The sequence below is a fragment of the Novipirellula rosea genome (genome assembly GCF_039541335.1).
In the GTDB taxonomy this organism is placed as follows: domain Bacteria; phylum Planctomycetota; class Planctomycetia; order Pirellulales; family Pirellulaceae; genus Novipirellula; species Novipirellula rosea.
In genome coordinates this window covers 403701-461371 of the sequence record NZ_BAABGA010000006.1, presented here as the reverse complement: position 1 = coordinate 461371, position 57671 = coordinate 403701, and the positions used below count along the sequence as shown (strand labels likewise).

General features: G+C 54.9%; 39 protein-coding genes (1 of these 39 only partly in view). 15 read left to right on the top strand and 24 right to left on the bottom strand.

Annotation, left to right across the window (positions count from 1 at the left end; genetic code table 11):
* The first annotated feature begins 427 nt into the window (after positions 1–427).
* A complete protein-coding gene (locus tag ABD971_RS02295) occupies positions 428–1822 on the top strand; it encodes a sulfatase family protein (RefSeq protein WP_345318996.1) in 1395 nt (464 codons plus the stop codon).
* Between the two features lie 129 nt (positions 1823–1951).
* Here ABD971_RS02295 and ABD971_RS02290 read toward each other — a convergent pair whose 3' ends face one another.
* The 3 genes from ABD971_RS02290 to ABD971_RS02280 are packed head-to-tail and all read right to left on the bottom strand — an operon-like array spanning position 1952 to position 7922.
* Complete coding sequence (locus tag ABD971_RS02290) at positions 1952–3370, bottom strand: sulfatase (RefSeq protein ID WP_345318994.1); 1419 nt, start codon at positions 3368–3370, stop codon at positions 1952–1954.
* 22 nt (positions 3371–3392) lie between these two features.
* Complete coding sequence (locus tag ABD971_RS02285; protein ID WP_345318992.1) at positions 3393–4796, bottom strand: DUF1501 domain-containing protein; 1404 nt, start codon at positions 4794–4796, stop codon at positions 3393–3395.
* A 45-nt stretch (positions 4797–4841) separates the two neighbouring features.
* Positions 4842–7922, bottom strand: a complete 3081-nt coding sequence (locus tag ABD971_RS02280; protein ID WP_345318990.1) for a DUF1553 domain-containing protein — start codon at positions 7920–7922, stop codon at positions 4842–4844.
* 361 nt (positions 7923–8283) lie between these two features.
* Between ABD971_RS02280 and ABD971_RS02275 the strand changes: the two genes are divergently transcribed.
* A complete protein-coding gene (locus tag ABD971_RS02275; protein ID WP_345318988.1) occupies positions 8284–8616 on the top strand; it encodes a hypothetical protein in 333 nt (110 codons plus the stop codon).
* A 306-nt stretch (positions 8617–8922) separates the two neighbouring features.
* Here the strand turns inward: ABD971_RS02275 and ABD971_RS02270 are convergent, their stop codons facing one another.
* The 13 genes from ABD971_RS02270 to ABD971_RS02205 form a co-directional block, all read right to left on the bottom strand.
* Entirely contained in the window at positions 8923–9438 is a 516-nt protein-coding gene (locus ABD971_RS02270) for a universal stress protein (protein WP_345318986.1), read from the bottom strand.
* 24 nt (positions 9439–9462) lie between these two features.
* A complete protein-coding gene (locus ABD971_RS02265; RefSeq protein WP_345318984.1) occupies positions 9463–11487 on the bottom strand; it encodes a SulP family inorganic anion transporter in 2025 nt (674 codons plus the stop codon).
* Positions 11488–11549: 62 nt separating this feature from the next.
* On the bottom strand, positions 11550–12215 hold the full coding sequence (locus ABD971_RS02260) for a carbonic anhydrase (RefSeq protein ID WP_339946061.1): 666 nt from the start codon (positions 12213–12215) through the stop codon (positions 11550–11552).
* A 1174-nt stretch (positions 12216–13389) separates the two neighbouring features.
* Positions 13390–13683 carry a hypothetical protein gene (locus ABD971_RS02255; protein WP_345318981.1) on the bottom strand — a complete coding sequence of 98 codons (294 nt, stop codon included), beginning with the start codon at positions 13681–13683 and terminating at the stop codon, positions 13390–13392.
* A gap of 305 nt (positions 13684–13988) precedes the next feature.
* Positions 13989–14417, bottom strand: a complete 429-nt coding sequence (locus tag ABD971_RS02250) for a hypothetical protein (protein WP_345318979.1) — start codon at positions 14415–14417, stop codon at positions 13989–13991.
* A 1331-nt stretch (positions 14418–15748) separates the two neighbouring features.
* On the bottom strand, positions 15749–16264 hold the full coding sequence (locus ABD971_RS02245; RefSeq protein WP_345318977.1) for a hypothetical protein: 516 nt from the start codon (positions 16262–16264) through the stop codon (positions 15749–15751).
* Positions 16265–16425: 161 nt separating this feature from the next.
* Complete coding sequence (locus ABD971_RS02240) at positions 16426–16866, bottom strand: hypothetical protein (RefSeq protein WP_345318975.1); 441 nt, start codon at positions 16864–16866, stop codon at positions 16426–16428.
* Between the two features lie 619 nt (positions 16867–17485).
* A complete protein-coding gene (locus ABD971_RS02230) occupies positions 17486–18907 on the bottom strand; it encodes a DUF1501 domain-containing protein (protein WP_345318973.1) in 1422 nt (473 codons plus the stop codon).
* 220 nt (positions 18908–19127) lie between these two features.
* Positions 19128–22358 (bottom strand): DUF1549 domain-containing protein, encoded by a 3231-nt coding sequence (locus ABD971_RS02225; RefSeq protein WP_345318971.1) that lies wholly within the window; start codon positions 22356–22358, stop codon positions 19128–19130.
* Positions 22359–22461: 103 nt separating this feature from the next.
* The gene (locus tag ABD971_RS02220) at positions 22462–23757 is read right to left on the bottom strand and encodes a DUF1501 domain-containing protein (protein ID WP_345318969.1); all 1296 of its coding nucleotides are present in this window, start codon (positions 23755–23757) and stop codon (positions 22462–22464) included.
* 556 nt (positions 23758–24313) lie between these two features.
* Positions 24314–28075, bottom strand: coding sequence for a DUF1553 domain-containing protein (locus ABD971_RS02215; RefSeq protein WP_345318967.1), 3762 nt, complete (start codon positions 28073–28075; stop codon positions 24314–24316).
* On the bottom strand, positions 28072–29838 hold the full coding sequence (locus ABD971_RS02210) for a FecR domain-containing protein (RefSeq protein WP_345318965.1): 1767 nt from the start codon (positions 29836–29838) through the stop codon (positions 28072–28074). The genes ABD971_RS02215 and ABD971_RS02210 overlap by 4 nt, the downstream gene beginning before the upstream one ends.
* Complete coding sequence (locus tag ABD971_RS02205; protein ID WP_345318963.1) at positions 29835–30359, bottom strand: sigma-70 family RNA polymerase sigma factor; 525 nt, start codon at positions 30357–30359, stop codon at positions 29835–29837. The genes ABD971_RS02210 and ABD971_RS02205 overlap by 4 nt, the downstream gene beginning before the upstream one ends.
* Before the next feature lie 669 nt (positions 30360–31028).
* On the opposite strand from ABD971_RS02205, the gene ABD971_RS02200 reads away from it, so the two are divergent.
* Positions 31029–31700 (top strand): hypothetical protein, encoded by a 672-nt coding sequence (locus ABD971_RS02200; protein WP_345318962.1) that lies wholly within the window; start codon positions 31029–31031, stop codon positions 31698–31700.
* On the opposite strand, the gene ABD971_RS02195 is transcribed toward ABD971_RS02200, so the two are convergent.
* A complete protein-coding gene (locus ABD971_RS02195) occupies positions 31697–33025 on the bottom strand; it encodes a DUF4832 domain-containing protein (protein WP_345318960.1) in 1329 nt (442 codons plus the stop codon). The genes ABD971_RS02200 and ABD971_RS02195 overlap by 4 nt on opposite strands.
* A gap of 205 nt (positions 33026–33230) precedes the next feature.
* Between ABD971_RS02195 and ABD971_RS02190 the strand changes: the two genes are divergently transcribed.
* Complete coding sequence (locus ABD971_RS02190) at positions 33231–34688, top strand: sulfatase (RefSeq protein WP_345318958.1); 1458 nt, start codon at positions 33231–33233, stop codon at positions 34686–34688.
* Between the two features lie 476 nt (positions 34689–35164).
* Here ABD971_RS02190 and ABD971_RS02185 read toward each other — a convergent pair whose 3' ends face one another.
* Positions 35165–35908, bottom strand: a complete 744-nt coding sequence (locus ABD971_RS02185) for a type 1 glutamine amidotransferase (protein WP_345318956.1) — start codon at positions 35906–35908, stop codon at positions 35165–35167.
* A gap of 446 nt (positions 35909–36354) precedes the next feature.
* Here ABD971_RS02185 and ABD971_RS02180 point away from each other — a divergent pair, with 446 nt between their 5' ends.
* The 3 genes from ABD971_RS02180 to ABD971_RS02170 all read left to right on the top strand — a co-directional run bounded on the left by ABD971_RS02180 (position 36355) and on the right by ABD971_RS02170 (position 40251).
* Positions 36355–36990 carry an RNA polymerase sigma factor gene (locus tag ABD971_RS02180; RefSeq protein WP_345318954.1) on the top strand — a complete coding sequence of 212 codons (636 nt, stop codon included), beginning with the start codon at positions 36355–36357 and terminating at the stop codon, positions 36988–36990.
* A 7-nt stretch (positions 36991–36997) separates the two neighbouring features.
* The gene (locus tag ABD971_RS02175) at positions 36998–38524 is read left to right on the top strand and encodes a serine/threonine-protein kinase (RefSeq protein ID WP_345318952.1); all 1527 of its coding nucleotides are present in this window, start codon (positions 36998–37000) and stop codon (positions 38522–38524) included.
* 599 nt (positions 38525–39123) lie between these two features.
* Complete coding sequence (locus ABD971_RS02170) at positions 39124–40251, top strand: hypothetical protein (RefSeq protein WP_345318950.1); 1128 nt, start codon at positions 39124–39126, stop codon at positions 40249–40251.
* Between the two features lie 153 nt (positions 40252–40404).
* Here the strand turns inward: ABD971_RS02170 and ABD971_RS02165 are convergent, their stop codons facing one another.
* The 4 genes from ABD971_RS02165 to ABD971_RS02150 all read right to left on the bottom strand — a co-directional run bounded on the left by ABD971_RS02165 (position 40405) and on the right by ABD971_RS02150 (position 45554).
* On the bottom strand, positions 40405–41007 hold the full coding sequence (locus ABD971_RS02165; protein ID WP_339946042.1) for an SOUL family heme-binding protein: 603 nt from the start codon (positions 41005–41007) through the stop codon (positions 40405–40407).
* Positions 41008–41126: 119 nt separating this feature from the next.
* On the bottom strand, positions 41127–41801 hold the full coding sequence (locus ABD971_RS02160; protein WP_345318946.1) for a hypothetical protein: 675 nt from the start codon (positions 41799–41801) through the stop codon (positions 41127–41129).
* Positions 41802–42152: 351 nt separating this feature from the next.
* A complete protein-coding gene (locus tag ABD971_RS02155) occupies positions 42153–43661 on the bottom strand; it encodes a sulfatase (protein ID WP_345318944.1) in 1509 nt (502 codons plus the stop codon).
* Between the two features lie 192 nt (positions 43662–43853).
* Complete coding sequence (locus ABD971_RS02150) at positions 43854–45554, bottom strand: dockerin type I domain-containing protein (protein WP_345318942.1); 1701 nt, start codon at positions 45552–45554, stop codon at positions 43854–43856.
* 128 nt (positions 45555–45682) lie between these two features.
* Between ABD971_RS02150 and ABD971_RS02145 the strand changes: the two genes are divergently transcribed.
* Positions 45683–46456 carry a response regulator transcription factor gene (locus tag ABD971_RS02145; protein WP_345318940.1) on the top strand — a complete coding sequence of 258 codons (774 nt, stop codon included), beginning with the start codon at positions 45683–45685 and terminating at the stop codon, positions 46454–46456.
* Between the two features lie 252 nt (positions 46457–46708).
* Positions 46709–47134 carry an EF-hand domain-containing protein gene (locus tag ABD971_RS02140; RefSeq protein WP_345318938.1) on the top strand — a complete coding sequence of 142 codons (426 nt, stop codon included), beginning with the start codon at positions 46709–46711 and terminating at the stop codon, positions 47132–47134.
* A gap of 7 nt (positions 47135–47141) precedes the next feature.
* Here ABD971_RS02140 and ABD971_RS02135 read toward each other — a convergent pair whose 3' ends face one another.
* Complete coding sequence (locus ABD971_RS02135) at positions 47142–48152, bottom strand: alcohol dehydrogenase catalytic domain-containing protein (protein ID WP_345318936.1); 1011 nt, start codon at positions 48150–48152, stop codon at positions 47142–47144.
* A 228-nt stretch (positions 48153–48380) separates the two neighbouring features.
* Here ABD971_RS02135 and ABD971_RS02130 point away from each other — a divergent pair, with 228 nt between their 5' ends.
* The 6 genes from ABD971_RS02130 (at position 48381) to ABD971_RS02105 (ending at position 56398) form a co-directional block, all read left to right on the top strand.
* Complete coding sequence (locus ABD971_RS02130) at positions 48381–49910, top strand: DUF3375 domain-containing protein (protein WP_345319052.1); 1530 nt, start codon at positions 48381–48383, stop codon at positions 49908–49910.
* Entirely contained in the window at positions 49911–50597 is a 687-nt protein-coding gene (locus ABD971_RS02125; protein WP_345318934.1) for a DUF4194 domain-containing protein, read from the top strand.
* Positions 50590–54018, top strand: coding sequence for an ATP-binding protein (locus ABD971_RS02120; protein WP_345318933.1), 3429 nt, complete (start codon positions 50590–50592; stop codon positions 54016–54018). Before ABD971_RS02125 ends, ABD971_RS02120 begins: the two co-directional genes overlap by 8 nt.
* A 6-nt stretch (positions 54019–54024) precedes the next feature.
* Entirely contained in the window at positions 54025–55215 is a 1191-nt protein-coding gene (locus tag ABD971_RS02115) for a Wadjet anti-phage system protein JetD domain-containing protein (protein WP_345318931.1), read from the top strand.
* Between the two features lie 533 nt (positions 55216–55748).
* The gene (locus tag ABD971_RS02110; protein ID WP_345318929.1) at positions 55749–55964 is read left to right on the top strand and encodes a hypothetical protein; all 216 of its coding nucleotides are present in this window, start codon (positions 55749–55751) and stop codon (positions 55962–55964) included.
* Positions 55964–56398: a type II toxin-antitoxin system VapC family toxin gene (locus ABD971_RS02105; RefSeq protein WP_345318927.1), complete on the top strand. Its 435-nt coding sequence runs from the start codon at positions 55964–55966 to the stop codon at positions 56396–56398. Before ABD971_RS02110 ends, ABD971_RS02105 begins: the two co-directional genes overlap by 1 nt.
* A 142-nt stretch (positions 56399–56540) precedes the next feature.
* Here the strand turns inward: ABD971_RS02105 and ABD971_RS02100 are convergent, their stop codons facing one another.
* Positions 56541–57671, bottom strand: partial view of a glycoside hydrolase family 97 protein gene (locus tag ABD971_RS02100; RefSeq protein WP_345318925.1) — the 3' portion only. 840 nt of this gene lie beyond the right edge of the window; only the last 1131 of its 1971 coding nucleotides appear in the window; the start codon falls outside the window, past its right edge; its stop codon occupies positions 56541–56543.

Below are 57671 nucleotides of genomic sequence, written 5' to 3'. Positions count from 1 at the left end.
GTCCGAACGCAAGTTTTGAAATTGCGGTTTTAGACGTTCATCGGGCCAAAGGCCCGGCAATTTGCCTAGCCTACGTCAGTAGATCCGAGTAAATGGCCGGGCCGTTGGTCCTACAGTTCATTGGTTTTTTTGGTCCCAGCCCGTTGGGCTGGGCTAGGTAAACGTCCGGGGCTTTGCCCCTAAATACAAACGCGCAACATCAAAAAAGCGCAAGCGGGGCCACCCAACCACGGCCGTTTTTACTTGTCGGCCTTGGAAATTTGACGGCTTGATAATGCAGTACGACTACATCGGGTGTGACGCTACCAGGCGTCCGGAATGTGGTATCGTAGGAGCCCTGTCAAACGGAAACTCGTCCGATCAGCGTGGTGGAAGATTCGATGGGGCGTGCCTTTTTGTTCGACAGGAACCTGGATGGAATGACAACATGAGCATGAGAATAAGAATGAGAAAGTGTTTGCTATTTTTGGCGATGGTGGCGGTTCAATTGGGTGCGCTGCACGTACATGCCGCGGATCATCCCAACGTCGTGATCTTGCTGGCGGATGATCTGGGATACCAAGATGTCGGATGTTATGGCGGACCTGTACGCACACCGAATATCGATGGACTGGCAGCTGCGGGAACTCGGTTCACGGATTTTTATTCCGGCTGTGCCGTTTGCAGTCCGTCTCGAGCGACTTTGCTAACAGGTCGACATCACATTCGTGCCGGCGTCTACAGCTGGATTCACGATGAAAGTCAAAACTCGCATCTGCTGCTGCGCGAAAACACGCTTGCGGAATTGCTGAAAGGGGCGGGCTACGCGACGGCGCATGTGGGCAAGTGGCACTTGGGGCTGCCCACGCCCGAACGCCAGAAACCGACCCCCGCGGAGCATGGGTTTGATCACTGGTTTGCGACTTGGAATAACGCGTCCCCGAGCCATCGAAACCCGGATAACTTCATTCGCAATGGACAGCCTGTCGGCCCGCTGGAAGGCTATTCCTGTCAACTGGTTGCGGACGAAGCGATCCGCTGGCTAGATCAGGAAGGCCGATCGGATCGTCCGTTTTTTCTGAACGTCTGGTTTCACGAGCCTCATGCACCGATCGCCGCTCCCGGGGACATCGTTGACACTTATGGGACTCGCAAAGACAACGCGGCGATCTACAGTGCCACGATTGACAACACCGATCGCGCGATTGGACGCATCTTAAAGAAGCTGCGCGAAGTCGACGCCGCTGAAGACACGATTATCGTTTACGCATCGGACAACGGAAGCTATCGCGATGATCGGACCGGAGGTTTGCGGGGTCGCAAGGGCGCAAACTGGGAAGGCGGTATTCGCGTGCCGGGGATCTTCGTTTGGCCCGGTCAAGTTCAAGCCGGCCAGGTTTCTGGTGAACCGGCAGGGATTGTGGATATGTTGCCAACCCTCTGTTCACTCATCGGCGTCGAGCCTCCAGCGACACGTCATCTCGACGGCTCCAACCTGGCACCGATCCTGCGTGGACAAGCGGATGCGTTCACGCGGCACCAGCCGTTGTTCTGGCATCTGCAGCGGAGCCAACCGATCGTCGCCATGCGAGACGGTAAGTGGTCTTTGGTCGCCCATCGAGACTACGAATTGTCGAGCAACAATATGTTCCAGGAATCCTGGATCCCGATGATTAAAACGGGCGGTTACAAAGACTACCAGCTATTCGATCTCGAAAAGGACCGCTCGCAGACGACCAACGTCGCGGATGAATTTCCCGAAACGCTAGCGAGAATGAAGCAACGGCTGCTGCAGATCAACGCCAGCATCATGGCCGACGCCCACGACTGGCACCTGGAATAAGTCCAGCGTTGGTCGGCCGAGACGATAAAAAGCGGTAGGCGGCAAGGCTGCGATTGCAGTGAGCCAGCCCGCTGCAGATTTTGTCCTGCCCAGCGGCAACGGTGATGCGAGGCTGTCTAGCTAACCGTATCACTTGTTTCGTTTCTGCTGAGGCGGTTTGGCATTATGAGTCGGCAGGTGAGCCCTCAGTTCCTGGATCACGGTTGCCGATGCAGGTTCCGAGGCGAGGTTCGTCCATTCGTATGGATCATTTCGGTGGTCGTACAGCTCTTCGCTGCCATCGGCATATCGAATGTATCGATGTGTTTGCGTACGCACCGCGTGATTCTTGTAGCCATGCGTCGTAATCGCCGGCTCATTCCACGCGGCTGACGGTTCACGCAACAAAGAGACAGCGCTTCGGCCCTCGACGTGCTGGGGGATCTCGATGTCGACCAATTCGCAAAGCGTTGGATAGATGGTCATGAAGTCGATCGGCCGCTCACATACGGTCCCCGCTTTGGTGACGCCGGGCGCGACCCAGATCAGCGGAGCTCGTGTCGGTTCTTCCCACAAGGCAAATTTGCGCCAGTGACTCTTTTCGCCAAATGACCAACCGTGATCGCCCCACAGAACGATGATCGTATTGTCGGCATGCGGACTGTTACGAAGTCCATCCAATAGACGGCCGATGTTCATGTCCGTGTAGGCACAGGTTGCCAGGTAGGACTGGATGGCGTCTTTCCAACGACCACTTTTTAGAAACTTGGCGTGATCACCGTTGGGATTGGCCATCTTGACGCCTGCTGGCGGAATGTCGCTGAGGTCGTCTTCACGATGAGGCGGCAGCTGGATTTGATCACGTGGAAACAAATCGTAATACTTCCGCGGAACGGCAAAGGGCAGATGCGGCTTGTAAAGACCGCAGGCCAGAAACAACGGCTTGTCGTGCTTCTGTTGCAGTTGTTCGATGCACCAGTTGACGACGTGCCAGTCCCCGAGATCATCGTCTTTCAGATCATGCGGCAGCGGTTCGTGATATCCCTCGTACTTCTTAACGCGGGGCCCGTCCAGCGAATAGCTTTTGGGGTCCATGTATTCCGACCATTCCGATGGGTGATAGGTTTGGCTGTGGTAGATTTTTCCCGCGCCGGCAACATAGTATCCCGCTTGTTTGAACTGGTTGCTCAGCCCAAATCCCTCGGTGGTGTACTTCTTCCATGGGTCTCCGTTCATGTAGCAGCCTGTCGTCCAGGGACGTTGGCCGGTCATCAAGGCAGCTCGAGCCGGGTTACAAGCAGGTACGGCACAGTAGGCGCGGCTGAACGTCGTACCCATCTTCGCCAAGCGATCGATATTCGGCGTCTTGGCTTGCGGGTTGCGGCCCAGGTGGGTGACCCATGCGTTCAGATCATCCACGGCAATAAACAACACGTTGGGACGTTGTTTGTCCTCCGCATTTGTAGGCTCGAAGGCGCTCAGACCAAGACACAGGACAAACAGCAACATGCAACGCATCGTCGTGCTCACAAAAAGGTGTTGGGGCAGGGTGGTCGTCAAAAGATTCATGGCAAAGCTACTTTGATCGTGTTTAGGCAAGGATATCTTGGATGACGTTTCCGTGGACGTCGGTCAAGCGAAATTCACGCCCCTGGTAGCGGTAGGTCAATCGCTCGTGATCGAGACCCAGCAGATGTAGGATCGTGGCATTTAGGTCATGCACGTGCGCACCGTTTTCCGTGACGTCCATGCCAAGGTCGTCGGTCTGGCCGTAGCTTGCGCCCGGCTTGATGCCTCCGCCGGCCAGCCACATCGTGTATGCATCTTTGTGATGATCGCGACCAGACAGCTTTTTGTCGTTGACGCTACCGCCTTGTCGCAAAGGCGTCCGCCCGAACTCGGATCCCCAGACGATCAGCGTATCCTTCAACAGATCTTGCCGCTTTAGGTCTTGGATCAGTCCGGCGATCGGCTTGTCGGTCTCCTGACACTTTTTCGGCAACCGTGTTTCCAGGTTGTTGTGATGATCCCAATCGGAATCATAAAGCTCAATCAGTCGAACACCTCGCTGGACCAGCCGCCGGGCCAGCAAACAATTGTTAGCGAACGACGCCTTTCCGGGGGTCGCGCCGTAGAGTTCAAGCGTCTCTTTCGTCTCACCATCGATGCTCATCAATTCCGGAACCGAAGCTTGCATTCGATAGGCCATTTCGTATTGCTGGATACGTGTCTCGATTTCGGGATCCCCCGTGGCCGCGGACTGCTGCTGATTCAGCTGAGCCAGTGCATCCAGTTCCCGCCGCCTTCGCTTCTGGGTGTACCCTTCGGGGTTGGTTAGAAACAATACGGGATCTCCTTGCGAGCGGAACTGAATCCCCTGATAAACGCTGGGCAGAAAGCCGGTCGACCACAAACTGGTTCCCGCTCCGCCCGCGGGCCCGCTAAGCAGCACAACATACCCGGGCAAATCTTTGTTCTCGGACCCAAGTCCGTAGGTCACCCACGATCCAAGGCTGGGTCGGCCGCCTTGACCGAATCCCGAATGCAAGAACATTTGCGCCGGAGCATGATTGATCTCTTCGGTGTGTACCGAGCGAATAAAAGCGAGTTCGTCGGCGACTCCGGCTAGATTGGGAAGCAGTTCCGAGAACGAATGTCCGCTCTCGCCGTACTTCGAGAATTTCCAGGGAGAACCCGCAAGCGTCGAAGTTTTTCCGATGAAGGCAAAGTCGCGATCCTTGGTCACCTCCGGTGGGCAGGGTTCGTTGTGTCGCTTGATCAATTCCGGCTTTTCCTCGAATAGATCAAGCTGCGACGGTGCACCGATCATGTGCAAATAGATCACATGTTTCGCTCGCGGAGCAAAATGAGTTTGACCGGGCGCTGCGAACGCCTCGTCACCGAGCAGCGACGCCAGTGCGATCCCGCTGAACCCGATCCCACACGTGTTCAGGAAATCACGGCGATCGATGTGAACTTCGTTGTGATGCGTCATCGGTTCTTTACCATGGGTCCATCGGAAGATAGCTGTCCGTGTATGTCAGTTCTTTGTGATCGTTTCATGCAGGTTCAGCAGGACGGCGGCCACACTGCGCCATGCGTCCGACTCAGTCTGACCGCGACTTGATTTAGGGAATTGGTCGGCGTGTTCTTCGAGTTGGCTGCGATAAAGATCTGCCAATACATGGCGTTCCGCCTCGGTCGGCTTGCGTGCCGTGCAAAGCTGGAACGCGAAATCAAGTTGCGAGTCCAGCGGTTCCCCTTTTTTCTCAGTCAAGACGCGGTCTGCCAGTGACTTTGCCGCTTCCACATAGACCGGATCGTTCAGCAACGTCAGCGCTTGAAGTGGTGTGTTTGTACGTGATCGTTTCACCGTGCAGACCAGCCGGGCGGTGGCATCAAAGTTGACGAAACTCGGGTAGGGAGATCCGCGTTTCAGGACAACATAGATTCCCCGCCGGTACTGTTCGCTGCCGGGACTGACTTCGTATTGATAAGCGGTTCCTCCGGTTTTGATCCAGATTCCATCGGGCTGAAACGGACGGATCGGTGGACCGTACTGTTTCAGACTTAATAAGCCTGAGATCGCCAACGCGTTGTCGCGAATCATTTCTGCGTCCATGCGGAAACGCGGCCCGCGTGCCAGCAATTGGTTGCGATCATCTTTTTCGAGCAGTTCCTCTGACAGATGGGACGATTGTTGATATGTCGCCGACATAACGATCGTCTTCAGAAGTTGTTTGGTCGACCAACCCTTTTCCACGAATTCGACCGCTAGCCAGTCGAGCAATTCGGGATGGGACGGTGGTTCCCCTTTCACGCCGAAGTCTTCGACCGTCGTTACAATTCCCTGACCGAACAACTCGGCCCACAACCGATTGACCGTGACTCTGGCAACCAACGGGTTCTGCGGCGATACCAGCCACCGAGCAAGATCCAGGCGATTCCGCGGACTCTCGGGCATGGAATGCAGAATTGACGGGGTCCCCGGTTGCACGACCTCGCCCGGTTTTTGGTAGTCGCCTCGCTCAAAGACCGTCGACATCCGCGGCTTCTCTAACTCGACCATCACGAGAGTGGTGTCCGGAACAACCGCTTGAATCTGCTTCTTAAGTTTGGTGATGTCACGCGCTAGCTTGCTGCTGCGAGTGTCTTGCTTGACTCGGTAGTCGAGTACTCTGCTGCGATCGCGTTTGGACCATTCTGCAATCGGCTTTGCTGCGACCTTGAGCAGATCATCCGGTATCGAAATTCCTTCGCCGGCGCCAGTGACTGCGGACAGTTGAAAACGTCCGATCGTTCGCGCCTTTCCGAATTCCTGAGTGAGCGTGAAGACGAGTTCGGCGTCGTTAGCAATGTCCAGCGGTTTTGCCAGAGTGAACGTTGCCCAGTGGGATCGGTCGAACTGGGGCGCAATCGCCCACCCGGTTTTGGGTTTGTTCTGTAAGGCCCCCGAAACATCCCAGCTCGTTTGCGAAAAACTGGCTGTCGCGGACGAAAACTCAAGCTTGGTTGCCGGAGAGGCGTCCAGCGGCCTGAGCTCCGCCGCGAATCCATTGAGCACAAAGTTTCTACGTTTTGGATCGCCTCGACCTGGCCCCTCGCCAGGCAACGAATGATGTTGCAAGGCGTCGAGCTGAAATTTACGGATGTCGGTCAGTTGACCCCGAACACGCACGGTGTAGACATCGGTATCAGGAGGATCTCCTCCCACTAACAAGATCGATCCATCCTCGAGCTTCTCGAATGTATCGGTCGCGCCCTCCGACTGAAAACTCGTGATGTCCAACACGTGTGTCTTCGGCGCCTTCGCAGAACGTTCTGCCAGCTCCGTTACCCACGACTGGAGGTCCGATTCCAACTCCTTGCGGAGGTCGCGAAGTTGTTGATTGGCCTCGGCCAGTTGTTTCTGCAGATCCGCGTGCTGGGCGTCCCGCTGCGGATTCGACAGCGGCATTGTGGGACCGTTGAACTGGATCGAACTGGGCTTGTTCGGGCTGGCAAGATCCGCTTCCAACTGAGTGTTATTGTAAAACGCCAGTAGTTGATAATATTCCTTCTGACTGAAAGGGTCATATTTGTGGTCATGACACTGACAGCACTCCAGGGTTGTGCCCAGCCAAACCGCGCCCGTGGTGTTCACACGATCCATGACCTGTTCGATGCGAGTTTCCTCCGGCAGCGATCCGGCCTCGACGTTCGTCGGGGTGCAACGATGAAACCCCGTCGCAATCTTTTGTGATTCCGTTGCATCCGGAAGCAGGTCGCCAGCAATCTGCTCGATCGTGAACTGATCAAACGGCATGTCGTCGTTGAGTGCTCGAATCACCCAGTCGCGATAAGCCCAATGCTCTCTGAGATTATCTTTCTGGAAACCGTGTGAGTCAGCGTAATGCGCCAGGTCAAGCCAGGGCCGCGCCCAGCGTTCGCCGAACTGAGGGCGGGCAAGCAGTTCGTTAACCAGCGTTTCAAAACGATCTTCCGATGGGTTCGTCAGTAAGTGGTTGACTTCCTCGGGTGTCGGCGGCAGACCGATCAAGTCCAGATAGACTCGGCGAACGAGTGTTTGGGGTGTCGCCCGAGGCGACGGGCTGAGTCCTTCGTCGACGAGTCGTCGCAAGACGAATTGGTCGACGGGTGACTTGGCCCACTGACTAGCGGATACCGCAGGAGGTTGGGGACGCACAGGAGCGATGTACGACCAGTGTTTGTTCGCTTTAAAATCGTCCGGCCACGGAGCACCCTGTTGAATCCAGCGGCGGATGATCGATATCTGTTGCCTAGTTAACGGGTCGCCGATCGCCGGCATGACTTCATCGTCACCGCGTGGCAGCAAGATTCTGCGTAACAGTTCACTGTCGGCGGGACTGTCAACTTCGATGGTGCCGGACTGCAACGCTTGGTCACGGACGTCGAGGCGTAGGTCGCCCTCTTGCTTCTGCTCGCCATGGCACTCCAGGCACGAGCGCTGGAGAATGGGATAAACGTCCCGAGCAAAATCGACCGACTTCTTCTTGGGCGTGGACGGTTGATCGGGCGCGTCACCGCATGATTGATCGGTGGCGGCAACGATCAGAAAAATCGCAACGCAGACGCATGCGGTGATGCGTAGAGGAATCATTTCGTTCATCCGAGGCTGGCTGTGTTTTGGCTCTCATGGGAACCCAACGGAATCGTTGTCGGTGCCGTGCTTCCAGGCCCCCCAGTGTACTCGATTCCACGACATTTCGTTCTCGCCGGGAATGTCTGAATTTTCCGAAATCACGGCTGCGGCTGGATTGGCTGACATCGACTGGATCGATTCGAAATCGCATATCGCTCCCAGTCTCACGCAAATCACCGATGAAAAGAGCCTCGATTGAGGTGGATGGCAGCAAATTCCCCAGATTCCTTTTGCTAGCCAGCCGGCGGTGTCTATCGGTGGCGGAGGTGTTCTGCACGCCGCACTCGTATCGAACGAGCCCCAATTACGGTACAGTTCAGTGTCTCATTACCATCAAGCGGCCGAGGAAATAATGGCAAAAGTCGATCAAGCAGCCCTGCAGAACGATGATCCCGTGGCGTTATCCGACCACACGGACAAGATCAAATCGCAGGTTCTAGAGAAAGTCGGCCGACCACCCCATCTGCATCGCGTGGAGGTGTGCCGGCACCACAACGACAACTATCGGGTGAACATTTGGGAGAAGTTGGAGCAGCCGGGGGACTTCGCGGTATCAACGCGGGTGCACATTTGGTCGTCCTATTATTTGAAGGTATCGGATTCGGGTGAGATCACTGCCAGCAACCCGCCGTTGACCAAACTCGGCATCTAGGCCTGAATTCCTAGCGTTACGGGAACGATGTCCGATCGCAGGACATTCATCTACCGCGACGACTGATGCCCAGCAGCGTAGACCGTCCCGTCGACGCGGTATCCTTTGACGTAACAAGGACGTGCATCATGCCTCCGTCGCATCTCCGCGCCCCAGAGAATGCCTGCATCGCATTTGCCGAACTGCAGACCAAATTGCATAGACGCCGACTCGCAATATGACGTCAGTGAAACGCGCGTCGGGCAAAGCCGACCGCAGTCCGTGACCGGCGTCCAGGTGTAGCACAACCAAAGCGACTTCCTGTCATCAGCGTTGTTTCGCGGGGTCACAAGCGTGCGAGTTTTCGCGAACGGTCAGGACGGGACAGTCCGCGGATCGAACAACGTTTTCGGCTACGCTGCCGAGAAAAAACTGTGCTACGGGGCCGCGGCCGTGCGTTCCCATGACAATCAGGTCAATGTTGTGATCGCGAGCGTACTGGACAATCTTGACGGATGGCCTGCCTTCCGCAAATGCGGTCTCGATCCTCACGTTCTCATCCGACGTCGCATCGACGCACGCGTCAAGCTTCTGTTGCACCACCGACTTCAACTCATCAACATTGAACGATGGTGCGCAACCTGCTGAACCCGACGGCGAACTGAGCGTCCTGGAAAGGTTCTCGATTGCATCGAGGCCCATCAGTGTTTCTGTGACTCTCTCCGTATGGCTGACATGCAGCAGTGTGATTCTCCCCTCGAGGTCTTTGCATAGCCCGACGGCATATTGCAGCGCCGCGTGCGCGGATTCGCTGAAGTCGGTGGGAACAAGTAAATGACGCATGACTGACTTCCTTCCTTATTCGTTCTATTGAGAAACAGTGGACTCGCCCACGGATTCATTGGGACCGACAACCGATTCGGATGCAGGTGCGCCATTCTTTGCTGTGTCGGGATTGAAGCGTGCATGCAACGACTGCCAGTCGATGACGAGTTTGCCGCCCGTTGACTCGTGTTGCTTCGCCCAGTTCATCAACAGGTCCAGACAGGCGTGATCGATGTAGTCAAGCTCACTAAAATCGATATGTAATTCAGCGCGAGCGGGAACCTTCTCTAATTCTCGCGCCAGAGCGGGAAGACGAACGAAGGTGGCTGCACCTTGAAGTGAGAGAGTCACCCTGCGGGAGCCTTGTTCTTGTTCAAGCCGTGTGGCCAAGTGCGAGAACGTATACAGAAGTTTGGCGGCGGCAAGTCCGATGCCCACCAGTACGCCGGTCAACAGATCGGTGATGACGATGGTGCTAACGGTGGCGGCGTAAATCGCGACTTCGCCACGACCGTACTTGCCGAGGTCGCGAATGGACTTGGGATTGACCAACTTGTAACCCGTATAAACCAAAATCGCAGCCAGGCTTGAGGTCGGAATCAGACGCAGTACAAACGCCAAGCCTGCGACGAAGATCAGCAGCCACAGTCCGTGCAGGATCGCGGAAGCGCGGGTGCGTCCGCCCGCTTGGACGTTTGCCGAACTGCGAACAATCACTCCAGTCAGCGGGAGCGCACCAAGAAAACCGCAAACAACATTCCCAACACCCTGTGCAAAGAGCTCGCGGTCGTATCGAGTGCGGGGACCTTGATGCATCTGATCCACTGCGGTTGCACACAACAAAGTTTCTGCACTGGCAACCACCGCGATCATCAGTCCGGCCTGAACTACGGCCGCCCAGGGTGCCGAGCTCAGTACGGTGAGGCTCGGAAACCGCACATCGCTCCAAAGATTATTGGGGATTTCTACGTACAGCACCGGTACCGCGAGCAGGGCGGCAACTAGGGTTGCTAAAACCACCGCGATCAAAGGGGCCGGCACGACCTTGAGAGGCTTGGGCGCGGCCCCCTGCCATAACAGGATGACTGCGATCGTCAGGATACCGAGGTAGGCTGCCAGATGGTGATTCTTTTGATGGCTCATAAGATCTTCAAGCGACGCTACGGCTTGGACCTGTCGTGGCAAGATCTCTTCGATGTTGTTTTGCTGCAACGCGGTTGCCGCGGCACCACTTTGAAGAATCGCCAAGGAAGCCGCTTCATTGATCCTCGTAAATTTTTTACTCGGAACCGACTCCGTTTCAAACTCCTTTAATCGAACACCGACAGCACTGAGCTCCTTCGTAATCTGTGATTGCTCGGTCGCCAAGTCAACCAAGTCAACGGTCGCGATCTCGACAAGAGCATCCGAGGACTCGGGCTTTTCTCTGTTCCCAGGATGCGGCACGCGTTCAGCCACTCGCTCGTGCAGGTTCACCTGACGCTGGTGGAGGTCGCCAACGGTGCGCAACATCTCGGTCCGGAATTTCCGATCTTCACGGCCGTTGAATTCGGGGATTGCCAAACCCTTCCAAATCGCTTGCGGAATCGTAACCAGGTTTCGGATTCCGCTGCCCTTCGGCTTGTCGTCCACCATCACGTGGAACTGACTTGCGAAGATCAGTACACCGATTCCGGCCAACATTCCTTTGATGACAGCGGGCGAAACAGCGCGAAACCATTGCCCTAACTTCAGAACCCCAGCAACGGCTTGCATCAACCCCGCGATCAAGACGATGGTGCCCAGCATCTCCAAGCCAAATCGCTGGACGACCTCATAGACAATCACCGTTAAACCAGCCGCAGGCCCACTGACTTGCAACGGACAGCCGGCCAGCGTGCCAACAACCAACCCGCCGACGATGCCGCTGATAAGACCGGCAGCCACAGGGACTCCTGAGGCGATCGCAATGCCCATACACAATGGCAACGCGACCAGGAACACCACGACAGACGCCAGTAAATCGTGCTTGATGATCGAGCCGACCGCGGTCTCCTGCTCCTGATCCATTTCTTGAGTGCTACTCATCTTTCGTCTCTTTGCGATCTGGATTGGTTAATCTTGAGCAACGCCAACGATGCGATCTGTGTCTAAATCGAAGGCAACTCAGCCGAGACACTCGAGGAACGAGCGACGGTTTCTTCCACGGGCAGATACTGTCCCTTTTCGGCGTCGTACGCGAAAACTTGACCAGTCTCGAATTTGTAAACCCAACCGTGTAGCTTCAGTTCGCCACGGGCTAACTTTGCCGCTACGGAGGGATGTGTCCTCAGATTTTCAAGCTGCACCAATACATTCTCTTCGACCGTCGCCGTCAGCCGAGGCGCTGCTTCGGTGATGTGCTTGTAGTTCTCCTTCATGATTCGCGAGGTGGCTTCGGCATGCGTCAGCCAAGCACGAACTGCCGGCAACTCGTCGACAGCCTCAGGGTGCAGCAAGCCATTCATCGCTCCGCAGTGGGAATGACCACAGACAATGATGTCCTGCACCTTTAACACAGAAACGGCGAATTCGATTGTGGCCGCTTCCCCACCAAGCACGGCTCCGTAAGGAGGCACGATGTTGCCGGCGTTTCGCATGATGAACAACTCACCCGGTTGTGTTTGCGTCAACAGGCTGGGATCGATGCGCGAGTCAGAACAGGTGATGAACAATGCCAGCGGCTGTTGCCCCTGGGCCAATCGCTCGAAAAGTAACTTGTGGGAAGTGAAATAGCTATCTTGAAATTCGTGAATGCCATCGACGAGTTTTTGCATGGTCCTGAGTCCTTGAAAGAGATTGGAATGAAGCGATAATCTGAATTGCATTTAGTGTCGGTCGTCTGGCTATACGTGCCGCAACCGCAGTACGCATGCCGCCAAAGCTTCCGCCAGCATCACAAGGATTGTGATAAGAGGCAGGGCGTTGACGACGAAGTTCGTCCCAGAAGCAAAGGCCCGGCTAGAGAAGCAGCGGCGCCATGAGATGGTTCGCAAGCCGATGCCCGGTGGGAGCAGTTCGGCCCACGTCGCCAACCACACGAAAAGTTGCCTTTCGATACGCGACAACCAAATGCCGCGATTCTGACTGAGAACGGCGAAGCGGCGTATGACATTGGGTGCGGACGACCGCTTCCTCCGATGACTCCGCTGCATCAAGAGGTGCTTCGCATTCGGAAAGGCTCGATTGCAATCCAATGCAGGGCATGATTCCAGGCAAAAGAACAGCCCCGACCAACAGCAAACAGCGCAACAGTCCCCCAGTGCTTCCTCTCACTTTGCTTTTGGGGTAGTGAATGTCGCCAGACTTCGTGAATGGCGAGAAATTCTGGCGAATCTCACTACATTGAAACCAAACCGTAAAAATGGCCGAAGCATTAAGAAAAATGCCCTTTTGAACTAGAAAAATGGGGGCTGCGTTCTTCATCGTGCATTCTTGAGAAGATCTATCCACAGTACCACGCCAATAAGACCGAACACGGCGGATGAGCAATGTATGAACCCATACGGATACACTCCACAAGCACGTTTTGTGCCAGTGCAGCAAAACGCTGATAACACGGGCACGACCAGTACGAAGATGATTAGAAGTGTCCTCCGTTGTCCGCAACTACAGCAACAAAGTGGTTTGTCAGCGTTGAATTATAGGGGAGTGGACGAGACTACGAGTCCTTGAAATTTGATAAATCGCAGAGACTCGTAGCCTCGTCCACTACAGCCAACCACTAGCAAAGCATCCGACAATTTAGTTCGTTCGCCCCCGACTGCGTTGGCGGTAGTTGCTTTCGAATTCATGAAGCCTATGTCATTTTGATACAAAGTGTGCGGTGGCCGAGTCCAACTCCGATCATCTCGATTAAAAGCCCGCGGAGAGAAGGCTCTTTATCATCATGCGATTCGCTATCCTACCGCAAAGTATGGGGATCGACCTGCCGATTCCTCTAGCGAAAAATCAATCCACCCGTCTTTCTGATTCCAGAAAGGAAAAGGTTCCAAGAAAGGAAAAGGTTCCAGGACTCAATATCAAGGCTGTCTCTTGAACGACCGGTAACGGCGGGGCAATGGCATTCGAAGAGAACCGTACGATGACGCCAACAATCTGATAAAAGCGATGCACGTTTTCGCCCCATAGAATTTTCGATCGTGCCGCCATGAGGCGATAGACAACAAAATCGCTCTTCCGACGGCCACAAACCAGCATGAACAGCCCTGCGGCAACGATCAAACATCCCGAAAGCACGTGCATTCTTCTCTCTCAATCACTTGATGTCTGATTTGGGCAATCGGAAGCAATTGTCTGTATGTCGGCTGCCGGTCAGCTTGCCTCGCTGGCCAGCGAAGCGAGATGTCAAGAACCAAGTTTGCGTCCCACGGTGAGATTCGAGGCACTTGCACTTCGCTATCCGCCTCCGTTACTTCGTATCACTTAATAGCCCGGAAACTGCGTGGTGTCACAGAACGTTGGCGATAGCCAAGCACGGACGTTTGATCCTCCACTGGCCAAACGCGATTTCGTGTCCTCCGCGTCCATCCCTTGGTACGTGGTGTTTGTCACGAGGATTGTAATTTGCGAAGTATCCGGTCGGCCTTGCCTCTAAATGATCCATAGATCGACTTGTCTGCATCGTACCACGATTGTCGGTCACCCACATGCGCAATCGTCCGAACCACGTTGCGCAATAGGATCGCATCGCCAACAATGTCGTCGTGTCGATGGTCGATTAGTCCAAATACGCATGAAGCACCGTCAGAATCACGTTGGGATGCGCCGGACATCAGGTATTGAAGGTACGCCGGAAGATAGTAGCGGAAACAGATCGCTGGCATGAACATCAGGTCCTCTTCGCGGTTGAGCGCGTCGGCGGCGATCATGGAAACCGCTTGTTCAAGAGTCTTGCCGTTAAACCGCTCGTACGCGGCCTTTGCATCCAGGCCCCAAGGTTCGCTGTGCCAGTCGTCTTCGGTCGGGGGCGCGATCATAGTGGCTTCGATAAACGTCAAGACTCAGTGGGTCGGGAGACAATTGTGCTGAAGCGAAGCGAGCCAACCCACGTTCCTCGACTCCACCGCATCCTTTTGTCATTTGTTCTGTTCGGCTAAACGATTGCCCTCAGCGTCTACCTTCCAGTAGTTTGCTTGCGCGCTGTGGTGTTCCAGCAGGACAGACGAATGGGGGACAGACGAATGAAGCTGGGCAGAGACCAAGCGTTTCAGTCAGCGAGCGGCGGCTAACAGCGACGTCAATGGGCCGAAACAGCGATCGACGGGTTGTTCAATCGACGGTGCGAATTGGCGACCCGTTATCGGTAAAAAAATGATTGACAAAAAGATGAAGGCCCAAAAGCCGAGGGACTCGCTTTTCCGTCTCTCCAATCTTTCTGTCGCGTCAATCTTTCGGTTCCACATCCGCTATTGCCTGACGAGCACATTCACGACTTGGTTATTCGTCGTGGCGGGCTACCTCAGAGATTGGGGAAGTACTTCTGCAGAGGAGAGTTTAATAAGTCTCCAATATTACAAACGCCAAAGTCCGAAAGGAATAGCAGGAAAAACGTGCCAAGATAGAGCTTGATCGCACTCGTGAAACGCCCCCCAACCGCTATCCGAACTGCGTGAAGGATAAGACAAGTTGCAACACCTGAGCAAAAGATCAGCGAACAGACGCCAAACGAATATAGCAAATAGTGGTTGGGATAGAGTCGATTCAATCGCCAGATTGCACCGCTTACGAGTACGGCATGAAACAGGAGAAACGGGGTGGTCAACAGCATAAACCCGATCACCTGGCGTCGCGTAAGAGACCGCCAGAAAGCAGTCCTCCAACGCACGTCCATCGTTGTGTCTGGCGGGATGTAGGGGTTTGGCATTCTTCAGTCGGATAACGTCTGGTTTTGCGGGCCGGGACGATTGAATTTCCATTGCCAAACGCTCACTGGCCCGGCTCCGCAACAACCCTTGGTTCTTGCGTTGGGGCCTGCATGGCGAACGACTCACCAATGGGACGGACCTGACGAACCCTAGAATACCGGCCGAAGTGGGGCCGAGCAACAATCGACAACGCAGAATCGAAAACACAGCGTTCTTGGAGCCGTATCGTTCCGGGCGTCATTAACAACCACAGATGCACGCAGATGCACGCAGATACGAACCTCGATCAATCACATCTGTGTCCATCGGTGCAAATCTGTGGTTAAGACCGACCGCACTTTGGTCCGACGCGAAGGCTCCAACGATCAGGTGGTTCTAACCGAAGTGACGTTCGCCCGATGCGATGTCGCGGATGACGTGAACTGGCGACCACCGCCGCTCCGTCACCATCGCATGGTTACACCGATCGACTCAAGCACGTGTGTGTTTAGTAGTATCGGACTAAGCAACGCCAACAGAATCCAGTATACACCAAGCAGTTGACCAGCAGATTCGAGCCAATCCTGCATTACGTTCGTCGCATTGGCGAGGCGTAGTGTTAGCCAGCCTGCAATGACAGCAAAAGCCGGTAACCTGGATTCGGATAATACCTCCCAAAAAATGTTAATAAATCGATCCGACAAAGGTGCTTGAATTGCAAAGAGCCAATGCCAGTTCAGTAGCACGGTGAAAATCGTGAGAAAAGTGCAGAGCAACAACGCTAACTTGCCTGGCGACCGGGCGGCGACACGAATCGGTGTCAAATCAAACAATACAAGCAGCGCGAGAGTCCACGTAAAGGAACATCCAGCAACACCAAAGTAGATCACGATCAGCATGCGGGTGGGCAATTGACTTAGCTGGTCATTACACACAACACACGCAGTAAGTGAAACGGCAATCGCCGCTGTCAAAAACATCCCATCGAGAATGCGGAACCGTCTTCGAATCGGAGGTGTGTCGATGCGAGATGCTTTCAGTAGGTGTAACGGTTGTGATGTGCGGGTATCGGCAGTTGACCGACCATGTAAATTCGGCGACCACCGACACGCCGTACCATCTCATGGAGATGTGTTATTGTCTATCGGGCCTTAGCCGTGGGGGCGAATTCTTGGATTTGAATCATGTAGTTGATTGTTCCCGGAATAGGAGTTAGCGTTCCATTCTCCCTTTGAACAAATGTGCAAGCTGCAACCGAAAACGTTGACGTTGCGACCAGGTCTCGCGGAACGGAAAGGCGAAAAGTAGCCTTAGGGATCCTAGAGAAGACACTTGTGTGGTTCTTGGACAGCGTGCGTTTGCCGTCACTGACGACCGTATTCAGTACGGCAAACTGATAGTCTTTTAGCATGAGCGTTACCGAGAATTCAATAAGGTCATCTGATGGAGTTGCGCTGACAGAGATCGTATCCTTGTGATCGTTAACGTATTGCGGGGTAACGACTTCGTCGACGGTCAATCCGTGTGCGGTACCAACGTAGAGTGCCAACACGATTCCGGACAGTTGAGCAGCTTGTAACATCGCGACTGGTTCCTGGGACTGTGTAGAGTTTTGCCGTGCGTGCATGCTGCACATCGACCGCATAACGAGGCGACTATCGCCGGATGTTGGGGTGATAAGTTGATTCCGTGGGTGTTATCGCTTGTTTGATGGGAGCTTATCACCGCTTGGGAATTCACCGAGTATCAGCGATTCGGAATCCTGGGTCAAGCAAACTGGTTTACCCATTATGGTGACCGCATTGATTTGCCCAACGTGTATGCGAAAAATCTGGCTCCAAAGTGCTGGGGTTGTGCGATTCGCCGTTCGGAAAGTTTGAGCGGCAACGTGATACTTCCGTTGGCTCAAAACCGTGATCCAAGTTTCGGAATCGCCCGATTACAGCGACATAGCAACAACGGGGCGACGCACCTGGTGAGTTCTTTTGCGCCGTAAAGAGTCACGGTTCGTCACGGTAGCCTGCGGCGAGGTACAGTCGGGCCGCTTCTTGATAGGCGGGATTCCAGCCGAGTTCTTGTAGCAGATCACGCCGTTTTTTGAGGTACCATTTCGGATCAATCGGTTGCCGACTTACCGGCTCGCCGCAACTTCCGATCCTAGAGCAGGATGAACTCGGGCCGATCTCGATCCGCTTACTTGATCAGCCTGTCGTCAACTTCTTGTAGAAAGCACCCTCGTTGATGGTGGGGCGTTCGGGGCGGCCGTTGTAGTTGTATGTGAGTTGCATGTTGCTCAGCCCCAGCAGGTGCAGGATGCTGGCGTGCAGATCGTGGACGTGCAGTCGGTCTTCCACCGCTCTCAGGCCAAGCTCGTCAGTGGAACCGATGACCTGTCCTCCCTTGACGCCGCCGCCTGCCATCCACATCGAGAATCCCGTGGGGTTGTGGTCGCGTCCGTTGCCTTGTTCGGACATCGGTGTCCTGCCGAACTCTCCACCCCATACGACAAGCGTCTGATCGAGCAATCCACGTTGCTTCAAATCCTTCAACAGCCCCGCGACCGGTTTGTCCATCGCCTTGCACAATTGGGTGTGGTTGGACTCGATGTTGTTATGTGCATCCCAGCGGCTGCCGGCACCGTGGTACAGCTGAACAAAGCGGACACCCCGTTCGACCAGCCGACGAGCCAATAGGCACTGACGTCCATAGGAAGCGGTTTCCTTTTGATCCATGCCGTACAACGCTTGGGTCGATTCGTTCTCTTGGCTCAGATCGATTGCTTCGGGGGCCGCAGCTTGCATTCGAAAAGCGAGTTCATAGCTGCGGATTCTCGCCTCGAGTTCACTTTGTTGTGGGTAGTCGTTGGCAAAGGATTGATTCAGCGAATTCAGCAGATCGAGTTTTCCTTTCTGAACCTTGGGGCTGATGCCTTCGGGCGTATTGAGGTTGCCGATGGGCTGTGAGCCTTCGGACAGATGAATCCCCTGGTAAGTCGCGGGCATGAAGCCGGCGTTCCAGTTGCGAGGGCCGTTCACGACCGAGCCGCGACCATCCTGCATCACCACAAATGCGGGCAGGTTCTGATTCTCGGTACCCAGTCCATACGTCACCCAGCTTCCCAGCGAAGGACGTCCACCGAGCATCGAGCAGGTGTTCATCTGGCACACGCCGGCGGAGTGACTGTTGCCATCGGTCCAGCAGGAACGAATCACGGCAATGTCGTCGACACACTTCGCCGTGTGCGGGAGCCAGTCGGAAACCCAGGTCCCGCATTCGCCGTGCTGCTTCCATTTCCGCTTCGACTCCAGCAGCGGCGAATGGAACTCTCCCATGGCGGTCAGCACCGTACCAAAACTATCAGGAAGATGCTGGCCGGCGAGACGGTTCAACTCGGGCTTGGGGTCGAAGGTGTCGATGTGACTGGGGCCGCCTTCCATGAACAAGAAGATCACGTTTTTGGCGGTCGGCGGGTGATGCGGGGCCGGTGTCTGACTTGAATTGGTCGCCGCAGCCAAAGGGTTGGTTTCCGCCTGCATCGCAGCCAGCGCAAGTGCTCCGAAACCAGCGCCACTCTGGGTCAAGAATTCACGTCGCGATCGTGGAAGCGAAAAATGAGGGTTCATCGTTAGACCGTTTTGGCGTGGGGAGTTTGGTTGGAGATGTTGTGGGAAGTCGTAGGGCCGGTTCCCACCGGCCAGCTTGAGATTGGCCGGTAGGAACCGGCCCTAGATCTCTGCGTTTCTACGAACTTTCGCGAGGGACGTTACGCAACGTAGCCTAGGCTTCCAGCCTGGGAATCACAGCAAACCCAGGCTGGAAGCCTAGGCTACGATAAATTCAAAATTAACGGACATACAGGAACTCGTTTGAGTTCAACAATACATGGCACAGATCGACAAACGCGGCGTAGGCGGAGGTGAATTTTGGTCCGCGTCCGCCGAGTTCTATTGGCAATCCATCGGGTAAGCTGTCCTTCAGCAGCCCCGGCTTCGGCTCGAACTTCCAATAGCCGATCGTGGACGCGGTGAACCCCTCGGCGGTATGCAATAATTCCGATTGCGAGAGGGCCTCGTTCGAAAGACGGACATCGTCGATCAATCCATCAAAATGGTCTGCTTTTCGTCCCGATCCGACGCTCAGCGGATCGTGGTTGGCTGTCATCGAGACCAACGGATTGGGAAACTCCACCGTCGACATCGGTTCTTCGTCATTGGACAAATCCTTCAAGTGGAACTTGATCACGCCCGAGGTTTCCGGTGTTTTCATCTGCACGCTGACGGCGGCGTAGTAGGGTTTGTTGATGTCCAGGTGATGATCCGAGAACAGCACAACCTCCTCAGGCCGGCCCTCGGAATTCATCCCGAAGACTTGCAGCACCAACGTTTGTGGCTTCCGGCGAGATCCCTTGCCAGAGATCCCAAACAGCCATCCGGACCTGGAATCGAGTCGAGCCATCTTCGCACCAAGCGTTCGTACCGCTCCTGATTGGTATATCGACCGCAGCTGAAAGATCGCTTCGAACGTAAAGTCGTCGACATCGAGGCGATGATCGGCGGGAACCTGGAATCGTTCCTGTTGTGGTTTGTCTTCGAACAGCACTGCCTGGCCATCACGATACGGAACTTGTCCGGTCGTGACATTGGCAGGCACCCCGTCATTTTGCTGTTCGCTCGCACGGAATTGTTCTTGCATATCGAGAAACGACTTCGCTTGCTCCAGTTCGTCCACGGTCGGTAGACGACCGAAGAAGACCTCCCACAACCTTTCCAATCGTGCTTGAACATTGTCATCGGTTGTCAATTGCGAATAGATTCGTTCGGCCAGGGCAGCGGCGTGACCCAGCATCACTTGGCTGTTGATCAGCAGCAATGATTGAACCGGCGTGGTCGTGGCATCTCGGCTGGAGCTACTGGAGATGAATTGCGGCAGATCGAACACCTCCATCAACGGATCGAGACTGTTCCGCATCACGCGAGTGTAGATTGACCTGCGAGGACGGTCCGCCAACACGGCGGGACCACCGCGAGTCAATTGAAGTTTTCCGGTGACGGCAAAGATGGAATCGCGAATCTGTTCGGCATCCAAGCGGCGCACTTCGCCCCTCCAGTACCAGCGATTGGTGGGATCTTGCTGTTGAAATTCCGCCAGTTGCGGATGCGACGCGGCCTGGCGGTAGGTTGCCGAAGTGACGATCAGTCGATGCAGGCTCTTGAATCGCCAGCCATTTTCGAGAAAGCGGCTGGTCAGCCAATCGAGTAATTCGGGATGCGTGGGAGTTCCACCGAGGATGCCAAAGTCGCTGCTGTTCGCAGCCAGTCCGCGTCCAAAGTGATACTGCCATACGCGATTGACGATCACACGTGTTGTCAGTGGATTCTCGGGACGAGTCAGCCATTTGGCGAGCACGGATCGCCGTCCAGTTGTATTGGGAACGTTTTCCGGAGGCGTGATCGTAGGAACTTCGGGCTCCATGATTGTGGGAAATCCCGGCGCCACTTCCGTCTTTCGCTTGGGAATGATTGTTGGCGGAGCAACGCTGCCGGCATCCGTGATTGTCATCGGCTGCGGCAAGGCTTTGGGTTTCAACGAATCAAATTTCGCCAGTTCACGTCGCAGAGCCAGGATTTGATCCTTCGCGTCACCTTTCGCCCGAGAATCGACACCTCGTTGGTCGTGACGAATCAACCGGTTAGCGAATGCCACCAGCTGCTTTTCGTAGGGTGTGTGTTCCTCGGGATTTTTACGAATGATCTCCATCAAATCATCGGGGTACCGTTTGGTGGTCGCATCGAAGACAGCTTGCAGCGGTTTTTCGAGCAGCGCATCGAGTTGCTCTCGAAGCTCACGAGTTTTCTGCAAATAGACCGCCTCTTGCGCCGCGTATGCTGCTTTTTCATCGGCGGTTGCCGCAATCACATCGTCGCGAGGGAGCGTGGCTTCAAAGAAGGCTCGCAGTCGAAAGTAATCCTTTTGCAACAACGGATCAAATTTGTGATCGTGACAGCGGGCACATTGAAAACCAAATCCAAAGAAGACATCGCCCGTCACATCGGTGAGCTCATTGAGAATGCTGTCCCACTGGCCGCGGATATCGGGCACGTTGTACTCAAAAATCCCGTGTCGCATAAATCCGGTGGCGATCAGAGCCGAGGGATCGTCGGGGAACAGCTCATCCCCCGCCAATTGTTCCTGAACAAACCGGTCGTACGGTTTGTCTTCGTTCAGCGAATCGATCACATAGTCGCGATACCGCCATGCTTGGGGACGGCCGCGGTCCGCGCGGTAACCATCGGATTCCGCATACCGCACCAGGTCCAACCAATGCCGTGCCCATCGTTCGCCGTACTCTGGACGATCCAGCAATTCATCAACGACCTTCTCGTAGGCCTGCGGGTCAGTGTTTCGTTCAAACGCCCGCACTTCCTCAGGTGTTGGGGGCAGCCCGATGAGATCGAAATACAGGCGACGCAACAACGTTGCTCGATCCGCTTCGGGTGCAGGGACAAGTTGCTGGCGATCCAGATCCGCTGCGATAAATTGGTCGATTTCGTTGCGACACCAATCGGGCTGCGAAAGCTGTGTCGGCGGAACGGGATCGTTCACGGGTTGGAAGGCCCACCAATTGAGTTCCTCGTCCGTGAACGTCTTGCCTTCGGGACGCCGCACGACGTCGCCGTGGTCACCCGGCCAAGGAGCCCCCATCTGAATCCATTTGGCAAGAATTTCGATCTGCTGATCGCTTAACTTTTTCGAGGGCGGCATCTCGAACGTTTCGTAGCGCACCGCCTCGATCAGCACACTGGCATCAGGATCCCCGGGTTCGATGGCTGATCCTGATTCGCCTCCCAACAACAGCGAGCTGCGTGAATCGACACGCAGACCTCCCTTGGACGACTTTTCCGAATGGCACTTATAGCACTGTTCGCTCAACAGTGGCCGAACATGCTTTTCAAAGAACTGCAGTTGCTGTGGCGTGAGCGGTTCGTCAGCTAAGGCGACATTGTCGACCGCACCCGCGGTGAAGAAGAGTGCAAACGCGATCGATAACAGTGATGGTTTCTTCAGGCAGGTCATTGATTCAACTCGGTTCATCCAAGATATCGCGTTTTGAGTGTGGGATAGGCTTCCAGCCTGTCGTTTCCACCATGACAGGCTGGAAGCCTATCCCACCTATTCCTTACCCGAACAACGCGGCGATGGGCTTTCCTTGGTCGGTGATCGGGATCGGGCGTGAGCCGTCGAAAAGTTCGTGGGCTGGATTGATGCCAAGCGCGGCGTGGATCGTGGCGTGAAAGTCGGGGACAGAGACAGGGTTCTCGATGATCTTCTTACTGCGATCGTCGGTCACTCCGTAGGCGCCTTGATGATTCAGCCCGCCACCGGCGAGGACTAGACTGAAGCAACTACCTTGATGTCCGCGGCCACCGCGAGCATCGTATTCGGCGGGGCGACCAAACTCGGTGCCGATCACGACCAGCGTCTTGTCGAGCATGCCCTGTTTTTCGAGGTCGCTCATCAGGGCTGACAATGCGGCGTCGAGTTCTTTGATTAGCAGATGCTGGTTTTGTTGGCCTTCGAAGTGGGTGTCCCAGCCGGTGCCGTTGATGAAGTTCAAGTTGTGGGAGACTTCGACGAATCGCACGCCGGCCTGCACCAGGCGACGGGCCAGTAAGCAGCGTTGACCGAACTCGCCACCGTAGGCGTTTCTCAAATCGTCGGGCTCATCCTGCAGGCGGAAATGACGCATGAAGTCCGGGCCAGCCAACTGCAGAGCTTCGGCTTGCGCGGTGCGGTACTCCGAGATGACCGAGTCGTCCGGGACGCGGTCGGTCAGGGGTGCGAGCAGTTGCTGGCGCCGTTGGACTCGAAGTTCCGTTACGTCCTCGGGGCGAGAGAAACCAGCGGGGCCGCTATCGGTATCGACGAGGTAAACATAACCTGCCTTGGCACCTAGAAAACCAGGACCGCGGCTGACGTTGGGATAGCCGATCAACATGTACGCCGGAACGTCTGGATTCGCGGCGCCGCGAACATGGCCGATGATTGAACCGATCGAGGGATACGTCACACTGCCGCTGATCAGACGGCCGGTATGGACGAAGTTGGTGCCGAACGCGTGTTCGTCGACTAGATGATGATTGACCGTGCGGATCGCGGTCATGCGATCGGCGAGCTTCGCGGTGCGGTGCAAGTGTTCGCAGAACTTCACTCCCGGTACGACGGTGTCGATCGAGTCGTACTCCGAGCCAGCGAGCTTCGGAGACGCTTTGGAGTTGCCGCGATTCTTGGGATCAAACGTATCGACCTGGGCCATCCCTCCGCCCAACCAGATAAACACTACGTGCTCAGCTTTGCCTTTAGGGACATTGATCGCGGTCGGCGACGCGAGCACCTCGGACGCAAGCGACGGCCGACCAGCGAGCGAGGATCCGGCCAGTGCGCCGGTTTGTGCAAGAAAGTGTCGTCGCTTCATAAGAGTGATCCAATGGTTGAATGAACTCGTGAGCCGACGGCGCTAGCCGCGGGCCTGATTTTGTGGTCAAAAAACGGTTTCGTTTGCTTATGGCAGTCGGTTGGCTTGGTAATCCGACGCGTCATTTTTGAAGTGCCGGAGGCACGTCAGCATGTAGCCTGGGGCGTAAGCCTGGACTGCTACGACTTTGCTATTGTCGTGATTTTTGGTTGCGTAACTTTTATGCCACCTCTCCACCAACTTCGTTGGGGGAGAGGTCCAGCGGAGCCTTCAGCAACGCTGGGGTGAGGGGGCTGACCGAGCAAACCAATGGCGACGCTATCGCCGTTTGCACCGGATCGCTCTCCGATAGCGCGGTCGCCCCCTCACCCGAGCAACGCCTTAAGGGCGTGCTCGACCTCTCCCCCGACTTCGTCGGTGGAGAGGTAACTGCAGTTTTCCTGGGGCTTACGCCCCAGGCTACATACTGTCGCCACTCCGTGGCTAAAAAACGCACTTCAACATTTCGCAGTGCATTAATAACTCGAAACTCTTGGCGAGTTTCGCTACGGATTTCCTACGGTGTGTAAACCCATTCGGGCGAATTCAGGACGGCCCACAGCATATCTTCCATGCGGAGACGCCAGTCATTGTTTAAGGCATTGGTTGCCGGGTCGCCGCGGCGAGCATCGGCTTCCTTTTGCACCGCCAGCGTATTAGCAGGGCCATCGACGTGGTTGGACCAGCTGACATAACGGACGGGCTCGCGTTTGCCGGGTGTCGGCCGGACTCGTTGCGATTCGGGGATCACGCGAGTGTCGTAGCCATCGGACAGGAATCGGACGTACCGTTCTTTTTCTTCGCTGGACGGCTTCCGCGTCAGCAGCCTGAGGAAAACACGATCGACAAGTTGTTCGACCGACTGATCCTCCAGTGCGAGCTGTGTGATTCCGTGTCGGTCACTGAGCCGCGTTAACCAGATACTCATCACGCCATTGGCGAGGATCGCTGGCTGCAGAATGTTCGATTCGGTGTCACGAATACTTTGCGGATCCTGGCGTGCCCCACGCCAGCCGAAGGTTTTCAAAACGCTGGTGACGGCGGTGATCCGTGGCAGTGACAAACTGGGGCGATCCCGTTCATTGGAACTCGAAGCAAGCATCCAACATCGTCGTGCTTTGCCTAACGTGATGGTGGTCGCGACCGCTCGAACGCTGTCGATGTCCAAACTGACTTCTTCCAGATCAAACGGAGTACCGGTCGCGTGGAAAACCGAATCGACAATCTGCTCGGCCGTCAATCGCCGCGGTGCCGGCGAGATAAACAGTGGACTGGTTTCGCGGAGCGTCGGATCGGTCGCACGTTGATACGCATGCGAATTCAGGATCAGTCGGCTGACGGCCTGCATGTCATAGCCGGACGCAACAAACTGATGCCCGAGCCAACGCAGCAATTCTGGATGCGAGGGACCGTCCTTTTCCCAATCGGACACACTGGCGACCAGACCACGTCCCATTAGTCGTTGCCAGACGCGGTTCACCATCACCTGGGCAAAGCGTTCGTTCTGCGGCGCGGTCACGAGGACCGCGAGTCGGTCTCGCGAGTTTTGTGGATCTTCCGCAAGTGCATCCGCGACCGATTCATCGCAGTAACGGGCGAACGGCCAGGCCGGTTGAACGACGGTTCCCGGTTTCAGTGTGACTTCGATCAGTGGCTTGCGGCCCGTGTGACTCAGCCGATCCATTGGCACGCTGCTGGATTCGGGCAGCTTGATTGGTTGCTGTTTCAACAGTGCGGCAAGCTGTAGCAAATCCTCCTGCAGCGAAACATGCGACGGGGCATCATGACAACGCGCGCATTTCATTTCGACTCCGAGAAATGCCGAACTGACAATGATCCCCTTGGCGGCCATCGGCAAGTCATTCTGCGTCGCGGTGGCAAAGCCAGCCGGGCCGCCATACCGCTCGCTGCCTTCCATGCGAATCAATTCCGTCACAAACAGGTCGGCGGGTTTGTTATCCAGCAGCGACTCGTACAGCCACCAGCGGAAAGGCCCGGTGTTGTTGAGCGTCGGGTTAAGGATGTTCGGGTTTTCGGCGAGCACGTCCAACCAATAACCCATCCAGTGATCGGCCCAGCGGGGATCGTCCAACAGCCGATCAATCACGTCGGCACGGCGCGTTTCTGGTTCATCATTGAGGAACGCCGTGATCTCGGATTCGGTCGGCGGCACACCAACGGTGTCGAGGGTCACACGCCTGAGAAAACGCAAGTCATCCGCGAGCGGAGTCGGCTGGAAATCGTCGACGTCGAACTGTGGCCATACAGCCCCCTCTTTGATCCAGCGCCGCAGCAAAGCGACCTCCTCGTCCGTCAACCGATCACCCTTAGGTGGCATCACAACATCTTCGTCCTCGGATGTGATCCGGTCCAACAATGCGCTCGCGTCGATGTCGCCGGGAACGATGGCGGGGCCGTCGTAGTCACCGCCGGCCAACACGGATGCGTGATCGTCCAGACGCAAATCGCCTTGAGCCTTGCCGCCCTGGTGACAGTCGTAGCAACGCGACTCCAGTAGAGGGCGAATCTGTTTGAAATAGTCGACGTCACCCGTGGCGGACTGGGTCGAGTCCCGTTTGACATCCACGATCCGCGCGGCAATGAAATGATCGATCGCATTGTGGGCGGGATAACCGGGGGCCAGCTCAGGCACGGTGACCTGGTCGGTGCCCGCCAACCACTCGGCGGCGGCGATGCGGCGACGGTTCCAGTAGTCGTGATTGGCAGCTCGACGTTCCGCACGGGCAGCAGCATTCATTTTGGTGAGCCTTTCACGACGCTCGGCTTCATACGCTTGCCAACCTTCGTCGGTGTAACGGACTTCGCGATCCCCAGGGGAGAGCAACGACCATGATTCGCTGCCTTCAAGGGAAACGGCAACGACGGTCTCACCAAGCTCGGGGCGGAAAGTGCTGCGACCGATGATGCCACCAACCAGCGTTTCCAAGATGACGAAATGCTCGCCACCGGAGGTTTCGAATTCACACCAGGCATCACGGTTTCCCGGCGGTGCAAAGCGAAAGTCGGGACCGAGATCGAGATACTTGTCCTGAACCGAAAGCGGCTCGTAGCCTCCGGGGTCGTGCGGTCGGGGCGGAGTCTCAAGCAATTTTTTGCCGTCGATGTACAGCCGACACATACCGCGGCCTCGGACCAAGATCCGGTGGTTACCTGCGGGTAGGGTCACAATCGCCGAGGCACGCAGGTGCGATGGGTTGGCGCGGTCGCCGCGGACACCGGTGGCAACGTATTTATGGGGAAGCTCGAACAGTCCGAACACGTCTTCGTGATAGTCCTCGGTGACCTGCGGGTCTTCCGGCCAGCCGTTGGCTTCGGGAACGCCGTCCTCGCTGATCTGCACCAGCACCTTGCCAGACGTCATCAATTGCCGCGTCACCGCTGGCGGCAGCGGGACAAACCGGTAACGCTCGGCGACGTCGGCGGGATCTAAGGGCGAGCGATAGATCGCGAGGTTGTCCAGCCAGCCTTGAAAGGACGAGCTTGCGCCGCGGGTAAAGCCAGTGCCGATGACGAGGTCGTCGGCGTCTTGGACGGGCGGCAGATCGGTTGCGCCGCTCTCGTCCCATTTGCCCGTGACCGGTTGGCCATCGATCCAGGCGTGTAAACTGTCGCCTTTGCCGAACGTGAACTCGAGCGCCACGTGATGCCAGCCAGCGCCCGGCACGGTGGCCTCACTCCACCAACGATGCCACGCGCGCTGCTTCGTCTGCGGATGCTCGCTGGTGAACAGCAATCCAACTTGGGCGCCGCCCCCCGATCCCTGGAACCGGATCGAATAATTTTGATTGTCGTCGCCAAAATCGTCACCATGTTTGGGGTGCCGCCCCTTGCCCAGCACGTAGGCGATTTGCCCTGCGCGGATGGACCTGAATTTCACCCAGGTTTCAAAAGCGAGGGTGTCGCCGTGTCCGAATCGAACGTTCGTGGCGCCGCCACGTTTGTGGTCCTTGATCTGAATCGCGCCCTCGTGCCCGCTAAAGGACATGGCCGTGTTGTTCGTCTCGAATCCCGGATACTTGGGCGGTCGTGGTCCATCGGCAAGGGTACCAGGTTTGCCCAGCCATATCCCTGATCGTGATTCGGTCCCGGCTTGCGATTCACCATCGAACCGCCACTGAATGACCGGTTCCACTGCCAAGGCCCGGCCGGCCGCCAACAAAATCAATACCGCGAGAGCGGTGACGACTTTCACGCGGACTCCGAGCGGATCAAGACTCCACGAGTCATTGACGCTAACTTTTTCTCGATAGAGACTCATTCTTTTGTATTCTCAACCTGATCCGAAGGCAGTCCAGCGATAAACACAGGGTCAACGATATGTAAGTCGTCCAACGCGTCCTGGAAAAACAAACCGTCAACGGCAGCACCGTCCGCATAACCCAGGTCCGACAGATCGATCCCCACGGCCAATGCGCTAAACCGCATCGAAGGCCGACGTCGATACACCTCGCCAGTCATTAGACCTTCGAGACAAGAGGGCGACTCGCGGAAAAAATAGGGCTCGAATAATGTTAGCTGTTGTGCTTCGCGCGACGTCATGGTGATGTCGTATTTGCGAATGGAAACAGACCGTAGCCCCTCGCTAAACTTCAACGGGCTGACGTGAAACGCATCCCCTTCGGGAGGATTGACGACAGACTGCAGTTCAAAGAACACGACATCGGGCCCGGGTCGATTGACGACCGGTTTGCGGAACTGAATCGCCAAACCAGGGGTGGTTTTACCTTCGACATTAGGACTTGCGAGCACGGGATCATCAGCTAGGGGTTTGAGCGAACCTCCTGGATTCAGCACTCCCGTGTACAGCAGCGTGTCGGTCTCTAAGCCCGCTAGTCGGTCGACGTCATTACCCACTTGGACGGACGTGCCGGCGATGTCCGTGCCACAGAAGTGGGTCACCTTAACGCGGATCATGTCGGCAACGGGGATGGTCACCTCGCGATGGTCACGCTGGACGGTCACGCTTTGCAGTTCCGAGATACCACCCTCTTCGGTTGGCTTTGCCAGGTAGCTGACAACGCGATCGGGTAGCGTTTTTCGATAGCTGCCGGAATCGAACTCGATTGACTGCGGCCGATCCCCGCTTTCATCGCTAAATCGGCGAGCCTGACGTTCGGCCAGCCGGACGGGATCGGCTGTGACCGTTTTCGTCGCCCGCACTTCGGCCAGCCCCTCGATGACCTGTACATCGGTCGCGCCGACGTCACTGACCGCAACAGAGAAACGCGTGCCCAGGTCAATGATCTCCGTCTGAGGCGTGACCACTTCGAAACCTTCGGCTCCCGGCGGTGCATGCACACTGCATTGCCCCATACTGACCAACAAGCGTTCTCGACCCGAAATTTCAACGATACTCGGTGCTTCCAGGATGACTTCCGCACCATCAGGAAACCGAAGCCCAATCATCCCGGCGGTGAGCGCGTACTCGTGATTAAACCGCAGCGGCTCGCCCACCGGTGGCAGAAACTCGCCAAACAACTCGGCACCGGCTGCCTGGGTCAGGATCACGTCACCGTGCTGGATTTTCTGATCGTTTGCATTTTGCTCCTGCTGTGACGTCGGCGAAGAGTTCACCATGACAGGAGTAGATCGCGTTACATAGAACGCCACCGCAATCAAACAAGTCGCCGCGAGCGACGCAAAGGTGATCATCCACGGCGCAAGACTCGATTCAGACGAATGATGGCCAGACGAATGATGGCCAGACGAACGATCGCCAGACGAGTGATCGAGCGTCCTGTTCGATTCGCGTTTCATTTCCGAGAATTCCACCAACGCGGATATCCAATCGGAATCTTGCTCGGATGACGTCGCATGTTCGCCAGCCGCCGAGGCAACGGCGATAGGCAACGCGGCCTGCAGATCCATGTACTGCAAATAGAACTCCCGATTGCCTGGATCATCGCGTAACAGGAACTCCAATTCCTCAGTATCAGCTTGATCGAGTCCTTCGTCGATATGCATCGAGAGCAGCGACTCGAGTCGACGGCGAGTTTTCGGGTCGGGTTGTTTGTTCGTCATTGACAATCACCCAATGCCAATTTTCCTTCGATGCAGTTCATTAACTGATGGCGTATTCGTTTCAGGTCTCGGAACAACGTGCGGCGACTTGTCCCCACTTGCTGGACGATCGTGTCGTGAGCAACCCCTTCAAGGTAACGCGATCGTACGAGTTTGTGGTCCGATTGCGGCAGCTGTTGGATGCATTGGTTCAGCAGCGTCACCCGGCGGTTCAGATCGGATTCTTGATTTTGCCGCTCTCGTGCCAACAGTTCGATGACATCGGCGCTGAGCAGCGGAATTTCCCGTGATTTTGATTCACGCCATTTCAGAACGTGGATGTAAGCGAATCGATAGGCCCACGGCAGGAACGGACGCGAATCATCAAAGCGATCAAATTTTTCGTAGAGCGCGAACGAGGTCTCTTGCAGCACATCACGAGCATCATGCGGGCTACCTACCAGTGAATGGATGTACCGGTATAGCTGGTCATGGTGCTCCGAGAGCAATTGGACCAGACGTTCAACTTTGGTTTGATTCACACGGAAGCTCGCAAAACACTCGGACAGTAAAAGCCCCAACTGGATCACCCAAACCGGCACCTCACCCATTAATTACGGATTCGATCGACTCAGTGCCATTAATCTGTCTCTAAACCGAAAAAAACATTTTGCCAAATAATCATTTTGTCAAAACCACGCATCCGGAAACCATGCAGAACCACTTATGGCAATGAAGGTCGGCAAAACGATTGACAGGCAAAATGATTAAAAACCAAGCTACCTCGATCCTGAAAATCATTTTGCCAAATAATCATTTTGCCAAATCCCCACACACGAAAATCACGCAAGCGTTACCTCATTTTTTAGCGCCCCCAATGTCTCAGGGGCAGCAAGGGATTAAAAAATGAGAGGTTAAAAAATCAGAGGCTCACGCGTCGCTGATCTATCGTCATGCTTGTGATTTTCTAACCTTTCATTTTCTAACCTTTTTTCTTTGGCAGCCGATCGTCTAGGACCTTAAAGCCCCCAATAATTACACGGAATTGACTTACCAGATCCGCATGGAAAGTAGTCATTACAATAGCAATCAGGATTTCATCGACTTCCAGCCGAAGTACACCGAGAATGGGATCACGGGTTTGAAAGGAAAGGACTCGCCCAAATCGAAAGCCATACGATGCTAACCTTAAAACGAGATCAAGTCAGACCATGAAAACTTTCCTCGCTGTTGCCACCGCACTCCTTATTGTTACCCCCTTTGTTTCGGCTGAAGAATTCGTCGATGATTTCTCGGATGCAGAACTCAATGGCCGAGTGGCGGAACGGGGCGAGTGGCAATTTCAAAATGGAATCGCCAGCTGCGTCGCCGATCCCGATCTCTACAAGCAGTTCAAGAACCACGGACCGATTCTGAAGTGGCCGCGTCAATTCAACGATGCCACGATCGAGTTCGAGATGAAGCCGACGAATTGCCAACGCGTTGTGTTCACGCTCAACGGTGACGGTCACATCTTCCGTGTCACACTCGCCGATGAAACCCCTGGCGCCCCTGCAGGTAGGTCAAAGGTTCCGACGCGGATCATCGTTTGGGCCAGGCAATCATCGAAGCAGAACAAGGGAGAGACGATCAAGCCGGAACAACTGCCGGATCTTCCAGCCATCAACGGGAAGTGGGTGAAGATGAAACTGGAGGTCAAGGGAAATCGGGCGACGCTAAGCATCGGCGACTTCCAAACCGAACTCAAGCACGCCGCACTCGCCCGTGACAAGAATAGGGTCATGCTAACCTTCGCCCATGGCGAGATCGCGGTCCGCAACTTCCGCATGACGTCATCGGTTAACGCAGCCGCAAAGCGAACACCCGCGGACGATGCAAGCTAAGGGACAACCGTCAACTCCGAGAGGATTGTCCATCCTGCGACCACCGGCAAATCGTTGGCAAATCGGATGGCCGGACGGTCTTGCCAAGGATCACGAATTCCAAGTCCCACACGGTACGTTCCCGCAGGAACTTCGAAAGCGAGTTTGATGTCTTCGGAAAACGATCCGGGTTTCCAACGACGGATATCCCAATGGGTCTGCTGAAGTGTGACCACCTTGCCCGACGCATCAAGTAGTGCCCACTGGACGGACCAGGGGTAATAAAACGGAGCGACTCCAAGGTTCTTGCCTTTGAGTATAAATTGAACCGACTGCTTCGCCTTCACTTGGACAGGATGAGCGAACTCGGTGATCTGAAATTCGTAGCCCATCTTTCGAACCAGTTCTTGGCTTCGTTTCAAAAACGTCTCGTCCTTCGACTTTTCGAGTGCCGGACAGTACGGACCCACCCAAGTGAAGTGCGACCGATTCGCCATCGTCAATGTGGTGCCGAAGTCTTTTCCGAGCCATTGGTTAGCCTTGTTTGGCACCATCTCGCCACCAACCACGGCAACTTGCCAATTATCGCTTCTGTTCGCCGTTCGCAGTCCTGCGAGAAAACTCCAGTCCTTTCCGTTGTCGGTATCTTGCGGAAACATGTCGTCGTGAAAACCGATCCACTTCTGCTGACCTGCGTAGCCTTTGGCGTATCGCACCATCAATGACTTGTCAGGAAATGCCTTGTTGTAGGCGTCAACGATTCGTCGTTCGGTATCCGGCGACGCGTAGAGTTTTTCCCGAGGCCATGTATGCCACTCGCCCCAGAAACCGAGTAAACCCAATTGAACAAAAGCGATTCGGGGATGTTGGTTGTATCGCTTTCCGAGCGCCGCGATCAAACGCTCCATGCCTGCGATCATCCGAGGGTCATCGTAGTCGGGCGACCTGCCGCCCCCATGATCGTCGTAGATCGTTTCTTTCACACCGGCGGTGCGTAGCCAATCGGGTAGTCCCGACGGCAGCGATGGGTAGTCCACGTAAACGCGAAAGAGGATGTGTTTCCCTTTTGCCGCCTGGACGTCCCAAGTCTTCTCCCATTCATCAAATTGAAAATCGCCCTGTACGGGTTCAAGTTCACGCCACGAGACGTACTGGAACACCATCGAATACGGTTGGTGAATCTTGCCAGCATCCGTATAGGGACACCATCCCTTGAGTGGATTGTCCAGCGGCCCGTCCATGATCGGTGGACGGATCACGATGTCGTCCGCCGCAACGTGCCCCATGGGCAACCATGAAATCGCGATCCCTAGATAAAGGCAGAGCAGCGATATAGACAATTTCATGCACTCTCTCATTTCCTGTTCGCCGAATTGTATTCTTTACGAAGTGGTATCATGTTATTCGAGTTCATTATCCCGGCGGTCATTAGCGGATCAACTTGATCTCTAATTTAGAGCGACTGATTTACGAAATTTCGAGCCATCGATGAAACACAATTCCAGACCGATCTTTTCCATTGTCCACCTTACACGACCGCGGTGCAAATCGGTGTTTCATGGGTGGCTGTCACGACGAGTCCGATTGCTATTGTGGGCGTTCTTTGTGTTCGCAACCTTGCACGCGTGCGGTCAATGCATTGCCACGGATCGTCCCAACATCATCATTCTGTTGGCGGATGACCTCGGGTATGGTGAGCTCCGTTGCCAGGGGAATCCGCAGATTCCCACACCGCATATCGATTCGATCGCGGCCAACGGCGTGCGGTTTACCGACGGCTATGTCGCTGGTCCAAACTGTAGTCCCTCACGGGCTGGATTACTGACGGGACGAATCCCGACTCGCTTCGGTTATGAGTTCAATCCCACTGGTGCGCTGAATGAACGACCGGGCTTCGGTCTGCCGGCTGCGGAAGTCACGATTGCTGAAACGCTTCAGAACTCGGGTTACACGACGGGGCTGATCGGCAAATGGCATCAAGGTGGCACTGCGGATTATCACCCTCTGCGGCATGGCTTTGACGAGTTCTTCGGTTTCACCCATGAGGGGCACTACTTCGTGCCGCCTCCGCATGAAGGTGTCACGACGATGCTCCGACGCAAGACACTGCCCGGCGGACTCACGGGCCGCTGGGTCGGAAACAAGGGACTCATCTATACCGATCACATGGGCGGCAACGAGCCGGACTACGATGCCAACAATCCCATCATTCGAGGCGGACAACCTGTTGCCGAAACCGAATACCTGACCGATGCACTGACACGCGAAGCCGTCGACTTCATCGACCGTCATGACGACAAGCCGTTCTTTCTGTATCTCGCCTACAATGCGGTCCACAGTCCACTGCAGGGCGCGGATGCCTACATGAAACGGTTCTCGCACATCAAAGACATCCATCGCCGCATCTTTGCAGCCATGCTGGCGAATATGGACGACAGCGTCGGCGCGGTGCTGAAGCAATTGAGAGCATCGGGACTGGAAGAGAACACGATCGTCTTTTTTCTGAGCGACAATGGAGGTCCGACTCGCGAACTGACCTCGAGCAATTTGCCGCTGCGAGGATCAAAGGGGCAAATGTACGAAGGTGGCCTGCGTGTGCCTTTCATGATGCAATGGAAAGGAACGGTTCCCTCCGGACAGATCTATGAGAAACCCGTCAGCTCGTTCGACATCTATGCCACTGCGGCGGCCAACAGTGAAGGGGTCACCGCACCGAAGCAGGTCGAGGGCGTCGATTTGATCCCTTTCGTCACCGGAAAGGACTCTGGTATTCCGCATGAAACCCTGTTCTGGCGTCAGGGCGGCAAGACAGCGATCCGTCACGGTGATTGGAAACTCGTTCGCATGGGAGGTCAAAAGTCAGCCGGCAAAGCAAAGTGGGAACTGTACGACCTAGCCAAAGATATCGCCGAAGAAACAAACCTGGCCGAATCCAATCCCGAACGGCTCACCGAACTGGTAAAGCTGTGGGAGAAATTGAACGGCGAGATGGTCGAGCCGCTATTTTGAACTGGATTGATTTGGTGCGACTTCGAACCTATCCGAAAATCGGTAGCGGAAGTCGCGCGTGACTTTCGATCAAGCCCTATCGGGCAACGCTGTGAAGCATTTTTCACAACCCGAATGCGTAAGTTTTGAAGTTGCGCGTTTGTATTTAGGGGCAAAGCCCCGGACGTTTACCTAGCCCAGCCCAACGGGCTAGGACCAAGAAAACCAATGAATTGTAGGGCCAACGGCCCGGCCGTTTACAGGGGCTTAATGAGGGCGGCTAGCAAATGGCCGGGCCTTTGGCCCTTAGGTTTCTTTGCATCTAAAACCTGGCCCGTTGGGCCAGGCTAGGCAAATTGCTGGGCCTTTGGCCCGGAGAACGTCTAAACGCGCAACTTCAAAACTTACGCGTTCGGGTTGTGATGACCTGGCAAAACACGACTCAGAAATGTTCCGCAGCGTTACCTAACGGGTCCGAAATTCTCACGCGAATTCCGCTACGTCCGAATCTTCTTCGGACGGCCTTCCTCACGTAAGTGCTTCATGAAACGGCCTAGCAATTGATCGGTTTCGGGGGTCTCTTTGAATTGTTCCACAAATGAATCGATGGGCTCGCCGCTGATCGACTGGACGTACTGTGGGTAAGCGTACAGCCGCTCGATCAATGCCGTGCGGTTGAGTTCAGGATGAAATTGCGTGCAGTAAATCGGTTTGCCCTCGATTCGAAACGCCTGATTCTCGGTTCGCTCACTCGATGCTAAACAGATCGCTCCGGGCGGCAAGCGGGTGACGCAATCCTGGTGTCCCATCGGTGCAAAAAAACGGTGGGGTAGTTGCCCGAAGATCGGATCTTCCCGACCGGCCTGAGTCAGATGAACTTCGATCGTGCCAAGTTCAGCCCGCTGCATGTCCGTGACCACCTCGCCGCCCAGCGCTCGGGCCATCGCTTGATGCCCCCAGCACGATGCGAATGTCGGTTTGTTCAGGTCACACAATTCACGCATCGCCTCGAGTGCCGGCAAAATCCAATCGCCTCCTTCGGCAACTGAATAGTCGCCGCTGCCGCCCAATAAAACCACGTCGACTTGATCTAGTTGTTCAGGCGTTGGCACGCCCGACAGCAGATCAAACACGCGGATCTGCTGTGCGGCACAGCCGAGTGCTCGAGCAAAGCAATCGACTTCCTGCGTCCGCATCGGATCATCGGCATTGCGAACCTGCAAGAGAAGAAACGTATCCATCGTCGATGAATCCAAAACCCAAAGTAAATCAGAGACCGCTGCTGAAACGGCTATCATACCATAGCGCCCCCAAACTCAGGAGCGGAGCACGTTTTCGGTGGGAGGGACTTTGCTAAAGCGAATCGAATTATTCTCGTTGGACTCTTTTCGATTGTGAGCTGACTCCTACTTTTGAACCTACTTTGGCTATGCGGACGACTCTGAATGAACACAGGGTGGGGCAAGTTCGCGAGGTGACTGGGTGGGTCGTCGCATGGTGAATCGACGTTCTAATTCGACGTAGCGATTCCCGGCGCGGCCGGAATTGGTAGATTACGGCAGGAGTTCGTCGGCTCCGACATTACGGATTCATCAGTTTTCGATATTTTTTAAGATCAAGTGCAATATCTGTGACGGACATCCGTGAGACTACTTAGACCGTCGATTTACCCTTCCGGGATTGCGTTTTGGATTTCGAATCCGCCACCTCTGAACCAACGACTCGCCCGAGCCTTCTGCTGCGTCTTCGTGATGCCAGTGATGAGAGGGCGTGGTCGGATTTTGCCGCCGTTTACGAGCCCGTGATCTATCGGACGGTCAAGCGGCGAGGGATGCAGGATGCTGACGCTCGCGAGATAGTGCAAGAAGTGTTGATGTCAGTTGCGGCGGCGATTGATCGGTTTGACATCAAAGGCAATGGATCGTTTCGCGGATGGCTAAACCGGATCACTCGCAACGCGACGATCGACCGATTGCGGACCGTGCAATCGCGACGCGAAATAATCGGCGGCAGCGGTGTGGCTCGAGTGATGGATACCGTGGTCTCGAACAATGACAACTTCCCCGGCAATGAACACGACTCCGCACTGTCGCACGCGTTTGATAACGAGCATCGGCAACAATTGTTTCGTTGGGCTGCGGGCAAGGTGCGATCACGAACGGGCGAAAACAACTGGATCGCGTTTTGGCGAACTGCCGTGGAAGACCAATCCATTGCCGATGTGGCCGCTCAATTGGGAATCTCCGAAGGCGCCGTCTATGTCGCGCGGTGCCGGATTCTAAAGCGTATCCGCGAACTCGTTGATCAACGGTTGAGTGATTGAGTGCACTATGATCGCAAAACAAGAACCCCATTACGAAATCGACAAACTGCGTGAACTGCTGGACGAGCGATTGCCGATCCCGGAAGCACGACGTGTCGAAAACCACCTCAGCGAATGCGAGCGCTGTCGGGGGAAATTGAAAGCGATCGCTGGCGAGCCAATGTGGTGGAACGAAACCGCAGCGGTGCTCGGTAACAGCACGTTCGTTGACCCTGCTGTCTCGCACGGACCGTACTCGGCGAGCGACTCGGGGATACAGCTAACTTCACTTGACGCGTCGTTGGATTGGATCCGGCCGTTGTTGCAACCGGTGTCGCAGCAACCCGCGTGTGGTGATGGCCAACTGCCTGCGATCGGACGTCTGGATCAATACTTCGTACAAGGCGTGATCGGGCAAGGTGGCATGGGCGTGGTGCTGCGTGGCATCGATCCTGAATTGAACCGCCCCGTGGCGATCAAAGTCCTCTCGCCCCATTTGGCCGGCGTCGGTGCGGCGCGGTCCCGATTTATGCGTGAAGCCCAAGCTGCCGCAGCGATCGTGCATCCGTCGATTGTGCCGATCTACAGCGTCGTTCCCACAGCACGTCTGCCGTATCTCGTGATGCCCGTCATCGGTGGCGGAAACTTGCAACAACGTCTCGATCGCGATGGACCATTGGAATTGACCGAGGTGCTGAGAATCGGGTTGCAGGTCGCCGAAGGTTTGGCGGCTGCACATAAAAACAGTGTGATTCATCGTGACATTAAGCCAGCAAACATCCTGGTCGAAGAAGGCAATGGACGCGTCCTGATTAGCGATTTTGGATTGGCGCGTGCCCTCGATGATGCCACCCTGACGAACAGCGGCATGATCGCAGGAACACCCCAATACATGAGCCCCGAACAATCGCGAGGTGAATCGTTGGATGCCCGCAGCGATTTGTTCAGCGTGGGCAGTTTGTTGTATGCACTCGCAACAGGACGACCACCGTTCCGTGCCGAGACGCCACTCGGTGTGTTGCGCAAGATCACCGAGACGTGTGCCAAACCGATCCAAGAGATCAACGAGCGGATGCCTCGTTGGTTCGACATCTTAGTAACACGATTCATGGAACCCGATCTTTCGCGTCGGATCGGGTCAGCCGATGATGCCGTCACGCTCCTTCGCGAGGCGAACGCGCACGTGCGGAACCCAACTGCTAACAAACTACCTCAATCGCTCATCGTTCAGCGTCGCAGGCCGTCTGTCGGGTTGACGTTGGCCGCAACGTGTTTGCTGGCTCTTGGTGCGGCGGTCGCTGTGTGGAGTAACGGCATCGTGGGACAGAATCGTACAGCCCCTTCGCAATCCGTGTCTAGAAATCTGCCAAAAACACAGCATACCGATTCGCCAATAGTTGCTGCAACGTTGTCGCCTGTCGGCGACGATTGGGATGCCGTCTATTTCAATGCGGAACTGAAATCGATTCAGCTCGTGTTGGATCAATTGGAATTGCAACTTCATGGTACAGTTACAACCATCGCCACCGACCAAGATTCAGGAGATCAGAAATGACGGATGACCCTCAAGCAGATTCAGCCAGCACAGAAACAAAACGTCAACAAAAGAGGCGATCTTGGTTCCTGTTGCTCGTGCTCATTGTCGTGACCCCAATCGCGGTCTGGACATGGGTGTCTCCTTATTCGACACAGGCTCAACACCGTAATCCACGCCCCAGCGATCCTCTCCCCCAACCTGCTGGCTTCGCTGCGGTGGCACGGGCGCCACTGCAATCGTCGCTGGAGCCGTATAACGGGAATTTCTCAGAACGAAATAACACGCGAGTCGGGACCGCATCTGTATCAACGTCGTCGTTGATGCCACAGAATCTGCGACAGGCGGCCTCCTACGCTAGCCCCTCCTTAGCGACGCAAGCAAACAACGACAGAAATGAAACAATCGCCGAGTTTGGGTCTGGCACTACCGTCGCCAGTCCACAGCAGTATCGTCCCGTCTTCGAAAATAGTTACCGCGAAGAAGTATCTAACATCACGGTGCCGTACACCGATCCTTCCACAGGTAAAACGTCAACTCGAACGGAAACCATTACGCGGAGGGTTCCTGTCCAGCAAACAAGGATGGTCCCCGATCAGAACAGCGCCTACGGAACAAGAATGGCCCCCGATCACGACGCGCAGATCATGCAGATCGTGGGGGAACTCAGAGGGACGCCGATCACCGATGCGAACCGAGACGCGGTGGAGTCAAAGTTAACCGATTTACGCGAGCGTCTCGAAGCTGAATTCCAACGGATGCATCAGCGACAAGCGAGGGAAATCGAAACGACCGAACAACGCCTCGATAACTTGAAGGAAATTCATAAGCAGCGTGGTGACAATCAAGCTCAAATCGTCCAGCGGCGGATAGACCAACTGCTTGGTCGAAGCGACCCATTGGATTGGAACTTTAACCCTCCCGCTGTCGCGAGGTCGGCACTCAAGACCGCAAACTCCTCATCGGCCCCCGCGTCTGACTCGTCTCTTCAGGTCCACCAGCAAGAATTGCCGGTAGCAGGACCATCAACAGTCGAATCCGACACGAACGAATCCAATAAGAACTCTAATCAATTTGGCCCTTCCTTAGACCGTACTCGCGGCAACGCCCCCGACAACGGTTTTAGTTTACCCTCCTTCCACCCGCGAGACGAAAGGAACCAACAACCGCAGTCTGCTGCCCGCGACAAATCTCCAGAAAGCCAAGAACAATCTCCACTCAGCAATCTCAACGAAATTTTCGCGATTATCGCCAATGCGGGTGAAGCAGCACTCGCAGAGCAGTCGACGAAAGTCAATCTCAACACCGTCTCGTTGTTACATGACGAAGGTGCCGTTCCTGAGAACGAATTGAGAAAGGCCACCCTCGAACATGAAACGGCCAAGAAACGCGCCGAGGTGCTGAAACTGCAACTCCGATCGATACAGCAGACATTGACGCGTGAGCTCGAAGTGGCTGAGCAGCAGTTGGCAGACGTAATCGAAAACGAACAATCACGCTCCTCTCCTCCATCGGAATCAGAGGCACTCGCAGCGAAGCGAGAAAATCGAAAAGCACGGTCGGCCGTTGATGCAGCGAGGAAAACGTTGACGCTATTCGGTGAAGCCTTGCAACTCGTTCTCTTCAACGATGATACACCAGAACCGGCCATCATCGCCAAGCCACCTCAGGCACAACCGTCTATCTCGAGTATCGATGCGAGCGAATCGGCTGACAGCATCGAGGTGCCTGAATCAAGCGACCAGTAAGATATTCGCCACCACCATTTACGTTAGTAGCGATGCCTCGTCACGGTTCGTACCCGCATTCGTTCACGAATGCATCGACGCTCTGTTCGCAGAAAGTCGAGACAGATGCGAGCTTGGGTGCCGCTGCTGCCAGAGTCACGTTGGTCCCAACGGCTAACGCGGAGATGCCTCTTTACTTTTCAAACGAATCAGCACTTCGTTTCGTCGCAGCGGTCCAGGAGTGAAGGGCGGATCGTAGCCTGCGGTTTCAAACGCGTCCTCCGCGACCAATCCTTTCTGCTCGATCCATTCCCTTAACTTCGCTTCGGCCTCGCTTGCGGTCTTGGTATTCATGATGCCTGAGAACCGGATCACCGCAAAACGGCCACCTTTGCGTTCGCGGATTTTGACGTCCTTGGATACCGGCTCAGGAGCCCCTTCGGAAGCGACCTGCTTGGGAATCACAAACCCCATTTGACCTTTGGTTTCCTCCTCGCCCGCTTCCATAAAAACCGGCGTGGTCATCTCAATTTTTTGCTTGGCTTCGTTTCCGCCGCTGATGTAGCCAAACAGCCGCATGAAGCTGCCGTCACGACCCCGAGACTCGAACCCCATCTCGGTCGCTGCCAATTTCAGATCGGGATAATCGCGGATCTCAAATTCTTCGTCCGTTTCGACCACCGTATATTCGGCAGACTCGTAACCGGCGAACGCCTTCAAATTCCAAGCGAAGATGCCTGCTACGACGACCAAAAGGATCAGGGTGATGTGACTCATTTTTCTTCTCGTCATCGAACAAATCCCGGTGCCAGGGTTGAGGGAGGGGGAAGGAAGGATTGACCACCAGAACTGTAGATTGACGGCAAGACATGCAAATCGGCCGTGCCGACATTCCCCTATTTGACTTGACGCCACACCTTGATGTCATCCAGTTCGACGCCGTCACCCTGGCAGCGAAAGACCAGCGTCGGTTTCTTGACGCCAAACGTGGGATGATTTGCTTTAAGCGTTGCGTCGCCATCGATCGTCGCGGTCACATACGTTTCCCAAGTCGTCAATCGCAGCGTGTACCAACGGCCTTTTTCGAACGACATCGACTCGTTTGCAAGCACTTCGTTGGGATCCTGTTTGGGATTCTTCTTGTCGACGTGCTTCATTATTTTCCACGCACTCGGGGTGACAATCACCGAAAAGAGATGCCCCTTTTTGTCCAGTTCGCCAGGTGCCGGATCGAATCCAAGATGAAATCCTTTCGCATCATCGAGCAATCGGAAACGCAACTGGTAAACCGCGTTGTTGGTTTCGACGGGGAACCGGGCTGCCGCCGCGTGTTTATCCGCAGCCACTTCGCTGACTTTGAGCACACCATCCTTGACCGCCCAGGTTCCCGTATTGATGTGCCATTTACTATCAAGCGAGTCGGAATCAAACGATTGATCGACGACCAGCTCGCTATTGGCGGGTGCTCCAGTGCTAGAAGTCCCATTGTTAGAAGCGATATCTTCGGCAATCAGAACGCTGAACGAAATCAGCGAGACACAACACGCAGTCAGTAGGATTCGATAATTCATGACAGTCCAAGTGATAGAGAGACCAGTAATGCAGAAGGGAGCCAACGATGGGTTATTTTAGTTGCGTGTCCAGACCGATGCAGATCAACTCGCGGATCGTGTGAGCGAAAATGTGGTCTTTGGCGAACGACAAACGTGGGTTGATCGTCGCGGAAGTCGTTGACGACTTGTTGATTTAATCGAAATGCAAATCGCAACAGTGAGCCGTGGGCCGTAAGGCACCGGGTAGCGCGCGGGACCCGGCCGCTGACGCGTCGCGGCTCAGTAAATCAACAAGCCGTCAAGACTTTCGTTGTACTTGCCGAACGATCCGAAACTCTTGACGAGTTCCGCTACGGGGGAACAATGCAACTACTTTTTTCGGTCGAGATACGTTCTCAGGATTCGATTGAGTGACTCTTTCCGATCGGCATGCTGCTTGTCATCGGCAAGATTATGCCACTCGTGGGGATCGTTGCGGTGATCGTACAGTTCCTCTGAACCATCGGCGTAACGAATCAGTCGCCAGTGATCGCTGCGAATGGACACGTTGCCAGGATCGAACATCGTCACCACGGCGCGTTCGGTGCGTTGCGCAGGATCGTGTAACAGCGGTACAAGCGATTGGCCATCGAGTCCGTCCGGCGGCGTGACGCCACACAGCTGAGTCAATGTTGGGTACAGATCGATCAGTCCGACGGGTTGATCACACCGTGATCCGGCAGCAGCGAAACGGTCCGATCGTTTCTTGGGTGGCACGATGATCATGGGCACTCGAGTGGATCGTTCCCAACCGGTCCATTTTCCCCAGTGTTGTTTCTCGCCCAGATGCCAGCCATGATCGGACCACAACACGATCACGGTATTGTCGGCACAAGGAGCGGTATCCAAGGCGTCCAGCAAGCGACCGATCTCGTGATCGACATAGGTGATACACGCCAAATACGCTTCGACCGCCGCCAGCCACTGATCGTGTTTCAGCACCGTCCCGTGGCTGCCTGCGGTGATCGGCTTGATCGCCCACTGACGCGCGACGTCACTTAGATCGTCAAGGTCATCGTCGATCACATCGGGCAACTGAGCGGGCTCGTTTTGAAAGCGATCGAAGAACCGTTTCGGTGCCCACAGCGGAATGTGCGGACGGTAATAGCCCACGCCGAGAAAGAAGGGTTGGTCGCCACGTTGCTGCAATTCCGCCATTGCCCAATCGGTGATTTGAGTGTCACCAAATTCCGAATCTGGAACATCGAACGGGCCCCAGTCGAATGACTCGCCATCGCTTTTCTCGGGTGCTCGATCCGAAGGCATCCGGTTCAGCGGCAACAGGATCGATCGACCGCGAGCGTCACGGACGACGTGGCGAGGATCGTTGGTTGCTTTGCTGGGTAATTCTTTCGCGGTGTACTCGACCGATTTTTTCGTCAGTGGACTCCAGCGCTGTTCGACCTGAAAGTATTCGTCAAATGCTTTGCTGCCACCCGAATGCAACAGCTTGCCCGTCCCCTGTGTGTGATAGCCTGCATTGGCAAATGCCATCGGCAGGATAGGTGCGTTGAGCTTCGCTGGATTCAGTCGCTTGCTGTCGTTGGACCAGACGGTGGTGACATCTGGCATCTGTCCACTGAAGATCGCAGCACGCGATGGATTGCAGGCTGGCGCGGCGCAGTGCGCGTTGGTGAACAAGACGCCTCTTGCCGCTAATCGATCGATGTTCGGCGTCACAGCTTGTGGGTGTCCTTTTAGGCAACCGACCCAGTCATTCAGATCATCGACGGCAATAAACAGCACGTTGGGACGATCCGCGGAATCGGACGCGGCGGTCGCGATCAACGGTAGGACAATGAGTGCTATCGTTACTAAAAATTGGCGGCCAAAACTCATGCGTCCATGATCCTGCTTGAAGCGTTACGAAGCGGATAGATTCGGCAAATTGCCGATGTCCTGCGGCAATAGGATACATCGAATCGAGATCCAGCGCATCCGCAACCCCGATTCGACTCCGATCATTCTGTTGAGTGACTCATCTTGACCTACTTATCGCCTGCGTGATTGAAGGCGACAAATACATTTACCTCAAATCATCGTTGCTAAAGGACCTCTCTCTAACACGAATATTGGTTGCTGACTTACGGAGAGACGTTTCAGCTTGGGTGACACCAATTCGATGGTCGCGTCTGGCAACGGTTGAACAATTGGCTCTGACTTTAGATCCGTCAATTTACTGGGAATCGCCAATAATCCTCGCGTGATAGGTGCAGTCATCGAATCGAGTGATGGCTCCATTTCTTGGCTCATCGGTTTCACCTCCGCTACCTTGGTCAACCTGTTCCTGTAAAGGTAGTTGATCACGTCGAGTGCGTCCGAACCGTTCACCTTTCCATCGTTATTCTCATCATACAAAAAGCGACTCGAGACACGTGAATTCGGCAGAATCCCGTTATTGCTAACCGATGACTGATACATCTCATTAATTATCAACAAGCCATCGAGGGCGGTGGTGATCCCGTCGTTATTAATGTCCGTTGGATTCGCAAAGTTGTGCCATGGTTGATAGGCCAACGTCGCCGGGTTGGTGTGTGCGGAAGTCAAGTACCAAGGCGTTTGCAAAACACCACTGGCACTTGTGACGAGTTCAGTGAACTGTTTCGTAGCGACATCGTAACGTCGAATGGAACCGGCATCGGTACCGCCCGTGATTGGAACGAGAAGCTTTCCATCGGGGCCGAATAGAAGCGACACGGCAAAATTATCGGCCAACGGGATAAAGTCTTTTTGAATTTTCTCTGCTACATCCAAAACGACGATGCCATTTCCCGATCGCCCGAGTCGGAAGCTAACTGCGTACAGCAGACCGTCGGGGCCAAAAGTAATCCCTTCTGGGTTGTGCAAGCTTGCGATTTCACCAACTGGATGATCGCCATCGCCGTTGTTCGCTGCGATGACTTCATAAGTACCTGTCGTGGTATCGGTGAACCGGAGGATGTAACCGGACGCATCTTCGGACAAGAACATCGCTTCCTCGGCACTGTAAACCGACGCGTACAGATGTCCATCGGGTCCAAAGGCGAGACCGCGTACGTTGAACGGAACAGGGAAACCATTGGGTGCAAGCGTTCCAATAAATTGGCCGTTAGTGACGTTGTATTTGGCGATTCCGGGTTGTGAGCCACCTAAGTAATCGGCCACGTACAGGACATCGTCTTTGATGGCGATCCCACGCGGAGCAAAGGGAGCATCGGGGTTTTCACGAGCAATAAGCGAGGAAAGCGAAGTTCCTGTCTTGCCGCTGAATTGCAAAACTTCTCCGTTAAAAACAGTGTCTACATTTTGGTTAACCGCCAACAAATTGCCCTTGCTAAAAAGCATCCCGCGAGGCCCCACGATGGTTCCCGGTGAGACAAAGATGCCGACGAACGCCCCCGTGTTGATATCGAATTGCTTAACCGTATCATCATTCGGGTTCGAGAAATCGCCTTGATCACCAATGTACAAGTAGTCGCTTGTGAGTGGCGGAACGGGAACGCTTTGATTCGCTTCGAAAGTTCCTTGATAGGCCGCTGTTTCGGCGTCAGATTTGTCGACTGAATCCGACGCGGCGTCGCCGCTGAACCAATCGGTCGCTGGAGTCGCCGAAAGCAGGCATCGGCTTTCGAGTCGCTCCAAGAAAAGGTGCCTTCGGGTTGATTGCGCACCGCGATCTCGGCGGATTCGTTTGCTCGCCAAACCGCTACTCCAATCAGTAGATTTGGTTACGTAATGCAAGTTCTTCTTCATGATGGTTGCTCCAACTTGAAACCATTTGAATGCTATGGATTGACAATACCTCTTTCTTAACTCTACGCTTGAGAATGGCACAAAAAGTATCCCGGTTTACCGGGAGATTGATGCCTAGGGAGTCCGTCATGCATCCTGAAATGCGACCAGGTCACGATGAAGTTGATCTATTGCAGTTGGTTGTGTCCTTTGCCGATATGACTTGGGACGCGTCAGTCCGTCGCCAACTATTGCTCGAAAAACTCGGCGAGCTGCTTTCTGCTTCAGCAGGTCTTTGGGCTTGGGGCAAGGGACGACCGGATACCGATTGGCCGACAACGATTGCTTCGCTGCAATTCGGTTTGAACCGATCACAGTTAGCGTTGTTCCAACAATTCAGTCTGTCGGATAAATCACGGCAAGAGTTCCAAAGACCGTTGATGACACATTTCAATCAACACGACGGCATTCTGTGTGCCGTGCGGAGTGACCTCGTTGACGAGGCTCACTGGAATGCAGCGAATTGGATTTACAACACGGTTCATAGCATCGGCATGAACTCGTGGTTGCACTCGGTGCGTTACGACTGCAAAGATACGTGGTCCTCGGTCGTACTCTTTCGCGACATCGGCGTATCTGAGTTTGGTGATCGCGAGAAATCTGTCATGCGTCGAGCATTGGCTGGTATCCAATGGTTGTGGGCACCGCGGGTGACTGCCGAAACGGTGACACCATCGGGACATCTTACCGGGCGACAACGGACCGTGATGTGGATGCTGCTGAGCGGATTGCCTCGCAAACAAATCGCCCAGCAGTTGAGCATCACCGAGGATACCGTTGACAATCATGTCAAAGCGATCTTCTCGTATTTCCAGGTCGAATCATCGATGGAACTTGCTGCATTATTCTTACGCTCGCAGTAGGGGTAAGGAACTCTGGAGTGATTCCGCCTCCTAAATTCAGCAGATTTTTGGCACCTGAATGTGACCGAGCACGCATGGGTTTACAGAACATCTTGTCCATCGCCGCTTCTCTCGGAATCACGAACTATGCATCGCCTGCTCCCGCAATTCGCAATATTTGCTCTGATCGCTTGCTCCAACCTCGCCACGGCGCAACCTCCAGGGCGTGGTGGCCCGCCGGGATTTGGGGGTCCCGGTGGGTCACCGATCGAGATGATCAGTCAAATATTCGATCAGGCCGATGCAAACCGTGATGGCTGCTTGAGCAAGCAAGAGTTGTATCTGGCAATGCAATCCCAACAGGCCAACAATCAGCGAGGTCGCGGTGGACCCCCGCTACAAAACGATGCTTTCGGTGGCCCTGCCGGTGGCGAAATGAATCGTCAACATCCTGCGGGGGAACACAGCGGTCCGCCACCACGTCCGGGTCAGGTGCTTCCCGATTTCATCGTCGAATCGCTTCACTTGACCGATCGACAAACTCGCCAGCTGACGGCATTGCAGTCCGACGTCAACAAGCGACTGGCGGGAATTCTGACGGACGAACAAGAGCAGCAGCTGCAAACTCCACCGCCTCGTGGCCCCGGCGACCGCGAAGATCAGCCCGAAGAGCGGCGACGCCCCCAGCGTCCCGAGTAATCGTCAGCTACGAAACCACTAAGACGTTGGCACCCTTGATTTGTCCGCGTCGCAGATTGCGGAGCGCCTCGTTGGCCTGCTCGAGTGGATAAAGCGTGACCTCGGGCAGCAGCGGAATTTCGGCTGCCAATGGCAAGAACTCCGCGATATCGCGGTGCGTCAAATTTGCGACCGATTTGATTTCACGTTCCATCCACAGATGTTCGTGATAGCTCAATTTCAACAGTTCGTTTTTGTCCACGTCTTCTTTGCGAATCGCGTTGATCACCAATCGCCCCCCGGGACGAAGCTTCTTCATCGATTCCACGACCGGTTTCCAAGCAGGCGTCGTGTCGATGATTGCTTGCAGCGGCTGAGGCGGTACCGAGTCGATGTCGCCGGCCCAATCGGCGGACAAGTCGCAGGCGAACTGCTGGACCGACTCGTCACGCGTGAAAACATAAACGGGTGAGTTCGGAAACAAGTGTTTTGCGGTGGGTAGCACCAGGTGTCCTGAACCTCCAAACCCCATCAAACCCAGCGGCTCACCATCACGAAGTCCCGTTAAACGCAGTGCGCGGTACCCGATGGCACCGGCACACATCAGCGGTGCCGCTTGGGTATCGCTAAGGTTGTCGGGGATCGCCACCGCATAATCTTCCGGTACGGTCATGAACTGGGCGTAGCCACCGTTGACGTCACAACCGGTTGCCGCGAACTGGGGCGATAGATTCTCGTCCGCCGTGCCACTGGAGTGATGAATCCATCCGACACCGACGCGGTCGCCAATGGCAAAGCGGGTGACGCGCGCACCGCGCTCGACGACGTGGCCCACGACTTCGTGGCCTAGCACCACCGGCAACCGAGGCGGTGTCAGCCGGCCTTCGATTTCGTCAAGCTCGGTGTGACAAACGCCACATGCCGCGACCTGAATCAAGAGTTCATTTTCGGCCGGCTCGGGCGTTACCATCTCAACGCATTGCAAGGGATCGGGTCGCTCGCTGAGCGGAGCCGTCTGCGACAATACCATCGCTTTCATTTGATCTTCCGTACCGATTTGTCACACACAAAGACTTTCCAACACCAGGTGCAAACACGATACCATTGGTTCCTGGTAGCGAACTTGTCAACAATTTCGGAAAGCTCGGCACTTTGGTCGAGCGAAGAGAATCGCCGAAAGTCGTGGCGAATTTCGCTACTTTGATCCTTCCAATTTTCGTTCCCAATATCACCAAACGTGTCAAATGTTTGGACTAGAATCTTGGTCATGGATAGAGAAGCGGTACGATCATTTTTGGAATCCTCGCCCACCATTCGCTTGTTAAAGGCGGATCAGGGTGCGTATGTGCTATTCTTTCTTTACCAAACTTTCAAAGACTCTGGTTCTGGGACCGCGATTTCGTTACCGCAAGATGAACTCACCCATCGCGTGGAAATTTATCAAGAGCAACTAAGCCACGAGGAACATACGGTTCTGAGCGGGTCTGCGGACCGTTATTTGCGAGAATGGTCCGATGCGGGATGGTTGCGACGTTTCTTATCACCAGAGTCTTCGGACCGGCATTACCAACTGACTCGCCACGCCGAGGACGCGATCCGGTTCATCGACACAGCGCTGTCACGCGATAATCGTTTGGTCGGAACCGAAGGTCGACTGCGGTTGGTGATCGACACGCTTTCGGATATTGCCCGCGGAGCGTCTGCGGACCCCGACCGCCGGCTGGCTGAATTGAGCGACGAGCGTGAGCGAATCGATGCCGAAATCGACGCCATTCGGAGTGGCGTGGCCGTCCAGACCTATCATCCCGCGCAAATCCGAGAGCGGTTCCATACTGCGGTGGATTTACTCAAAACGCTGCAAGGTGACTTTCGCGCCGTCGAAGACCGCTTCGAAGAAATTGCACGAAAAGTACAGCGTGATGCCATTGATGATGGACGGACGCGAGGTCAGATTCTAGCCGAAGCACTCGATGCCGAGGATCTTGTTAACGAACAAGACGAGGGAGTCAGCTTCAACGCGTTTGTCGCTTTTCTGCTTTCGCCTCAGGCGCAATCGCAGCTACGAAAAACAATCGGCGAGGTCACTCGTTTGGAGGAGATCGCGTCCGAGCGAGACTCGATCGAGCACATGCGACGGATGGTCCCTTCGCTGTTGGCCGAAGCCGACAACGTGCTACGTCAAACGGGTCGTTTGTCGCAAACGCTTCGTCGGTTGCTCGACCGGCAATCCTCAGGACACCGCAAACGAACGGCCGAAGTCCTCGGCGAAATTCGCACGTTAGCTGCAAAGATGAAACAGGAGACCCAACAAACGGGGCAACCGGTACCGTCAAACATTGGCTTGCAAATCGAAACGACGATCGAGGTAACATCACCTTTGGCTCGTCCGTTTTGGACGCCTCCGCAAGTGTTCGACGTCGTCCCTGAAACGCATGTGGTTGACGTCGCATCGATCGAGCGCCAAGCTCGAAAATTAGCTTCACTGAAACGACTCGAGTGGGACCGCATGCGTGATGCCATCGCAGCGGCAACTCAACACCAGTCATCGATCCGATTGTCGCAACTGCTCCGTGTGCGTCCTCCGAAAGCCGGCGTGATTGAACTGGTTGGTTGGTTACAGATTGCTCACGACGATGGTCACCGGATTGAGCGAGATTCTGAAGAAATCATTGACGTGCAAACGACGGACGAGGCCACGGGCGAACTGCAACACATTCGCGTCAAAATGCCCTTGGTGACATTTCACCGCACCGAAGAAAAGAAAAACGAGACTTTGCGAAAGATCAGGCCACGATAAATGAGCCAAGAATCAAGCGGCGACATCGTTTCGCCAGACAATTTTCCGCCCCCCGTTCCTTGGGCCCCTGCGGCCGTGCGATTGCTGCAGGGAATCGTCTATCACGATGATGCCGGCGACGCGTGGGAGCGAGTTTTGGCGGGCCTGACACCGCTGAGCGATTACTTCGCCCGTATTGGTTTGATGTTGGTGGTGAATGAAGAGGACGGCTTTGCTTACCTACGACAAATCGATAGTGCGGTGTTGCCGCCCGATTATCCGCCGCTTCCAAAGTTGTTTCGTAGCATTCGCATGACGTTCGAAGCATCGCTGTTGTGCGTTCTGCTGCGGGATGAACTCCGTCGCTTCGAAGAGGAAATCCACCGCGACGGACGTTGCGTCGTCACGCAAGCTTCGTTGTTAGAACTGTGGCAAACGCTGATTCCCGGCGATCAAGACGCGGTACGATCCAACCGTGCATTAGGCAGCAATCTGCGCAAGTTGGAAGAGTTAAAATTTGTACGTCAATTCGAAAAAAGCCCCGCCAGCTGGGAAGTGCGGCGAATCCTGAAAGCCCGCCTGCCGCTCGCCGAACTTGAGCGTCTTCGTGCCGATTTGGAAGCGGAGCTGAAACGTCGAGCTGGAACCAGCGACGAGGCGACGGTGCACGTGGCAACCAACGGCACCGCGGAGCAATGCGATGACTGAACCGATAACGCGAGAAACCCCACTTTTCCTACCCCAGGATAATGACGAGGTGTCCGGCTCGGATCCCCAGCCTGGTTTTCGGCTATCGACCTTTGAAGTCTTCAATTGGGGCACATTCGACGGAAAAGTGCATTCATTTGCACCTCATGGTGCGACGTCGTTGTTGGTGGGCGAGAACGGTGCTGGGAAATCAACCCTCGTCGATGCGATGTTGACGTTGTTGGTGCGACCCGGCGTCCGTAACTACAACGTCGCTGCGGGAGCGACCAAAAAAGAACGCGATGAACGCACCTACATTCGCGGCGCATATGACCGAACCGCAGGTCGCGACGAAAAACCACAAATCCAGTACCTTCGCGATGGCAACCACTACTACACCGCCCTGTTGGCGACGTTCGCCAGCGGATCGGATGGCAGCGGATCGGATGGCAGTGGATCGCCGGCAAAACAATTCACTGTTTGCCAAGTCATGTATTTGACGTCGGCAGGCGAGAAAAAGATCGTCTACGGGTTTGACAAACAACCACGCACGATCGCTGGGGATCTTGGCGGTTTGAGTTCGGGAAGCGAAATCAAATCAATGATGTCCGACCGTGGTTTTCAAGTCACCGAAAACTACAAGCAATACCTGTCATGGATGCAGCGTCAGGCTAAATTCCGTCCCAAGGCGATGGATATCTTCAACCAAACCGTGGCGGTCAAAGATGTCCAGCGTTTGGATCAATTCATTCGCGACCACATGCTTGAAAAGAAGCCTTGGAATGACAAGGTTTCCAGCTTGTTGAATCATTTTGCCGAACTAAGCGAAACGCATCGTGCACTGGTTCAGGTGCGACAACAGTACGACTTGTTGCAACCGCTTATGAAGTTGGGCCAGCAGTACCGAAAGGCAAACGAGCGGCTGATCCAAGCACACGAGCAATATGCGGCGATGGGATTATTCTTCGACGAGGCAACGGAGCAATTGCTGCGTCCGGTGTGCCAGCAGTGGGACGTTCGAATCCGACATTTGGACGAGCAGATCGAGGTGCTCGATGAATCGTTGAAAAACAAACGTGGCGACGCAGCCGGTTTGCAGCATGAGATCGCACACAGCGGGGGAGCACGACTGCAACGGTTGCCCGATTTGATTGCCAACCAGGAACAACTCGCCAATTCCAAGCGAGAAAAACGGCTGGCCATCGAAGCCAAACTTAAACAAGCCGACATCCGTGTTGTCTTGGCCAGCGCCGAACAACTCGAAAAGGCGCTCGTTGAACTTTCCCATCGTCGCCAACATCTTACGGAAACTCGCAAAACGGCACTCACTCACTTACAAACCAAAAACTATGAGCTGGGTGTGAAGCAGCGGGAAATTGCCGACGAACGAACCGAATTGGAGTCGCTGCGTCGTCGAAAGGGAAATCTTGACGACGCGTTCATCGAAGTGCGTGACGTGTTATGTGACGCACTTAGGCTATCGCCATCGGATTTGCCGTTTGTCGCAGAATTGATGGCCGTCGATCCAAAACATTCCCGTTGGGAAGGGTCGATCGAACAGGTACTACACGCGTTCGCACGCACATTGTTGGTACCAGACGATCTCTATGCACGTGTTTCCGGCTACGTCGATAGCGAACGTTTGACCGACTCTCGCGGTCGTGGTCGACGGTTGACGTACAACCGCGTGGGTCCGCAGCACGACACACCGCGTTCGGGAATTACTGATTTGTGTTTACCGGAAATGCTGGTCTATCGCGATGATCACCCGCTAGCCACTTATGTTCGTGGCCAGATTCAGAGTCGCTTTGACCACTTGGCGTGCGAAACGCTCGAAGCCTTTCAAATGCCAGGACGGCGAGCGATGACGATTCATCGGCACGTCAAGCAAAACACACGACAACATGCCAAGGACGATCGCAGCGATGTGCATGACCGCCGGCATTTTGCGCTTGGTTGGGACAACAAAGCAAAACGCGAGGCAATCGAAGCTTCGATCCACGAGCATGCCGAAGCGATCCGGCAATACGAGACTGCCATCACATCGCTGCAGCATTCTTCGGACCATGCGGCAACGACGCTGTCTGTTCTAGACGAAGTTGCTGCCGTCACTCACTTTGATGATATCGACGATCATCGACACGACTTTGAAGCGTCGCAGCTTCGACTCGAAAAACAAAAACTGGAAGCTTCCAATGATCGTGTCATCCAACTGAAAACCAAGTTGGCGGAAATCAACGCCGAGGTCGAAGGCTTGGACGCCGAACGGGATCGGTTGTTCGATGAACGTTCACAAACGAAGAAACAATTCAACGATGGCGAACATCTATTGAAGTCGGTTGACGAGAAAATCGCGACTGCAAAACGCGATGGTCGTTGGGAAGCCGCTAAAGCTCAATTTGCTGCGATCAAAGATGGACTTGGGGATCGTGTATTGACCATTGAAAACATGGGTCGTTTGCCCACCGAAGCCGCCTACGAAATGTCAACTCAGGTTGCCGAGCTCGAACAATCGATCGAACCGATTCGCGACCAGATGACCAAGGCAATGAGTCGATTCTTGACGAAGTTTCCTGTTTTTGAATCCGAGCTCGATCCAACGCCATCGGCGCTGTCGAGTTTCGAGCAGCTCCATGTGCGAATCAGCAAAGACGACTTGCCACGACACGAACGGAGATTCAAACAAAGGTTAAAGGAGAAGGTGTTGCAAGAGATTGGCCTTTTGCACGGCAGTTTGGAAGACGAACGCGAAGAGATTCGCAGCAAGATCGAGCTTCTCAACGAAGCCCTCCGGCAATTGGATTGGAAACCAGGAACGTTCATGCGATTGGAGCCTACCGACACCACGGACGCTGAGATTCGTGATTTTCGCCGAGAGTTGGCGGGTTGTTTGGAAGGGACGTTTGACGGTACGGCCGAGGCCAACGAGGCCACGTTCAAGCGAATCGAGAAGCTGGTCGATCGATTGCGTGACGATGCTAATCTTCGCTGGCGAGAAAAGGTCATTGATGTCCGCAATTGGTTCAATTTTGCCGCTCGCGAATACGATCGAGTGTCCGCTGCTGCGGGAAGCTACTACGACGGTGGCGCCGGCCAATCGGGCGGCGAAAAAGGAAAGCTGGCATTCCTGGTCCTGGTGGCGGCGATCGCCTATCAATACGACCTGCAGCCCGATGAACCCAACAGCGATCGGTTCCATTTTGTCATGGTCGATGAAATGTTCTCGCGAAGCGATGACGCGAGGGCGAAATACGCCATGGATCTGTTCGCACGTTTTCGTTTGCAACAGGTCATCGTGGCGCCTCTAGACGCAAAAGCTCGGATCACCGAAAGTTACGTCGGCATGTACGGGCATATTATCAAAGACCCCGACACCAATCGCAGCGAATTGATCAGCTTAACGGCACAACAGTATCGAAAAATTCAGGACGAAGAAGGTTAATCGTCCATGATCGCTCCGGAAACAATTACCCAAAAAGCGAGGCGTTTGTTCGCTAAAGCAGTGGATGCGTGGATCGCAGGAGAACTCGAATCGTTTTTTCCTTACCGCATGCCTGCCGACCTGAAGGTGCCGGCAAATCATGCCGACGCGATTCGGCAAGTCGAAATGCTGCGGCAATCAGCAAAACAGACCCGTGGATTTGGATATCGCGTTGTTTGGCAATCACGTCGTAGTCGCACCCATGGATTAAACGATTTCCCAACCGCAATCGAAATTGAGTCGATGGAAGACCTAGCTCGTTTAACCGATCGCATGGGGGATTGGCAACGACTGCAAGTTGCTGTGAATAAATTACGTGATCGGCAACCCACGCTTGAGCGTTGGCTAGCCCGCCGCTCGAATTGGAAAACACTATTGGATCTTTCCAACTCGCTCGATGGATTACTCGATGTGATTGATTACTTCCAAAACAACCCTCGCCCGGATTGTTTTGCTCGCGAATTGCCGCTGGCGGTATCGACCAAGCTGATTGAAAGTAACCGACGACGGTTGGCGGCGTGGCTAGACATCGTGTTGCCGCCATCGGCGATCGATCCGCGGTACGGTTACGACGAGTTTGAACCACGTTACGGATTGCGCTATGCTCGACCTCATTTCTTAGTGCGAGTGCTCGACCAGCAACTGCAAACCGACTTGGGGTTGCCGTTTGAAGAGGTCTCGCTGCCGTCGGAATCACTTGCAACATTGCAAGTGAATCATGCCCGCGTGATCATCGTCGAAAATAAAGTCAACTTACTTACGTTGCCAAAGCTGACAGGAACGATTGCCCTTGGAGGGTTGGGCAACGCAGTCACGCAATTGTGCGATGTGAATTGGCTGCAGAAATCCGACGTCCACTACTGGGGTGATCTTGACGCCGATGGTTTTGCGATCCTGGATCGGTTGCGGCAACGATTGCCGAAAGTACAAAGCTTGTTGATGACGGCGGAAGTATTCGAATCGCTTTCGGAGATCGTCACTGCGGGCAATGGCGTTTCGGCGAGAGAGCTTCATCATTTGACGGTGGCCGAGGCCGACTTGTACCAGCGACTTTGCCAGTCGAACCAGAGGCTAGAACAGGAGCACATTCCCCAAACGGTAGTCCAAAAAGCGTTCGATCATTGGGGCGTCAGCGAACGAATCCAAACCAAACGTTAGCACAGGAATGCCAGCAACATATCGACGCTGCGTCAGATGGCGATGGCAAGAACCACAAAAAACGACAATAGCATTCATGCAGTGCGAACACATGCGAGATTTGGTCAACTGACATTTTAGGCACTGTTCGGAAATAACTTCGTCATTCGAGTTTTGTGACAAATCACGCGGGTGAAGTGTTTTCTATGTAGTGGACGAGGCTACGAGTCCCGTCGTGCCACTAAGACGCTAGGACTCGTAGCCTCGTCCGCTACCTCCCAAGCTGACAGTCGAGCTACGCCCATTCCAGCAAAGCTCTAGCGGAACGGCCTAAAGGCCACCGGAGGGTTCGTGTCATTCGGGAAACATTTTAAAATGACGAATTTATTTCCGAACGTTTGCTTACTAGCGAATCGGTCGATGTTTTCTTTTTTCAGCCGTGTTAAAATGATTAAATCGGAGGTCGAGCGTACGATGCAGCCGTTATGATCGTTTGACGTTAGCCAAATTAAAGAAGTCGACCATTACTGGACACGCATACGTGGAGACGAACTGTGATCAAACAAGATCCGATTCCGCTGGAAGAACGAGTTGCCCAGCTTGAACTAGAAGTAAGCCGTTTGAAGTCGCAGCTGTCTTCAAGCAAGGACGATCTTGGCTGGCTGGCTGCTTTCGACGGGATCCTAGAAGATGACTCTTTGACAGATGAAGCTGAGCGATTGGGACGTCAGTGGCGCAAGTCACAACAAGACGGACCGAATGAGCCGTAATGTTTATTTTAGACACAGATCATCTGTCGATTATCGAGCGCCACACGGGTGATGAATACGATCGCGTCGTCGAGCGGATCAAGCAGAATAACCCAAGCCATGTCTTCGTGAGCGTGGTCAGCATGCATGAGCAATTCTTGGGCTGGCACAACGCGATCGCGCAGCGCAAAAGTGAACTGGATAGAGTCGAACCCTATCGACGCCTCGCAGTTTTATTCTCTGGCTACTACAAAAGCTCAATTCTCCATTACACCGAAGCAGCTGCCCGCGAATTTGATCGATTGCGAGGCGAACGCGTCCGGATCAACACAATGGACTTGCGTATTGCCGCGATCGCCATCGTGAATCAAATGACACTCGTGTCGCGTAACGGTGTCGATTTTGAACGCGTCCCGAACCTGAAGATCGAAGATTGGACGACGAAACAAATATGAGTGGCAGACGATTGACTTATTACCGCCTGGAACATTAATCGTCCGACATTCGTTCGATTGAATCGGTTAAACGTCTGATGAGACGCACTCGTGATTCACGACGACGACGAACAAAGCATGTAGGCGATTCTTATAGGGACAGTTAATTCGATTGCTTGATCAGCTGCACGACGAGGCCGCCGCCTTTGGCAAGCGGGACTTTGACTTTCTGAGAACGATCGACCGAACTGCGATCGACTTGAAATGGCACTGCGGTGGTCCATTGTTTTCGTTTGGCCTTGATGTTGACACCGACGCGGGAGAGTTCAACCGGCTCTGCGTCTAAGTCGTCGCTGACGATCACGGCTTCGTACGTACCGGCGGGCAGAAACCCAAAATCGAGTTCATAGTCGCGAGCTCCGGCACCATTCAAAACACCGACAAACCAATCGTCACCGCTGCGACGGGCTATCGCCGCAACGTCACCAATCCGGCTGTGGGGAAGCACGATCGTTTCATCCCAGACCGTGGGAATGGACTGCATCACGGGAAAAGCCTGCTTCAAAACCGGAGCCTTCATCATCGCATCAGGATGTTCCGCATAGACTTGCAGCGGAGACGTAAAGGCGACCAACGTGGCTAGCTGATGCGCCCACGTCGTCGGCCCTGGACTGGTATACAGAATCGGCGTGTAATCCCCATGTCCCACGACGAAGCGGGTAAACGGCAACGCGGCGTTATGGGACGCAGGTAAGGGACCTTCCTTGTGCTTATTGACCTCGATTCCCCGGATGCCTTCGCGCGTCAGTTCGTTGGGATAGGTGCGTTCTTCGCCCGTGGACGCATGACAGCCATGAAAATTGATTAACAGCTTCCGCTGGGCCGCATTCCGCAGGACTGCTAATTCGAAATCGATCTTCTCTTTTGCCTCGCTGTCCATAAAGTCGATCTTCAATCCGACCGCCCCCACGGCGGTCACCCGATCAAAGTAGTCTCGCAGCTGCTGATAGTCATTCGACGGATCATGAATGTCGTGCGAATGCACCCACAACCATACGCCGATGCCCTGGTTTCGACCATGATCGCACAACGAGCGAACCGTATCCCAGGGCGCGTCCCAGTCCTTCCATCCGTCGTCGACCATCGAATACTCAAAGCCCATTTCGGCGGCCAGATCGATGAATGTTCGCTGCGTCTCGGGCGTATCCAGCCCCAATGTCTCCCAACTCCAAACACTGCGTCCAGGTTGGATGTAACCGGTGTCCGCGAAGAGCTCGGGATCGGGAGCCGGATT

Bases quoted from the DNA above. Each gene is read 5' to 3' on its own strand.
- ABD971_RS02210 (WP_345318965.1), bottom strand. From the start codon at position 29,838: ATGACGAACAAACAACCCGACCCGAAAACTCGCCGTCGACTCGAGTCG.
- ABD971_RS02280 (WP_345318990.1), bottom strand. From the start codon at position 7,922: ATGATTCCTCTACGCATCACCGCATGCGTCTGCGTTGCGATTTTTCTG.
- ABD971_RS02185 (WP_345318956.1), bottom strand. From the start codon at position 35,908: ATGGATACGTTTCTTCTCTTGCAGGTTCGCAATGCCGATGATCCGATG.
- ABD971_RS02140 (WP_345318938.1), top strand. From the start codon at position 46,709: ATGATCAGTCAAATATTCGATCAGGCCGATGCAAACCGTGATGGCTGC.
- ABD971_RS02260 (WP_339946061.1), bottom strand. From the start codon at position 12,215: ATGCAAAAACTCGTCGATGGCATTCACGAATTTCAAGATAGCTATTTC.
- ABD971_RS02215 (WP_345318967.1), bottom strand. From the start codon at position 28,075: ATGAGTCTCTATCGAGAAAAAGTTAGCGTCAATGACTCGTGGAGTCTT.
- ABD971_RS02245 (WP_345318977.1), bottom strand. From the start codon at position 16,264: ATGTTTTTGACAGCGGCGATTGCCGTTTCACTTACTGCGTGTGTTGTG.
- ABD971_RS02285 (WP_345318992.1), bottom strand. From the start codon at position 4,796: ATGACGCATCACAACGAAGTTCACATCGATCGCCGTGATTTCCTGAAC.
- ABD971_RS02290 (WP_345318994.1), bottom strand. From the start codon at position 3,370: ATGAATCTTTTGACGACCACCCTGCCCCAACACCTTTTTGTGAGCACG.
- ABD971_RS02195 (WP_345318960.1), bottom strand. From the start codon at position 33,025: ATGAAATTGTCTATATCGCTGCTCTGCCTTTATCTAGGGATCGCGATT.
- ABD971_RS02175 (WP_345318952.1), top strand. From the start codon at position 36,998: ATGATCGCAAAACAAGAACCCCATTACGAAATCGACAAACTGCGTGAA.
- ABD971_RS02265 (WP_345318984.1), bottom strand. From the start codon at position 11,487: ATGAGTAGCACTCAAGAAATGGATCAGGAGCAGGAGACCGCGGTCGGC.
- ABD971_RS02270 (WP_345318986.1), bottom strand. From the start codon at position 9,438: ATGCGTCATTTACTTGTTCCCACCGACTTCAGCGAATCCGCGCACGCG.
- ABD971_RS02135 (WP_345318936.1), bottom strand. From the start codon at position 48,152: ATGAAAGCGATGGTATTGTCGCAGACGGCTCCGCTCAGCGAGCGACCC.
- ABD971_RS02225 (WP_345318971.1), bottom strand. From the start codon at position 22,358: ATGACCTGCCTGAAGAAACCATCACTGTTATCGATCGCGTTTGCACTC.
- ABD971_RS02155 (WP_345318944.1), bottom strand. From the start codon at position 43,661: ATGAGTTTTGGCCGCCAATTTTTAGTAACGATAGCACTCATTGTCCTA.
- ABD971_RS02220 (WP_345318969.1), bottom strand. From the start codon at position 23,757: ATGAAGCGACGACACTTTCTTGCACAAACCGGCGCACTGGCCGGATCC.
- ABD971_RS02105 (WP_345318927.1), top strand. From the start codon at position 55,964: ATGTTTATTTTAGACACAGATCATCTGTCGATTATCGAGCGCCACACG.
- ABD971_RS02150 (WP_345318942.1), bottom strand. From the start codon at position 45,554: ATGAAGAAGAACTTGCATTACGTAACCAAATCTACTGATTGGAGTAGC.
- ABD971_RS02160 (WP_345318946.1), bottom strand. From the start codon at position 41,801: ATGAATTATCGAATCCTACTGACTGCGTGTTGTGTCTCGCTGATTTCG.
- ABD971_RS02130 (WP_345319052.1), top strand. From the start codon at position 48,381: ATGGATAGAGAAGCGGTACGATCATTTTTGGAATCCTCGCCCACCATT.
- ABD971_RS02200 (WP_345318962.1), top strand. From the start codon at position 31,029: ATGAAAACTTTCCTCGCTGTTGCCACCGCACTCCTTATTGTTACCCCC.
- ABD971_RS02115 (WP_345318931.1), top strand. From the start codon at position 54,025: ATGATCGCTCCGGAAACAATTACCCAAAAAGCGAGGCGTTTGTTCGCT.
- ABD971_RS02250 (WP_345318979.1), bottom strand. From the start codon at position 14,417: ATGATCGCGCCCCCGACCGAAGACGACTGGCACAGCGAACCTTGGGGC.
- ABD971_RS02255 (WP_345318981.1), bottom strand. From the start codon at position 13,683: ATGCACGTGCTTTCGGGATGTTTGATCGTTGCCGCAGGGCTGTTCATG.
- ABD971_RS02120 (WP_345318933.1), top strand. From the start codon at position 50,590: ATGACTGAACCGATAACGCGAGAAACCCCACTTTTCCTACCCCAGGAT.
- ABD971_RS02165 (WP_339946042.1), bottom strand. From the start codon at position 41,007: ATGAGTCACATCACCCTGATCCTTTTGGTCGTCGTAGCAGGCATCTTC.
- ABD971_RS02295 (WP_345318996.1), top strand. From the start codon at position 428: ATGAGCATGAGAATAAGAATGAGAAAGTGTTTGCTATTTTTGGCGATG.
- ABD971_RS02230 (WP_345318973.1), bottom strand. From the start codon at position 18,907: ATGAACCCTCATTTTTCGCTTCCACGATCGCGACGTGAATTCTTGACC.
- ABD971_RS02170 (WP_345318950.1), top strand. From the start codon at position 39,124: ATGGCCCCCGATCACGACGCGCAGATCATGCAGATCGTGGGGGAACTC.
- ABD971_RS02145 (WP_345318940.1), top strand. From the start codon at position 45,683: ATGCATCCTGAAATGCGACCAGGTCACGATGAAGTTGATCTATTGCAG.
- ABD971_RS02240 (WP_345318975.1), bottom strand. From the start codon at position 16,866: ATGTTACAAGCTGCTCAACTGTCCGGAATCGTGTTGGCACTCTACGTT.
- ABD971_RS02125 (WP_345318934.1), top strand. From the start codon at position 49,911: ATGAGCCAAGAATCAAGCGGCGACATCGTTTCGCCAGACAATTTTCCG.